The 57,671-nt window shown below is 41.1% G+C and carries 58 protein-coding genes (1 of these 58 running past the window's edge); 25 read left to right on the top strand and 33 right to left on the bottom strand.

From position 1 onward, the window contains the following. The 7 genes from VXS03_RS11255 to VXS03_RS11225 form a co-directional block, all read left to right on the top strand. On the top strand, positions 1-637 hold the 3' portion of the coding sequence (locus tag VXS03_RS11255) for a YicC/YloC family endoribonuclease (RefSeq protein ID WP_297480977.1). The gene continues 227 nt to the left of window position 1, outside the view; only the last 637 of its 864 coding nucleotides appear in the window; the start codon falls outside the window, past its left edge; it ends in the stop codon at positions 635-637. 211 nt (positions 638-848) lie between these two features. Next, positions 849-1,475, top strand: coding sequence for a guanylate kinase (gene gmk / locus VXS03_RS11250; RefSeq protein WP_036789325.1), 627 nt, complete (start codon positions 849-851; stop codon positions 1,473-1,475). Positions 1,476-1,526: 51 nt separating this feature from the next. Next, positions 1,527-1,805: a DNA-directed RNA polymerase subunit omega gene (gene rpoZ, locus VXS03_RS11245; protein ID WP_036789323.1), complete on the top strand. Its 279-nt coding sequence runs from the start codon at positions 1,527-1,529 to the stop codon at positions 1,803-1,805. A gap of 17 nt (positions 1,806-1,822) precedes the next feature. Next, positions 1,823-3,925, top strand: coding sequence for a bifunctional GTP diphosphokinase/guanosine-3',5'-bis pyrophosphate 3'-pyrophosphohydrolase (gene spoT / locus VXS03_RS11240; protein WP_327763811.1), 2,103 nt, complete (start codon positions 1,823-1,825; stop codon positions 3,923-3,925). A gap of 124 nt (positions 3,926-4,049) precedes the next feature. Beyond that, complete coding sequence (trmH, locus tag VXS03_RS11235) at positions 4,050-4,778, top strand: tRNA (guanosine(18)-2'-O)-methyltransferase TrmH (RefSeq protein WP_327763810.1); 729 nt, start codon at positions 4,050-4,052, stop codon at positions 4,776-4,778. A gap of 2 nt (positions 4,779-4,780) precedes the next feature. Further along, entirely contained in the window at positions 4,781-6,862 is a 2,082-nt protein-coding gene (gene recG / locus VXS03_RS11230) for an ATP-dependent DNA helicase RecG (RefSeq protein ID WP_327763808.1), read from the top strand. A 274-nt stretch (positions 6,863-7,136) separates the two neighbouring features. Further along, positions 7,137-8,546 (top strand): uracil-xanthine permease family protein, encoded by a 1,410-nt coding sequence (locus VXS03_RS11225; protein ID WP_327763807.1) that lies wholly within the window; start codon positions 7,137-7,139, stop codon positions 8,544-8,546. Positions 8,547-8,632: 86 nt separating this feature from the next. Here VXS03_RS11225 and envZ read toward each other — a convergent pair whose 3' ends face one another. Then, positions 8,633-9,964: a two-component system sensor histidine kinase EnvZ gene (gene envZ / locus VXS03_RS11220; protein WP_327763806.1), complete on the bottom strand. Its 1,332-nt coding sequence runs from the start codon at positions 9,962-9,964 to the stop codon at positions 8,633-8,635. A 3-nt stretch (positions 9,965-9,967) separates the two neighbouring features. Continuing rightward, a complete protein-coding gene (gene ompR, locus VXS03_RS11215; RefSeq protein WP_060997756.1) occupies positions 9,968-10,687 on the bottom strand; it encodes an osmolarity response regulator transcription factor OmpR in 720 nt (239 codons plus the stop codon). A 502-nt stretch (positions 10,688-11,189) separates the two neighbouring features. Here ompR and greB point away from each other — a divergent pair. Beyond that, a complete protein-coding gene (gene greB, locus VXS03_RS11210; RefSeq protein ID WP_327763913.1) occupies positions 11,190-11,663 on the top strand; it encodes a transcription elongation factor GreB in 474 nt (157 codons plus the stop codon). Between the two features lie 158 nt (positions 11,664-11,821). Beyond that, positions 11,822-14,143 carry a Tex family protein gene (locus VXS03_RS11205; protein WP_327763805.1) on the top strand — a complete coding sequence of 774 codons (2,322 nt, stop codon included), beginning with the start codon at positions 11,822-11,824 and terminating at the stop codon, positions 14,141-14,143. Positions 14,144-14,200: 57 nt separating this feature from the next. Here the strand turns inward: VXS03_RS11205 and VXS03_RS11200 are convergent, their stop codons facing one another. Further along, positions 14,201-14,659 carry an ATP-dependent Lon protease gene (locus VXS03_RS11200; RefSeq protein WP_327763803.1) on the bottom strand — a complete coding sequence of 153 codons (459 nt, stop codon included), beginning with the start codon at positions 14,657-14,659 and terminating at the stop codon, positions 14,201-14,203. A gap of 134 nt (positions 14,660-14,793) precedes the next feature. Continuing rightward, complete coding sequence (bioH, locus tag VXS03_RS11195; RefSeq protein ID WP_327763802.1) at positions 14,794-15,558, bottom strand: pimeloyl-ACP methyl ester esterase BioH; 765 nt, start codon at positions 15,556-15,558, stop codon at positions 14,794-14,796. 35 nt (positions 15,559-15,593) lie between these two features. Between bioH and VXS03_RS11190 the strand changes: the two genes are divergently transcribed. Beyond that, on the top strand, positions 15,594-16,304 hold the full coding sequence (locus VXS03_RS11190) for a ComF family protein (protein WP_327763801.1): 711 nt from the start codon (positions 15,594-15,596) through the stop codon (positions 16,302-16,304). 129 nt (positions 16,305-16,433) lie between these two features. Further along, positions 16,434-17,018, top strand: coding sequence for a Fe-S biogenesis protein NfuA (gene nfuA / locus VXS03_RS11185; RefSeq protein ID WP_199190754.1), 585 nt, complete (start codon positions 16,434-16,436; stop codon positions 17,016-17,018). A gap of 68 nt (positions 17,019-17,086) precedes the next feature. Here nfuA and VXS03_RS11180 read toward each other — a convergent pair whose 3' ends face one another. The 6 genes from VXS03_RS11180 to VXS03_RS11155 form a co-directional block, all read right to left on the bottom strand. Continuing rightward, positions 17,087-17,476: a 3D domain-containing protein gene (locus VXS03_RS11180; RefSeq protein WP_327763800.1), complete on the bottom strand. Its 390-nt coding sequence runs from the start codon at positions 17,474-17,476 to the stop codon at positions 17,087-17,089. Positions 17,477-17,591: 115 nt separating this feature from the next. After that, a complete protein-coding gene (gene dinF / locus VXS03_RS11175) occupies positions 17,592-18,929 on the bottom strand; it encodes an MATE family efflux transporter DinF (RefSeq protein ID WP_327763799.1) in 1,338 nt (445 codons plus the stop codon). A gap of 97 nt (positions 18,930-19,026) precedes the next feature. Then, positions 19,027-19,953, bottom strand: a complete 927-nt coding sequence (gene cyoE, locus VXS03_RS11170; protein ID WP_327763798.1) for a heme o synthase — start codon at positions 19,951-19,953, stop codon at positions 19,027-19,029. Further along, positions 19,946-21,001: a COX15/CtaA family protein gene (locus VXS03_RS11165; RefSeq protein ID WP_327763797.1), complete on the bottom strand. Its 1,056-nt coding sequence runs from the start codon at positions 20,999-21,001 to the stop codon at positions 19,946-19,948. Before VXS03_RS11165 ends, cyoE begins: the two co-directional genes overlap by 8 nt. A gap of 29 nt (positions 21,002-21,030) precedes the next feature. Further along, on the bottom strand, positions 21,031-21,564 hold the full coding sequence (locus tag VXS03_RS11160; RefSeq protein WP_327763796.1) for a cytochrome oxidase: 534 nt from the start codon (positions 21,562-21,564) through the stop codon (positions 21,031-21,033). Continuing rightward, the gene (locus tag VXS03_RS11155; protein WP_327763795.1) at positions 21,561-22,244 is read right to left on the bottom strand and encodes an SURF1 family protein; all 684 of its coding nucleotides are present in this window, start codon (positions 22,242-22,244) and stop codon (positions 21,561-21,563) included. Before VXS03_RS11155 ends, VXS03_RS11160 begins: the two co-directional genes overlap by 4 nt. 69 nt (positions 22,245-22,313) lie before the next feature. Here VXS03_RS11155 and VXS03_RS11150 point away from each other — a divergent pair, with 69 nt between their 5' ends. Further along, positions 22,314-22,526: a DUF2909 family protein gene (locus VXS03_RS11150; protein WP_327763794.1), complete on the top strand. Its 213-nt coding sequence runs from the start codon at positions 22,314-22,316 to the stop codon at positions 22,524-22,526. Positions 22,527-22,563: 37 nt separating this feature from the next. On the opposite strand, the gene VXS03_RS11145 is transcribed toward VXS03_RS11150, so the two are convergent. The 5 genes from VXS03_RS11145 to lexA all read right to left on the bottom strand — a co-directional run bounded on the left by VXS03_RS11145 (position 22,564) and on the right by lexA (position 27,685). Then, positions 22,564-23,466 (bottom strand): cytochrome c oxidase subunit 3, encoded by a 903-nt coding sequence (locus VXS03_RS11145; RefSeq protein ID WP_327763793.1) that lies wholly within the window; start codon positions 23,464-23,466, stop codon positions 22,564-22,566. Beyond that, positions 23,450-24,028 (bottom strand): cytochrome c oxidase assembly protein, encoded by a 579-nt coding sequence (locus VXS03_RS11140; protein WP_327763792.1) that lies wholly within the window; start codon positions 24,026-24,028, stop codon positions 23,450-23,452. Before VXS03_RS11140 ends, VXS03_RS11145 begins: the two co-directional genes overlap by 17 nt. 11 nt (positions 24,029-24,039) lie before the next feature. After that, positions 24,040-25,629: a cytochrome c oxidase subunit I gene (gene ctaD / locus VXS03_RS11135; RefSeq protein ID WP_327763791.1), complete on the bottom strand. Its 1,590-nt coding sequence runs from the start codon at positions 25,627-25,629 to the stop codon at positions 24,040-24,042. 18 nt (positions 25,630-25,647) lie between these two features. Further along, on the bottom strand, positions 25,648-26,784 hold the full coding sequence (gene coxB, locus VXS03_RS11130) for a cytochrome c oxidase subunit II (protein ID WP_442957445.1): 1,137 nt from the start codon (positions 26,782-26,784) through the stop codon (positions 25,648-25,650). A gap of 280 nt (positions 26,785-27,064) precedes the next feature. Continuing rightward, positions 27,065-27,685, bottom strand: a complete 621-nt coding sequence (gene lexA, locus VXS03_RS11125; protein ID WP_080159228.1) for a transcriptional repressor LexA — start codon at positions 27,683-27,685, stop codon at positions 27,065-27,067. 350 nt (positions 27,686-28,035) lie between these two features. Between lexA and plsB the strand changes: the two genes are divergently transcribed. Beyond that, positions 28,036-30,474, top strand: coding sequence for a glycerol-3-phosphate 1-O-acyltransferase PlsB (plsB, locus tag VXS03_RS11120; RefSeq protein WP_327763790.1), 2,439 nt, complete (start codon positions 28,036-28,038; stop codon positions 30,472-30,474). A 67-nt stretch (positions 30,475-30,541) separates the two neighbouring features. Here plsB and ubiA read toward each other — a convergent pair whose 3' ends face one another. Both ubiA and VXS03_RS11110 read right to left on the bottom strand, forming a co-directional pair. Beyond that, complete coding sequence (gene ubiA, locus VXS03_RS11115; protein WP_327763789.1) at positions 30,542-31,405, bottom strand: 4-hydroxybenzoate octaprenyltransferase; 864 nt, start codon at positions 31,403-31,405, stop codon at positions 30,542-30,544. Next, the gene (locus tag VXS03_RS11110; protein ID WP_327763788.1) at positions 31,399-31,941 is read right to left on the bottom strand and encodes a chorismate--pyruvate lyase family protein; all 543 of its coding nucleotides are present in this window, start codon (positions 31,939-31,941) and stop codon (positions 31,399-31,401) included. The genes ubiA and VXS03_RS11110 overlap by 7 nt, the downstream gene beginning before the upstream one ends. Before the next feature lie 169 nt (positions 31,942-32,110). On the opposite strand from VXS03_RS11110, the gene VXS03_RS11105 reads away from it, so the two are divergent. Next, complete coding sequence (locus tag VXS03_RS11105; protein ID WP_327763787.1) at positions 32,111-32,533, top strand: flagellar basal body-associated FliL family protein; 423 nt, start codon at positions 32,111-32,113, stop codon at positions 32,531-32,533. Positions 32,534-32,593: 60 nt separating this feature from the next. Here VXS03_RS11105 and glpD read toward each other — a convergent pair whose 3' ends face one another. The 9 genes from glpD to ftsY all read right to left on the bottom strand — a co-directional run bounded on the left by glpD (position 32,594) and on the right by ftsY (position 42,835). After that, a complete protein-coding gene (glpD, locus tag VXS03_RS11100) occupies positions 32,594-34,129 on the bottom strand; it encodes a glycerol-3-phosphate dehydrogenase (RefSeq protein WP_327763786.1) in 1,536 nt (511 codons plus the stop codon). 231 nt (positions 34,130-34,360) lie between these two features. Next, the gene (locus VXS03_RS11095) at positions 34,361-35,122 is read right to left on the bottom strand and encodes a DeoR/GlpR family transcriptional regulator (protein WP_080159234.1); all 762 of its coding nucleotides are present in this window, start codon (positions 35,120-35,122) and stop codon (positions 34,361-34,363) included. 120 nt (positions 35,123-35,242) lie between these two features. Next, the gene (glpT, locus tag VXS03_RS11090) at positions 35,243-36,613 is read right to left on the bottom strand and encodes a glycerol-3-phosphate transporter (RefSeq protein ID WP_327763785.1); all 1,371 of its coding nucleotides are present in this window, start codon (positions 36,611-36,613) and stop codon (positions 35,243-35,245) included. Between the two features lie 362 nt (positions 36,614-36,975). Continuing rightward, a complete protein-coding gene (glpG, locus tag VXS03_RS11085) occupies positions 36,976-37,815 on the bottom strand; it encodes a rhomboid family intramembrane serine protease GlpG (RefSeq protein WP_327763784.1) in 840 nt (279 codons plus the stop codon). Between the two features lie 110 nt (positions 37,816-37,925). Continuing rightward, positions 37,926-38,246: a thiosulfate sulfurtransferase GlpE gene (glpE, locus tag VXS03_RS11080; RefSeq protein ID WP_327763783.1), complete on the bottom strand. Its 321-nt coding sequence runs from the start codon at positions 38,244-38,246 to the stop codon at positions 37,926-37,928. A 548-nt stretch (positions 38,247-38,794) separates the two neighbouring features. Further along, the gene (gene rpoH / locus VXS03_RS11075) at positions 38,795-39,655 is read right to left on the bottom strand and encodes an RNA polymerase sigma factor RpoH (protein WP_080159238.1); all 861 of its coding nucleotides are present in this window, start codon (positions 39,653-39,655) and stop codon (positions 38,795-38,797) included. Positions 39,656-39,833: 178 nt separating this feature from the next. Next, a complete protein-coding gene (gene ftsX / locus VXS03_RS11070) occupies positions 39,834-40,766 on the bottom strand; it encodes a permease-like cell division protein FtsX (RefSeq protein WP_327763782.1) in 933 nt (310 codons plus the stop codon). Next, on the bottom strand, positions 40,756-41,424 hold the full coding sequence (gene ftsE / locus VXS03_RS11065) for a cell division ATP-binding protein FtsE (protein WP_080159240.1): 669 nt from the start codon (positions 41,422-41,424) through the stop codon (positions 40,756-40,758). Before ftsE ends, ftsX begins: the two co-directional genes overlap by 11 nt. Before the next feature lie 4 nt (positions 41,425-41,428). Next, positions 41,429-42,835, bottom strand: coding sequence for a signal recognition particle-docking protein FtsY (gene ftsY, locus VXS03_RS11060; protein ID WP_327763780.1), 1,407 nt, complete (start codon positions 42,833-42,835; stop codon positions 41,429-41,431). An 84-nt stretch (positions 42,836-42,919) separates the two neighbouring features. On the opposite strand from ftsY, the gene rsmD reads away from it, so the two are divergent. Beyond that, positions 42,920-43,525 (top strand): 16S rRNA (guanine(966)-N(2))-methyltransferase RsmD, encoded by a 606-nt coding sequence (gene rsmD / locus VXS03_RS11055; RefSeq protein WP_327763778.1) that lies wholly within the window; start codon positions 42,920-42,922, stop codon positions 43,523-43,525. Then, positions 43,522-43,788 (top strand): DUF1145 domain-containing protein, encoded by a 267-nt coding sequence (locus VXS03_RS11050; RefSeq protein ID WP_327763777.1) that lies wholly within the window; start codon positions 43,522-43,524, stop codon positions 43,786-43,788. Before rsmD ends, VXS03_RS11050 begins: the two co-directional genes overlap by 4 nt. 65 nt (positions 43,789-43,853) lie before the next feature. On the opposite strand, the gene VXS03_RS11045 is transcribed toward VXS03_RS11050, so the two are convergent. Both VXS03_RS11045 and VXS03_RS11040 read right to left on the bottom strand, forming a co-directional pair. Next, complete coding sequence (locus tag VXS03_RS11045) at positions 43,854-44,171, bottom strand: putative signal transducing protein (protein ID WP_327763776.1); 318 nt, start codon at positions 44,169-44,171, stop codon at positions 43,854-43,856. An 857-nt stretch (positions 44,172-45,028) separates the two neighbouring features. Beyond that, complete coding sequence (locus tag VXS03_RS11040; protein ID WP_327763775.1) at positions 45,029-45,388, bottom strand: DUF4145 domain-containing protein; 360 nt, start codon at positions 45,386-45,388, stop codon at positions 45,029-45,031. Positions 45,389-45,571: 183 nt separating this feature from the next. Between VXS03_RS11040 and VXS03_RS11035 the strand changes: the two genes are divergently transcribed. Then, positions 45,572-45,904 carry a DUF2500 domain-containing protein gene (locus VXS03_RS11035; RefSeq protein ID WP_327763774.1) on the top strand — a complete coding sequence of 111 codons (333 nt, stop codon included), beginning with the start codon at positions 45,572-45,574 and terminating at the stop codon, positions 45,902-45,904. Positions 45,905-45,957: 53 nt separating this feature from the next. Here the strand turns inward: VXS03_RS11035 and VXS03_RS11030 are convergent, their stop codons facing one another. Together VXS03_RS11030 and VXS03_RS11025 are read right to left on the bottom strand one after the other, a co-directional pair. After that, positions 45,958-46,962, bottom strand: coding sequence for an acyltransferase (locus VXS03_RS11030; RefSeq protein WP_327763773.1), 1,005 nt, complete (start codon positions 46,960-46,962; stop codon positions 45,958-45,960). Between the two features lie 156 nt (positions 46,963-47,118). Continuing rightward, positions 47,119-47,841, bottom strand: a complete 723-nt coding sequence (locus tag VXS03_RS11025; RefSeq protein ID WP_327763771.1) for an SDR family oxidoreductase — start codon at positions 47,839-47,841, stop codon at positions 47,119-47,121. 205 nt (positions 47,842-48,046) lie between these two features. On the opposite strand from VXS03_RS11025, the gene VXS03_RS11020 reads away from it, so the two are divergent. The 3 genes from VXS03_RS11020 to VXS03_RS11010 all read left to right on the top strand — a co-directional run bounded on the left by VXS03_RS11020 (position 48,047) and on the right by VXS03_RS11010 (position 50,519). Further along, on the top strand, positions 48,047-48,904 hold the full coding sequence (locus tag VXS03_RS11020) for a LysR family transcriptional regulator (protein ID WP_327763770.1): 858 nt from the start codon (positions 48,047-48,049) through the stop codon (positions 48,902-48,904). Between the two features lie 111 nt (positions 48,905-49,015). Beyond that, positions 49,016-49,903: a patatin-like phospholipase family protein gene (locus VXS03_RS11015; RefSeq protein WP_327763769.1), complete on the top strand. Its 888-nt coding sequence runs from the start codon at positions 49,016-49,018 to the stop codon at positions 49,901-49,903. Between the two features lie 139 nt (positions 49,904-50,042). Next, on the top strand, positions 50,043-50,519 hold the full coding sequence (locus VXS03_RS11010) for a Dps family protein (RefSeq protein WP_327763768.1): 477 nt from the start codon (positions 50,043-50,045) through the stop codon (positions 50,517-50,519). Positions 50,520-50,674: 155 nt separating this feature from the next. On the opposite strand, the gene VXS03_RS11005 is transcribed toward VXS03_RS11010, so the two are convergent. Continuing rightward, positions 50,675-51,898, bottom strand: coding sequence for an EAL and HDOD domain-containing protein (locus VXS03_RS11005; protein ID WP_327763766.1), 1,224 nt, complete (start codon positions 51,896-51,898; stop codon positions 50,675-50,677). A gap of 64 nt (positions 51,899-51,962) precedes the next feature. After that, a complete protein-coding gene (gene rhtB, locus VXS03_RS11000) occupies positions 51,963-52,580 on the bottom strand; it encodes a homoserine/homoserine lactone efflux protein (RefSeq protein WP_327763765.1) in 618 nt (205 codons plus the stop codon). Positions 52,581-52,781: 201 nt separating this feature from the next. Here rhtB and VXS03_RS10995 point away from each other — a divergent pair, with 201 nt between their 5' ends. Together VXS03_RS10995 and VXS03_RS10990 are read left to right on the top strand one after the other, a co-directional pair. Further along, entirely contained in the window at positions 52,782-53,756 is a 975-nt protein-coding gene (locus VXS03_RS10995; RefSeq protein ID WP_327763764.1) for an alpha/beta fold hydrolase, read from the top strand. Between the two features lie 158 nt (positions 53,757-53,914). Next, on the top strand, positions 53,915-54,718 hold the full coding sequence (locus VXS03_RS10990) for a Cof-type HAD-IIB family hydrolase (protein WP_327763763.1): 804 nt from the start codon (positions 53,915-53,917) through the stop codon (positions 54,716-54,718). 71 nt (positions 54,719-54,789) lie between these two features. On the opposite strand, the gene VXS03_RS10985 is transcribed toward VXS03_RS10990, so the two are convergent. Further along, a complete protein-coding gene (locus VXS03_RS10985) occupies positions 54,790-55,248 on the bottom strand; it encodes an EVE domain-containing protein (protein ID WP_327763762.1) in 459 nt (152 codons plus the stop codon). A 61-nt stretch (positions 55,249-55,309) separates the two neighbouring features. On the opposite strand from VXS03_RS10985, the gene VXS03_RS10980 reads away from it, so the two are divergent. The 3 genes from VXS03_RS10980 (at position 55,310) to VXS03_RS10970 (ending at position 56,991) form a co-directional block, all read left to right on the top strand. Beyond that, entirely contained in the window at positions 55,310-55,729 is a 420-nt protein-coding gene (locus VXS03_RS10980; RefSeq protein ID WP_327763760.1) for a hypothetical protein, read from the top strand. A gap of 84 nt (positions 55,730-55,813) precedes the next feature. Next, positions 55,814-56,395, top strand: a complete 582-nt coding sequence (locus VXS03_RS10975) for a tRNA-uridine aminocarboxypropyltransferase (protein WP_327763759.1) — start codon at positions 55,814-55,816, stop codon at positions 56,393-56,395. A gap of 128 nt (positions 56,396-56,523) precedes the next feature. Continuing rightward, on the top strand, positions 56,524-56,991 hold the full coding sequence (locus tag VXS03_RS10970; RefSeq protein ID WP_327763757.1) for a glycine zipper 2TM domain-containing protein: 468 nt from the start codon (positions 56,524-56,526) through the stop codon (positions 56,989-56,991). Positions 56,992-57,671: the final 680 nt, after the last annotated feature.

Here is a 57,671-nt window from a genome sequence, read left to right as displayed (position 1 = left end):
TGAATTAACAATCAATGAAGCATTAGCAAAACAAGTCATTAATGCGGCTCGTTGGGTAACAGAAACTGCGGGTGAAGGTAATATTGGTCCATTCCAAGTGCTTAACTGGCCGGGAGTGATGGAAGCACCAGAACAAGATTTAGATATGATTAATAAAGATCTATTAACTGGCTTTGAGCTAGCAATGGATGATTTTATTGCCGCACGTGCAAGCGAAGGCGATAACATGAAACAATTAATCGACCATCGTTTAGCCGCTATTTCAACAGAAGCCATTAAAGTTCGTACGTTAATGCCACAAATAATGGTATGGCAACGCGAGCGTATTATGTCGCGTCTTGATGAAGCAAAAGTTGATCTTGATAGTAACCGTATTGAACAAGAACTGATCATGCTGGCACAGAAAAGTGATGTCGCCGAAGAGCTTGATCGCCTTGACTCTCACGTAAAAGAAACCCAAAAAATTCTTGCTAAAGGTGGCGCATGTGGCCGTCGTCTTGATTTTATGATGCAAGAATTTAACCGTGAATCAAACACATTGGCATCAAAATCAATTAATACTGACGTCACAGCATCTGCCGTTGAACTAAAAGTATTAATCGAGCAAATGCGTGAACAGATTCAAAACATTGAGTAAGTAACCCTTACCCAAACTTTCCAAGTTGATAGTATTTAGCTTGGAAAGTTGTTTGAAAATATCATCTGATTATGAAATATCATTAAAGCCAGCTAGGCTTAAGTTGTATTGACTCAATAAAAAAGATGAATTTTCAAGCAATCAGCTAATTTCAATTATGCGCAGATCGTGATAATCTTCGCGCCCTTCTATCACTGAGTGAAAATAGGCAATGAGCAAAGGTACTCTATACATCGTGTCGGCCCCAAGTGGTGCTGGTAAATCAAGTTTGATTAATGCCCTTCTTGAAACTAACCCGACCTATGACATGAAAGTATCCGTGTCCCATACGACTCGTGGCATGCGCCCGGGCGAGGAAAACGGCGTTCATTACAATTTCGTTAGCGTAGAAGAATTTACCGACTTGGTAGAACAAGGTGCATTCCTTGAGCATGCCGAAGTGTTTAGCAATTACTATGGTACTTCTCGTCCATGGATTGAACAGCAATTGAATAAAGGCATTGATGTCTTTTTAGATATCGATTGGCAAGGTGCGCGTCAAATCCGTAAACTAATGCCAGCCGCCAAAAGCTTATTTATCCTACCTCCGTCAAAAGAGGAATTGGAGCGTCGACTTAATACCCGTGGTCAAGACAGCGAAGCCGTTATTGCCCGTCGTATGGAAGAAGCTCGTTCAGAAATTTCACACTATAACGAATACGATTATGTGATCGTTAATGATGATTTCGATGTTGCGTTAATTGACTTTAAAGCAATTATTCGTGCAGAACGATTGAAGCAAGACAAGCAAACTGCTAAATATAGAAGCATGTTGACTGCGCTACTAGCAGATCAGTAAGTTATTTTGTACAATTTTCTATTCCTAATTTAATAACCACTGGAGTCCTCCATGGCACGCGTAACCGTTCAAGACGCTGTTGATAAAATTGGCAACCGTTTCGATCTGATCCAAATTGCTGCTCGCCGCGCACGTCAAATGCAAACCGGCGGTAAGGATCCATTGGTTCCTGAAGAAAACGACAAATACACAGTAATTGCACTTCGTGAAATCGAAGAAGGCCTAATTACTAAAGATATCCTTGATGCTCGCGAGCGTCAGGAACTGCAAGAGCAAGAAGCAGCTGAATTAGCAGCTGTTAGTGCTATTGCTGGCGACCATCACCGTTAATCAGGGAACCAGGCGAATTGTATCTTTTTGATAGCCTGAAAGAAGTCGCAACCAAGTACCTGTCGAAGCCTCAAATTGAGGTGCTTCGACAGGCTTATCTTGTTGCTCGCGACGCCCATGAAGGCCAAACTCGTTCAACCGGCGAGCCTTATATTATCCATCCAGTTGCGGTCGCCCGTATTCTGGCGGAAATGCGTCTCGATATTGAAGCATTGATGGCAGCATTGCTGCACGACGTGATTGAAGATACCGAGGTCACTAAAGAGGATCTAGCCTGCCGCTTTGGCGATACTGTTGCCGAATTGGTTGATGGCGTCTCTAAACTCGATAAGCTCAAATTTCGCGATCGTAAAGAAGCGCAAGCTGAAAACTTCCGCAAAATGATCATGGCAATGGCGCATGATATTCGCGTTATTCTAATCAAACTTGCCGATCGTACTCACAACATGCGCACGTTAGGTGCTTTACGCCCTGATAAACGACGTCGTATTGCTCGTGAAACCCTTGAAATCTTCTCTCCGCTTGCCCACCGCCTTGGTATCCATAACATCAAATCTGAACTTGAAGAGCTTGGCTTTGAAGCGTTATATCCCAACCGCTACCGCGTCCTAAAACAAGTCGTCGCAGCAGCCCGTGGCAATCGCAAAGAAATCATTACTAAAATTCACGCTGAAATTGAGGGTCGCCTCAGTGATGCGGGAATAACCGCGATCGTTTCTGGTCGTGAAAAGAATTTATACTCCATCTACAACAAGATGAAGAATAAAGAACAACGCTTCCATTCGATCATGGATATCTACGCCTTCCGCGTTTTAGTCGATGATCTTGATACTTGCTACCGAGTATTAGGTCAGGTACATAATCTGTACAAGCCACGCCCAAGTCGAATGAAAGATTATATCGCCATTCCAAAAGCCAATGGCTATCAGTCGCTGCATACCTCACTGGTTGGCCCGCATGGGGTACCGGTTGAAGTTCAGATTCGTACTGAAGACATGGATCAAATGGCGGATAAAGGGGTTGCAGCCCATTGGACATATAAAGACGGTGAAGCCCCAGGCACTACTGCTCAAATTAAAGCCCAACGTTGGATGCAAAGCCTGCTTGAATTACAGCAAAGCGCCGGTAGCTCATTTGAGTTTATCGAAAACGTCAAATCTGATCTTTTCCCAGATGAAATTTACGTTTTCACCCCCAAAGGCCGCATTGTTGAATTGCCAGTTGGTGCCACGGCGGTTGATTTTGCTTACGCCGTGCATACTGACATTGGTAATACCTGCGTTGGATCTCGCGTCGATCGCCAACCTTATCCATTAAGTAAGCCGCTGAAAAATGGTCAAACCATCGACATTATCAGCGCCCCTGGTGCTCGACCTAATGCTGCATGGCTTAACTATGTAGTGACATCACGTGCGCGCACTAAAATTCGTCAAATTTTAAAAACCATGCGTCGTGATGAGTCAATAACCCTCGGTCGTCGTCTACTGAATCATGCCTTAGGTGGTGTGAACATGCAGACAATTGCGGAAGAGAATATCGCCAAAGTATTAAGCGATCTTAAACTAGAAACTGTTGATGATTTACTGACAGAAATTGGCTTAGGTGAACTGATGAGTGTGGTTATTGCGCGCCGATTATTGGGTAATGCCGACGAATTGACAGCGAAAAATAACGATCGTCGTTTACCGATTCAAGGTGCCGATGGTATTTTGCTAACCTTTGCTAACTGTTGCCATCCGATTCATGGTGATCCTATTGTGGCGCATGTCAGCCCAGGCAAAGGCCTCGTTATTCACCGTGAAGAATGTGCCAATATTCGGGGTTATCGTAAAGAACCCGATAAGTACATGGCGGTTGAATGGAGTGAAGATTTTGAGCAAGAGTTTGTTACTAACCTCAAAGTAGACATGCAAAACCACCAAGGCGCATTGGCTGACTTAACCAATACTATCGCTGCAACTGGCTCTAATATTCAAGGTTTATCGACCGAAGAAAAAGATGGCCGTTTATATACGATTACTGTTCGCCTGACGACTAAGAGCCGTGTGCACTTAGCTAATATCATGCGTCGTATTCGTATTATGCCCGACGTCGTTCGTGTTGCTCGCCAAAAGAATTAACACTATCAGCGTGATAGCTTGTTAATGATATGAATAAAGCGCCCACTTGTGGGCGTTTTGTGTATTTGGATTCCGATCCATATTATTATAACGTCATCCTTATTCTCATAAATAGTATAACCAGATGACGCCAGATCGCTTTCAACGAATTCATCAAGTCTTAGCCACTCGCCAACCTGATCTCACCGTGTGTATGGAAGAAGTCCATAAACCCAACAATGTCTCTGCCATTATTCGTACCGCCGATGCAGTTGGGGTTCATAAAGTGCATGCCGTATGGCCCAAAGAAGCGATGAAAGTATTGAGTCATACCTCAGCGGGAGCTCGTAATTGGGTTGAACTTGAAACTCACACAACAATGGTCAATGCCATTAGCGCCTTAAAAGCTCAGGGAATGCAGGTGCTTGCTACCAATTTATCGACCACTGCCGTCGATTTTCGTGAGATTGATTACACAAAACCGACCGCGATTATTCTCGGCGGCGAAAAAAATGGCATCACCGCTGAAGCATTAGCACTGGCAGACCAAGACATCATTATTCCAATGGTAGGCATGGTACAGTCACTCAATGTTTCCGTTGCAAGTGCATTAATTTTGTATGAAGCACAACGCCAACGTCAAAATGCGGGTATGTATGATCGCACCACCACCTTACTTGATGACAATGTAGTCAATCGCATTTTATTTGAGCGTGGCCACCCTGTATTAGCCAATGTTGCTAAACAGAAAAATTTACCGTACCCGCAATTAGATAATCAAGGCCAAATTGTTGCCGACGAACAATGGTGGGCTGCAATGCAAGCTAAAAAAATCAAACACCCCGTCACAGCTAGCGTAATTAAAAAGGACTAACCATGAGCGGACAACTCCTCAATACTGTCGCCCTCACCGAACTGTCTGGTGTCGGCGCAAAAATGGCAGAAAAACTCCATAAAATTGGACTCAATAATGTTCAAGATGTGCTGTTTCATTTGCCGCTTCGTTATGAGGATCGCACCCGCATTTGGCCGATTAATCGCGTCTCTCCCGGCCAATTTTTAACGGTTCAAGGCGAAGTTAGCCATTGTAGTATTCAATTTGGCAAACGTAAGATGCTGACGGTAAAAATTGGCGATACTACAGGCTCGGTGACGTTAAAGTTTTTTAATTTTAATGCTGCGATGAAAAATAGCTTTAGCCAAGGCAAGCAAGTTAAAGCCTATGGTGAAATCAAAGGCAGCCAGTTTGGACTAGAAATCATTCATCCTGATTACCGCCTTTTTTCAGAGCCGACCGAATTAAGTGTCGAAGAAACCCTCACTCCAGTATACCCAACCACTGATGGTTTACGCCAAACAACATTACGTAATTTAACCGATCAAGCCTTAGCTCTACTTGAAAAATCAGCCGTAACAGAATTACTTCCAACCGGGTTATACGATCAACAAATGACCCTTGCTCAAGCATTACAATTGATGCATCGTCCTACAGCTGATATCTCATTAGAACAACTTGATGCAGGAAAGCATCCTGCTCAAAAACGACTGATTTTAGAAGAATTATTGGCCCAGAATTTATCGATGCTGGCGCTACGTAGTAAAAGTCAGCAACATCAAAGTTGGTCATTAACACCGCAAGATAGCCTTAAACAGCAATTGCTAGCCAGCTTACCGTTTACGCCCACTGGCGCTCAACAACGAGTGGTAGCAGATATTGAGGCTGATCTAAACCAATCACAGCCAATGATGCGCTTAGTGCAAGGGGATGTAGGCTCAGGTAAAACCTTGGTTGCAGCCCTTGCCGCTTTACGCGCCATTGAACATGGCTATCAAGTTGCATTAATGGCGCCAACAGAATTATTAGCAGAACAGCATGCACTTAACTTTGCCCAGTGGCTTAACCCGATGGGGGTTAAAGTTGGCTGGATGGCAGGTAAGCTCAAAGGCAAAGCCCGTGAAAAAGAGCTGCTGCAAATTGCCAGTGGTGAGGCCAAAATGGTGGTTGGCACCCATGCCTTATTTCAAGACCAAGTAGTATTTAATAACCTCGCGCTAATTATTATTGATGAACAACACCGCTTTGGTGTCCATCAACGACTTGACCTTCGAGAAAAAGGCGCAACAAATGGACGTTACCCGCATCAATTAGTCATGACTGCAACCCCGATCCCGCGCACTCTTGCCATGACGGCTTATGCAGATATGGATACTTCAGTAATTGATGAGTTACCACCAGGACGAACGCCAATTCAAACAGTAGCGTTGCCTGACAATCGTCGCCCGCAAATTATTGAACGTATTCGCGCTGCATGCCAACAAGAAGGTCGACAGACTTATTGGGTCTGTACTTTAATCGACGAGTCGGAAGTATTAGAGGCGCAGGCAGCTTCTGATACTGCCGATGAATTAACTCGGCTACTGCCAGAGCTCAAGGTAGGCTTAGTTCATGGTCGAATGAAACCCAAAGAGAAACAAGCCATTATGGCAAGTTTTAAAGCTGGTGATATTGATTTGCTGGTTGCCACCACGGTTATCGAAGTTGGGGTTGATGTACCCAATGCCAGTTTAATGGTGATTGAAAATCCAGAGCGACTTGGACTCGCTCAGTTACACCAGCTTCGAGGTCGCGTTGGTCGAGGTCAAATCGCTAGCCACTGTGTGTTGCTTTATCATGCACCGCTAACTAAAACAGCTCAAAAACGATTAGCGGTGTTACGTGAAAGCAGTGATGGCTTTGTCATAGCGCAGCGCGATCTTGAAATTCGTGGTCCTGGTGAATTGCTGGGTACTAAACAAACCGGCATTGCTGATTTTAAAGTGGCTGATTTAATTCGCGACCAATATTTGATTCCTCAAGTCCAAAAATTAGCCCGCTATATTCATGACCAATATCCTGATAACGCCAGCGCCATTATCGATCGTTGGATAGGTCAACGCGAAAATTATTCTAACGCTTAACTCTTCTTTTATCACGGTTATAACAGCCAAAAGTAATTAACCGTGATTCATTTCCTCTTACAGATTTAGACCTAGCAGCCTCCATTATTAAAAATAAAGCAAACGATTGCTATTTTTCAAAAGATCACTACAATAGCGACAAAATTTTGCCACTTTACGCTCTGCCAGTGTTGATTTGGTTCTGAGTAACAGCAATCACAGATCACCGCCAACAACACAATAATCGCCCATTCAGCGCGAATAATGGATTTCAGAGTGCCAGTTAGGATCACGTATGACTCAGCATCACACTAGCGCAACGCCAAAAAATTCTGACCTTATTTACCGCTTAGATGATAGGCCACCATTGCCACAAACGCTCTTTGCTGCCACACAACATTTACTGGCAATGTTTGTCGCGGTTATTACGCCATCACTGATCATTTGCCAATCACTGGGCTTACCAACAAGTGACACCAATACTATTGTGAGTATGTCATTATTGGCATCAGGTATTGCATCTTTCATCCAAATTAAAACCTTTGGCCCAATTGGCTCTGGTTTATTATCAATTCAAGGCACCAGCTTTAATTTCTTGGGGCCGATTATTGGTGCAGGCCTAGCCCTTAAAGCTGGCGGCGCTGATATTCAAACCATGATGGCAGCTATTTTTGGCACCATTATTTTTGCCGCTTTTACTGAAGTATTCATTTCTCGCATTTTACAACATGCCCAACGTATCATTACTCCACTGGTCTCAGGGATTGTAGTGACATTAATTGGCTTAACCTTAATTCAAATTGGCCTAACTTCCATCGGTGGCGGCTATAGTGCCATTGCTGACGGCAGTTTTGGTAGCCTTGATAATTTAATGCTATCAGGCACAGTATTAGGTTTTATTGTATTGCTAAACCGCGTTAAAAACCCTTATTTACGGGTGTCTTCTATTGTGATCTCAATGGCCGCAGGCACGCTATTAGCGTGGTTTTTAGGCATGATAAATACCAATATCACCACATCAAATACCTTGATCGCCATTCCAATGCCAATGCAATACGGACTCAGTTTTGATTGGGGATTATTAATTCCACTAATGATAGTGTTTGCGGTTACATCACTAGAAGCCATAGGTGATATTACAGCAACCTCAGAAACATCAGAACAACCGGTAAAAGGGCCGTTGTACTTAAAACGTATTAAAGGCGGTGTTCTTGCTGATGGCCTTAACTCAGCCATGGCCGCTGTGTTTAATAGTTTTCCTAATTCAACCTTTAGCCAAAACAATGGCATTATTCAATTAACAGGCGTGGCAAGCCGTTATATCGGCTACTTTGTGGCAGGAATGTTGGTTCTACTAGGGCTATTTCCTGATGTAGCAAGCTTGGTTCAATTGATTCCAGAGCCAGTATTGGGCGGCGCAACCATTGTCATGTTTGGCACTATTGCGGCATCAGGGATTCGTATAATTTCACGCTGTCACCTTGATCGCCGCGCGATTTTAATCATGGCATTATCTTTTTCAATGGGACTTGGCATCGCCCAAAAACCTGAAATACTGCAATTCTTACCAGAGATTGTAAAAAGTATTCTTTCTTCAGGTATGGCTGCTGGCGGCATTACCGCAATTCTATTAAATATTATTTTACCAAACGAAAATGCTGAATCGGTTGAACTGATTGATGAAGCAACCGCAACTGAACACTAATTATTACCCCATTAAAAAAGCCCGCTTTCATTACTGAAAGCGGGCTTTTATTTTACTAATAACCACGTTAGCTAGGTTACAGAAAATTACTTCAATTTATGTAACGGTAAACTGATCTCAACTCTTAAGCCACCATCGCTGCGATTACGCACCGAAATTGAACCTTCATTTTGATCAATAATTCGCTTCACAATCGCCAGCCCTAAACCCGTACCTTCAGTTTCGCTGCCACGAGCTGAATCACCTCGAGTTAATGGTTGAAACATCTTAGTGACTTGATCTGGGGCAATACCAGGGCCATTGTCCTCAACACAAAACCATGCCGATTTACGATCAGCAGAGGCTCCACTGGAGAGTTTTACCCAACCATTACCGTAACGTTGAGCATTTATCACCAAGTTTGCAACTGCACGTTTAAGGGCAACAGCATTGACCGAAACAGTACCGGGGATAAGCGTTAATTTCTGCTCGATAACATTGCCATAACTGCCTTCAGTATGAGCAACATCTTCTAACAACAAATTAAGATCAACATCTTCTTCTGCTTGTTTTTTAGTCGATTTAAGATAATCCATAAACTGACTAATAATTGCATTACACTCTTCAGTGTCAGTGATCATTGAATCCGCTAAATAACTATCTTCCGCTGACATCATCTCTGTCGCTAGCCGAATCCGTGTTAATGGTGTTCGTAAATCATGACTAACGCCAGCCATTAATAAAGCACGATCATCTTCAAGCTGTTTAATCCCTTGTGACATTTGATTAAAAGCTTTAGTGACTGAGCGAATTTCAGAGGCACCTTGTTCAGGTAATTGTGGTGGAGTTTCGCCCCGCCCAACCTGCAACGCAGCTTGTTCCAACTCAACTAAAGGCCGATTTTGAATCCGAATAAATAACCATCCGCCAGCTATCACTAAAAAAGCAATAATTAAACTGTAACGAAATAAGGGAGAAAAATCATCTTCTTGCAATTCAGACAATGGAATCCGCATTAAGAAGTTTGGCATCGCATCGGTTTTCATCCACAACACATAGCTATGGGCACCAAGCAATAACCGCACATCAGTCGGCGAATGTAATTCACGCGACATTTCCTCACTCAAATAAGTGATATGAGTGGCGTCATTAAATTCTGCAGCACTAGGAGAATTGGGCGCATGTAAAGTTACACCTAATTCTTCAAGTAACTCACGTCGAATAGGACGATCAAGATAGATAGTTTGGCCATTAGCCATCTTAATATTTTCTTTCAGCATCAATTTTACTTCGTACGCTAAAATACGATTAAACTGCTGAATACTAGGAAGTAGCGCGTAATTAACAATGGTCAGATATGAAAAAATCTGGCTTGCGATTAACAAGCCAGCTAATAATATCAGTGTTCGCGCAAAAGTACTTTTGGGCGATAACCGCATGGCTTACGCCTCACGACCATCAGGAACAAACACGTATCCTAAACCCCATACGGTTTGAATATAACGCGGACGACTAGGATCTTCTTCAACCATTCGACGTAGACGTGAAATCTGCACATCAATCGAACGTTCCATCGCTGAATATTCACGACCACGCGCCATGTTCATTAATTTATCACGTGACATTGGCTCACGCGCATTAGTTACAAGGGCTTTTAATACTGCAAATTCACCCGATGTCAGTGGCATAGGTGCATCGCCACGGAACATTTCACGGGTGCCAAGATTAAGACGGAATTCACCAAACTCAATCACTTTACTTGAAACACTTGGCGCGCCCGGTGCTTCAATAGTTTGACGACGTAACACGGCACGAATACGCGCCAATAATTCACGTGGATTAAACGGCTTTGGTAAATAATCATCAGCACCGACTTCAAGCCCGACAATACGATCAACTTCATCGCCTTTCGCCGTTAGCATTAGAATAGGTAGCATGTTGTTAGCATTACGTAAGCGACGACAAATAGATAAGCCATCTTCACCTGGTAACATTAAATCCAATACCATTAGGTGAAAAGTCTCACGTGCAAGTAAACGATCCATTTGTTCGCCATTAGCGACACTGCGTACTTGAAATCCTTGCTCAGAAAGATAACGTTCAAGTAACGCACGTAAACGCATGTCGTCATCGACCACTAAAATCTTATAATTTTCCTGCATTTTTCACCTTCATCGATCACGATAACGTATTGTTACTAAATGTACGCAGTCGTAATAACTAACGTTTAATTTGACGGTGAGTGTCTGTGCCTCAATAAAGGTTGTATCAATATATCCAACCAAATTTAATCGAGGTTAACAATATCACGGCCTATATTGATTATAGGGGGAGTAATTATCACCGACACACACCAATTACTGCATAACAACAATTATAACATGCTAATTATTATCATGATTGTGTTATTAGTATTGTCATCATATCTAATAACATCCCTTTTGATATGCCTTTATAGCATGGTGATTCAACTCTGAACACTACTTTACTTGAGAGATTAATTTACGACGCAAACAAGATCACATTTCACCAATTTCCCCCCATTAATAATTGATTCCTTCAGCGAATTAACCACTATTTAACGGCCCTATTTTATCGCGCTATTGCTTTCTATTTTACTCTAGCGATGATAGAACAATGCCAAACTACTGTTTGAGAATAATGATGAGAACCAATTTAATTACCCGAGAAGGGTTTGACAGATTAGAACAAGAATTGAATTATTTATGGCGTGAAGATCGCCCTGAAGTCACCAAAAAAGTGACTTGGGCGGCAAGTTTAGGTGATCGCAGCGAAAATGCAGATTATCAATATAATAAGAAACGATTACGTGAAATTGATCGTCGAGTACGCTTTTTACGAAAACGTTTAGAGGCGGTTAAAGTCATCGATTACTCCCCTCAACAAGACGGTAAAGTCTTCTTTGGTGCATGGGTTGAGATTGAGAATGAGGCGGGTGAACAAAAAACCTTTCGCATCGTGGGCCCAGATGAAATCTATGGCCGTAATGATTACATCTCGATCGACTCTCCGATGGCACGCGCTTTATTAAGTAAGCAGGTTGATGATGATGCGGTAGTACCAACCCCACTTGGAAAAAAAACATGGTTTATTAATCGTATTCGTTACCATGATTAAATAACAACAAAACCAACCGACAACTCACTATCACGAGTAACAGACAACAAAAATGACTCGCTTTATGCAGTCTGACACACTCTTCACCGCGGTTGACTTGCCAGATCAAGATTCAGCCGTAGAATGGAAGCTTAACGATCAACAAGAGAAATCAACGGATGAGCAACGCTATCAACCACCAGATCGCCACCGAACTGAATGTACGCACAGAACAAGTCAATGCGGCAGTCACCTTACTTGATGATGGTAATACAGTACCTTTTATTGCCCGTTACCGTAAAGAAGTCACTGGCGAATTGGATGACACTCAACTACGTAATTTAGAATCACGTTTAGGCTACTTACGTGAGCTCGATAGCCGTCGTCAAGTCATTCTAAAATCCATTACTGAGCAAGGTAAACTTACGCCAGCGCTGGCGGCTGAAATTAACAGTGCTGACAGTAAAACTCGTCTTGAAGATCTCTACCTGCCTTACAAACAAAAACGCCGCACCAAAGGTCAGATTGCGATTGAAGCAGGCATCGCTCCCCTTGCTGAACTGTTATGGAATCAACCTCAACATTCACCAGAAACAACAGCAGAACAATATTTAAATCCCGAACAAGGCTTTGCTGATAGTAAAGCGGTGCTAGATGGTGCACGTGCCATTTTGATGGAACAGTTTGCTGAAGATGCTGCATTACTTGAAAAAATTCGTCATCAATTAAATAGTCATGCAGAGCTCACCTCACGTATCGTCGAAGGTAAAGAGCATGATGGAGCTAAATTTAAAGATTACTTTGACTATAACGAGCTGATTAAAAACATTCCGTCCCACCGTGCGTTAGCACTATTCCGTGGCCGTAATGAAGGCTTTCTACAATTATCACTTAATGCTGATCCCAATAAAGACCAAGCCGTTCGTAGTTCATATTGTGAAATCATCATTGCGGAACATTATAACGTTACCCTTGGTACTCAAGCAGCAGATACGTGGCGCAAACAAGTGATCAGTTGGGCATGGCGCATTAAGATTTTAATGCACATGGAAACTGAGCTTATGAGCATTTTGCGTGAAAAAGCTGAAGATGGCGCAATCCAAGTTTTTGCTGATAACCTGCATGACTTATTAATGGCGGCACCTGCGGGTCCACGAGTCACACTAGCACTTGACCCTGGTTTACGAACAGGCAGTAAGATTGCCGTGGTTGATGAAACTGGTAAAGTTTTAGATACCGCCACCATCTACCCTCACCAACCACATAATAAAATTACTGAATCAACCAAAGTCGTTGTCGCGCTGATTAATAAGCATAACGTTAATTTAATTGCGATTGGTAATGGTACTGCTTCACGTGAAACAGATGCATTTGTGGCAAAGCTAATTAAAGATAATCAGCTTAAAGTACAAAGTGTAATGGTCAGTGAAGCCGGTGCATCAGTTTACTCAGCATCAGAATTAGCCGCCAAAGAATTTCCTAATATGGATGTGTCGATTCGTGGTGCGGTCTCCATTGGTCGTCGTCTACAAGACCCATTGGCAGAGCTAGTTAAAATCGATCCGAAATCCATCGGTGTTGGCCAATACCAGCATGATGTCAGCCAAAGCATGCTTGCTAAACGTTTGGATGTCGTGGTCGAAGACTGTGTAAACGCCGTTGGTGTTGATGTAAACACGGCCTCCGCAGCATTACTAACACGTGTAGCTGGTTTAAATGCCACTATTGCCCAGAACATTGTCAACTATCGAGATGAAAATGGCCGCTTTGATGCACGTACAGCCCTTAAAAAAGTCGCACGTTTAGGACCAAAGGCATTTGAACAATGTGCGGGTTTCTTACGGATCATGAACGGTAAAAACCCTCTTGATGGCTCTGCGGTTCACCCTGAGTCTTATGCGGTCGTTAAAGCAATATCAGCAGCCAATAATAAACCTGTTGACGCTATTATTGGTAATAGCGACTTTTTACGTAACCTTAATGCTATCGATTATACCGATACCAATTTCGGTTTGCCGACAGTAAATGACATTATTAGCGAGTTAGATAAACCTGGTCGCGATCCGCGTCCAGAGTTTAAAACGGCAACCTTTGCTGACGGTGTTAATGAAGTAAAAGATTTAATTCCAGGAATGGTATTAGAAGGCGTGATCACCAATGTAACTAACTTTGGTGCTTTCGTGGATGTTGGTGTGCATCAAGATGGTTTGATTCATATCTCAGCGCTATCTGATAAATTCATTTCAGATCCGCGAGAAGTCGTTAAGGCCGGTGATGTAGTCAAAGTCAAAGTGATGGAAGTTGATATTCAACGTAAACGTATCGCGATGAGTATGCGTTTAAATGATGAGCCTGGACAGGAGAAACCTACTCGTCAACCAGCCGCAGCAACGGCTTCCCGTCAGCAACCCCGTCAAAATAACGCACCTGCACCACAAAAGAACTCACCACCGATGGGCGGCGCTTTTGCTGCGGCATTTGCTAATGCCAAGAAAAAATAATTACCACTGATGTAATAACAACACTTCAACAGCCAGCCATTAGCGCTGGCTGTTGTTTTAGATAACACTAAGATATTGCGTGGGAGGGTTAGGCAATGTCGCTTGCGCGTAATGATGGCTCACAACACCTTTGGTGCGTTCACTGGCACTGATGAGCGCTAATTGTTGTAATAATTCTCGTGGAAGTTCAATGTGCATCGAATAACCTAATGGCAGATCTGGTGTCACATAATTTCCCAATGAAAGAACCTGTACCAGCTGTGCTAACTGCTGCTGATAACCTTTAAAAGTCGTCGCTTGTGATTGCGCATAATCAGGATGTTCACTCGGATCCCAACTCGGTTTACTACGTTGTTTCTCTTCAGCACTAAGAGCATTTTCAGACGCTGCCGCCCCACTTTCAACAATCGGCACAATCTTTTCACGCACACGGTTATCCCGCGCAACTTGATCCGTTAATGGATTAATAGTCGTCGCTAATACTGGTGTTATTGATTGTAACGGCGCAATCACCATAGTAGATAATCCATTGTTACTATGCCCAAAATACAGTTATATCATCTTAGTCATAATATCGACCGCTCACGTTAATTATTTACCTATACCTATCGTTATAAATTTCATTGTCTGACGCAAAGCACTAAAACCGATCAATCCATGAATGTCTTTATTACCGTAATAAATTCATTCAAATGAGAAATAAATGGTGCATGAGATGCGTCATTAAAAACATAACTTTGTGATTGAGGATATAACACACTTAATTGCGGTTCAGTTTTAATCGGCACAAGTGCATCTAATCGACCGTACACACGCAACCATGGTTGTGATAATGCCGTCAGTGATTGACGTAAATCAACCTTCTCTAATAATTCTAACCCTAGTGTTAAGGCTGCTAATTGCGGTTGCGGCCGAGATAACACTGCTGCTTTTAATTGGCGAATATCCTTTTTTGCTGTTTGACTACCTAAGGCTTGTAATACTAAAAAACGTTCAATAGTGAGCGCAAAATCAGTCGCTAACTGGGTTTGAAAGTTAGCTAGAACGCGAGGTTGAATACCCGTCCAATCCGTTCGAGACATAAAACATGGCGAGCTTGCAACGGTAATCAATTGTGTAACCCGTTGTGGTGCAGTCAAGGCTACTTGACTCGCAATAATGCCACCTAACGACCACCCTATCCAAACAGCTTGAGTCGGAGCTTGTGCCAATAACACATTCACGATATCAGTTAATGATGTCGCCACAATCGCAGCATTATCACCATAACCAGGAAGATCACACCAATGAACGCAATAGTGCTGACTTAGTTGCGAGATCACATCTTGCCATACACCCGTATTCATTCCCCATCCATGAATGAGAACCAGATCGGGTCCTTGGCCTTCACAGTGCCAGTTAAACGGTGATGTCATTTATATTTCCTTGCATCAATTGAGAATGAGTAATAATGATGCCAAACAGAGTGCCATCATGGCGAGATAATTTATATCACCATTTGTTATTTCGACACTGTGCTTTATGCCAACTCCCTTTAATCCAAACCGAACATTATTGGTGCCAGCATTGCATCTCCCATTTCCCATCCCCGCCCTATTGCCATCACTGTGGTTCAACAACCTTAACTGACGTCGCCCATTGTGGTCATTGCCTCACCCAACCGCCACATTGGCATCGTCTTTACCGCTTAGGTGAATATAAGCCACCACTGCAACAACTGGTGCATCAACTAAAATTTTGCGGAAAATTTTGGCTAGCGCGACCACTGGCACAACAATTAGCCAACCAAATTACTCAGCCTGCCCCGTTATTATTACCCGTACCCTTACATTGGCGACGTTACAGCCAGCGCGGTTTTAATCAGAGCCATCAACTGGCATTGGCCCTTGGCGCAATTTTAAATAGTCGCGTTAATCACCGTGTATTTCAGCGTTTACGACATACTCAACCGCAGCAACAACTGACACAAGCTCAACGGCGACATAACTTACACCATGCGTTTCAATTACGACCAATGACATTACCTGATCATGTCGCCATTGTTGATGATGTTGTCACCACAGGCGCAACAGTAGATCAGTTAACTCAGTTACTTATTCATCGCGGTGTCAAACAAATCGATATTTATACGTTATGCCACACTGAACAATCAGTTAATTAATATTGCGCAAAAAAGACGCGCATTAATTAATAAAACGTGGTCAAATAAAAAATGTCGCTTTAGAGATGCGACAATCACTCACAAAGAGTAGAATGAATAAAACTTACTAAATAAGTCAGGTATTACATCGTGTCCATGATCACTATTACTGAAAACGCTCAGCAGCACTTTAGCAAGCTTCTTGCTCAGCAGCCTGAGGGTACTAATATCCGTGTTTTTGTTGTAAACCCAGGCACTCAAAGTGCTGAATGTGGCGTATCCTACTGCCCACAAGATGCGGTTGAAGCAAGTGACACAGAAATGAAACTTGAGCTATTCTCTGCTTTTATTGATGAGTTAAGCCTTCCCTTCCTTGATGACGCTGAAATTGATTTTGTTACTGACAAAATGGGTTCACAGCTAACATTAAAAGCACCTAACGCAAAAGTGCGTAAAGTAGCTGATGATGCATCATTAATTGAACGTGTTGATTACGTATTACAAACGCAAATCAATCCTCAGCTTGCAGGCCATGGTGGTAATGTATCATTGTCTGAAATCACTGAAGATGGTGTTGCCATTTTACAATTTGGCGGCGGTTGTAATGGTTGTTCAATGGTAGATGTGACATTAAAAGAAGGCATCGAGAAAGAGTTATTAGCACAATTTGAAGGTGAGTTAACGGGGGCACGTGATATTACCGATCACGCTCGTGGCGATCATTCTTATTATTAATCGTTTTGAGCCACTCATTACAGATAGCAAAAAGCCGCATTTTGATGCGGCTTTTTTATTGGTATTTATTATGAGCGAAGGACAGTAATAGTTACTCGTCTTTTTCCCCAATTTTTAGCCGCTCTAACATCTTTACCCATATAGATATCTATCTTACGATTCCAACGATGATGCATTTTGTCTAGCACCACATACTCGCCGGGTAAACCTGAGATTTTAACTTTAGAACCACGCTTTAATCCCATTTTGAGTAAATCACGAGAAACAGCGATGGCTTTCATGCCTGGTTTTAAACGATCTCCCCAAGCGGCAATGCTTGGATTAGAATCCGTTTGTGCTCGTACTGAATTATATGCTGTTGCTGTAACATTTAATTTCTTGAAGCTACTGGCATAACTATGAACACTGAAGGTTAAACTCAGTACCAGTAAAAAATAACCTATAATCTTAGTTGTCATTCGCACCACCTGGATAAGAAGTGAACGCATTTAAACAAATCACAATCAGGATTGAAAGCCTTTTTTGTACAAAAAACCACCAGTGATATTATTTATAAAGATAACATCTTGTTTATTAAGTATTCGGTAAAAATATGTTTCTTTGCCATAAAGAGACAAATCTGACCGCTAATATTCCGCCCCGCAATGCCATAAAACCAATCATTGCAGCCCATAAGGCATGATTACCATAACTGCTCATTGCCCACCAAATAGCAAAAAAACCACACGTTGCTAAGAACATACTATTGCGCATATCTTTGCCTCGTGTCGCTCCAATAAAGATGCCATCTAATAAAAAACACCACATAGCGACTAAAGGTACTGCTGTGAGCCAAGGTAAATATTGATCAGCTTGTTGTTGTACGGCTGGAATATCAGAAATTACACCAATAATTTGGGTTCCAAAGAGTACAAAAATAGCGGTTAGCACTAATGAGATTAATAAACTCCAAAATGTGGTTCCCACCAAATAACGCTCTAGCTGACCTTTATTTCTAGCCCCTACTGCTTTCCCTACTAAAGCTTCCATCGCATAAGCAAAGCCATCCATTGCATAGGAAACTAACATTAGGAAACTCATTAATACAGCATTGGCAGCTACAACATTATCGCCTAGGTGTGCCCCTTGAAAAGTCATAAAAGTAAAAGTGGCTTGTAAACATAAACTACGTAAAAAGATGTCACGATTAAGTTTAAGTAATCGTCCCATACCATGGCGAACACTGGCTAACTTTTGTTTTAACGGGGGTAATCCTAACTGTAGCCATTGTTGAGCCACAAACCACAATCCCAATATCATGCCACTGTAATCGGCAATCACTGACGCAGCCGCGGCACCTTGTACTTTCCAACCAAAACCCAGTACAAACAGCAAATCTAGCGCTATATTGACAACGTTCGTTACAATTAATAGCCACATCGGTAATTTGGCATTTTGCATACCAAGCAACCAACCCATGATTACAAAGTTAGCGAGAGCAGCAGGCGCGCCCCAAATACGAATAGAGAAATATTGCGCGGCATACAGTTTGACTTCACTGCCAGCACTACTAAAGTGAAAAATAACTTGGCTTACTGGTTGGTGTAATACAACTAATGCGACACCAAATAGCCACGCCAACGCCATGCCTTGAACAAAAATTACGGCTTGTGCATCTTTATCTGCACTGCCTTGCGCTTGTGCAGTAATGCCTGTAGTGGCCATCCGTAAAAAGCCAAGCAGCCAAAAAGTGACATTAATCATGGTGCCGCCAACAGCCACACCACCTAAATACCACGCTTGATCAAGATGGCCGATCACCGCAGCATCGACTAATCCTAGTAAGGGGACGGTAATATTGGACAGTACCATTGGTAGTGCTAACGCAAAAACTTGGTAATGCAGTGATTTATCTTTTAATGCAGCTAGCACACTCGTCCCTTACTTGAGGTTAAATAAGAGCTTAGTGTACCTATTTGAAGACGGTGACAACAGTCTGATCCTAATAACAAAAGATCAAACGCTCACATTAATAGAATTCTATTTTCCAACTTAACCACCAATGATCGACCAATAGCACTACAAACAATGTTAATAAATGCCAGATTGAATACTTAAATGTCGCCCAAGCGTGACCAGTACTATCAAAGAATTTGAGTTTAATCGCATACCCAATAAAGCCAAGATTCAAGACACTACTACCAATAAGATAAACATAGCCACTCATGGCGGTTAACCACGGTAATAATCCAATGGCAAACAATAGCAAGGTATAAAACAACACCATCGTTTTTGTGTATGCAATGCCGTGGGTCACTGGCAACATTGGAATGCCTGCTTTAGCATAATCATCACGTCGATGGATCGCTAATGCCCAAAAATGGGGTGGCGTCCACGCAAACACTAACATCACTAATAACAACGCATGGGGATTCAAACTTCCCGTCACGGCAGTCCAACCAAGTAATGGTGGCGCTGCCCCAGCTAAACCACCGATCACAATGTTTTGCGGGGTTGCATGCTTTAACCACATGGTATAAATCACCGCATAACCAACTAAACTTGCCATTGTCAGCCATGCGGTTAGTGCATTAAGCTGCCACAATATAATAAATCCTGACACCATTAATACACATGCAAACAACACCGCTTTTGAGGTTGCTATGCGCCCTTTTGCTAATGGTCGATGATAAGTTCGTGCCATTTGAGCATCAAAGCGGCGATCTAGCACATGATTAAACACAGCAGCGGCGGCTGATTGCAAACCTATTCCGACTAACCCTAATATCACCACCTTAACCATTGGCACCGTGGGTACAGCTAGACACATACCGACCAGCGCGGTTAACAATAACATTGCCACAACTTTGGGTTTAGTCATGGTGAGATAATCTTGCCCAACAGCCACTGCTGTCGAAAATGTATTACTACGCTCAAGCCATTGTAATTTATCCATGAGATTGTTCCTCCGTTAGCCGTTGCTCTACGCTAGGTAATGGTTGAAAACAACGTCTGACTCGATAACTAACAGTGACCATTGCCACCAATAACCCCAACCCAGTAATGTTATGCGCGACAGCAACTGCAACAGGTAAACTGGCAACGACATTGGTCACACCTAATGCAATTTGTAACGCCAGCAATAACACCAATACTCGACTATAGCGTCGTAATATAGGTTGCAACCAGCATAACCACGCCATAGCTAACACCACTACCGTCGTTACTATCGCACCAAGACGATGCACTACATGAATCGTGACTCGCTGTCCGTAATCAAGCACCCCATATTGATAACTATCATGCTGCGGCTGCACGAATAAAAAAGCTTTACTATCAAATAACTGTTGCCAATTAGCCTCACAGATAGGTAGTTGACTACACACTAAAGCAGCATAGTTCGCAGCAGTCCAGCCCCCTAGCGCTATCTGAATAACAACGGCAACAACACTGATCATTGCAGCTATTCGTAGCCAAGAGACAGTTTTTGATTCAATATGAACCATATTAACGAGAGATGAAGATAGCTGTAACCGTAATAACCACAGTAGGCAAACAATGGTAAAACCCCCTAATAAATGTGCCATTACCACCACAGGCATAAGCACTAAGGTCACAGTCCACATACCTAATACGGCTTGAAAGATAACCATCAATAACAACAACACAGGTAATAATTTAGGTCGAGATGATTGTCGCCACGCCATCAGATTGATAGCTAAAATAAACAGGCCTAAACTACCTGCTATATAGCGATGTAGCATTTCATTCCAAGCTTTTTGGGGTTCAAGTGGTGTTTGAGGAAAGAATTCAGCAGCAATTTGTTGTTCCGCTACGGTCTGAGGCACAGTTAAAAAACCGTAGCACCCTGGCCAATCAGGACAACCAAGCCCCGCTTCTGTTAAGCGAGTAAAAGCGCCTAATGCCACCACAGCTAGTGATAAAACAAAACTAAAACTGACGAGATAAAAAAAGTATCGATCATTATCGTTGGTGGTAATCATTTGTTATCCTCCATAATAACCGCAATGATTTAGCCAATTTTTGAAACTTTTAATAGCCTTTTCAAGTCACGTAGCACATCTTTACCCTGCTTTAAAATCGCTTCTTCACCAGTAACTAAAGGGTATGCCATCAACATATTACCGTGAGGATCGGCAATATAAATTGTGGCTAAGCCATATTCTAGTTGAGTAAATTGCTGATGTAATACCGTATCCACTGGGTACTGTTCTAACCCTTGTAATAATGCATTTAATGACGGTTGTTGGTCAGCAATAAGAACCACACTTTGTAGCCGACCATTATCAGCACCAGCAGCTTGTGGCACTTGACGTAAATTAAATAATGCACCTTGGCAACGTTCATCACAGGTAGATGGCAACCAATAAATCAACTGCCATGTTTGTGGTTTTGAAAATGCACTCACCGTCATTGTTGGGTGCAGAAGTTGGCCTCGATTAGTCACTCCACCTTGATACCATTGCTGCTGTAATATCACTTTTGCAATAATAATCGGTAATGCAAACACCAATGCGACCACCAATAATAATTGATATTTTTTCATTCTTCGCGCTCCCTGCGTAACCATAATAAAGAAATAACACCGACAGCAATCGCGAGTAGAAACCACTGTATCGCATAACCATAATGTTTCTTAGGCCCCATCACGACAGGTTGCCATGTTTGAATAAGAGCGGTTGGACTTGTGGCTGATATTTGAATAATCCATGGTAATAATGGTTGTTGCAACTGCTGAGAAAGCCATTCTAATTCAATATTTTGCACACGTAACGGCCATTGCTGCTGGGTAGCGTTAGGTTTAAATTGCAACAATTTCTGAGCCGGAGCAATCACGCCATGAAGCACAATCCGCCCATCAAATTGAGGTAATATCGGTAATATTTCACGGTATGGTGGTGCGGCAATCCAGCCAACATTAACGAGTATTCGCTGTTGCTGACTAATAAACGGTAAATAAAGGTGATACCCAGAGCGGCCTCGATAAAGTTGATTATCCAATAGAATAGGATGTTGATTATCAAATTCCCCTTCCAGCGTTACGCTATGCCATAACGGCTCAGCAGGTAACTGAACTAAATCGACAATCATGCTGTGTTGGCGATCTCGAATTTGTGATTGCAGCTGTTTTTTTTCATCGGCACGGCTTAGTTGCCACCAACTAAGTTTGAGTAACAAACTCACTACAGCAATAGAAAAAAGAATAAAAGCAACAGTGCGCAACATTACCTCTCCTTGTTATCGCTAACCGTTAAAACCCGCTATGCTTAAAACAACCACAAAGGAGCACATTAGATGCTAATTAAATTGTTATTTATCATATTATTACTATTGATGGTGATTCACTTATTTCGAGCGTTACCAGCTATCATTAAAGGTCAATCGCCACACCCGTTATCGTATTATCTTGGGCGTCGATTACTGATTGCGGTGATCCTATTTGGACTGGTAGTTATCGCCTTAATGACGGGTGTTATTCAACCCAACCCAAGCCCATACACGCTATAACTTATTATCCTGTAATCATTTATTTAATCAGTCGCGGTTATAAAATATAAACAAACACAAACAAGCATAACCACACCACATCAACAAAATGCCAATACCAAGCCCCAGCTTGAAAAGCGAAATGATGCTTAGGGGTAAAATGGCCTTTTAATACTCGACACCACACTATAAATAATAAGATCGCACCTAAAGTGACATGCACACCATGAAAACCTGTAAGCATAAAGAAAGTATTGCCGTAAACACCACTTTCTAAACGTAGATTTAACTCATGATAAGCATGGATATATTCCACCGCTTGTAGGTAAACAAACACGCCACCAAGTAATACTGTGACTAATAAAAACAGGCTTAACCGACGTCGTTGATTATTTTCTAACGCAAGATGAGCAATATGGAGGGTTATCGATGAGGTAAGCAGAATAATTGTATTATATAACGGCAATCCAATCGGCCCCATAGCTTGCGTTTCAGTGCCATCAGGCGTTAACACTAGCGGCCAATCGGCGACAAAATCAGGCCACAACACCATATTGGTCATTGCATTATTACTCGCACCACCAAGCCAAGGCACTGCAATCATTCGCAGATAAAATAGCGCCCCAAAGAACGCACCAAAAAACATCACTTCAGAAAAGATAAACCAGCTCATACCTTGTCGAAATGAGCGATCCATTTGAGTACTATATAAGCCCCCCATCGATTCCGTAATAACATCTCGAAACCAGCCAATCAACATCAGCAAAAGTAGTCCAATCCCAGTTAATAAAATCCATGGACCTTGTCCTGCTAATAAATCCCCCACAGTTACGCCTGCACCTAATGCAATTAAAAACAATGCGATAGCACCTAAAATAGGCCACCCACTCGCTTCAGGAACATAATATTCATCAGGATTTACTGCCGCTGGCTGCTCGGAGTCATTATAAGAATTCGACATTTTTCACCTCATTCTCTTGCTCAGTCAATTGAGGAAGGGGTTGCACGTCAGGGGTCACGTCATAAAGCGTATAGGCTAATGTCAGTACCTTAATATCGCGCGGTAAATCAGGATCGACATAAAACACCAACGGTAATTGCGCTTGTTCACCCGCAGCTAATGGTTGATGATTAAAACAAAAACATTCAATTTTATTAAAATATTGTGCAGCAATACCGGGAGTTACCGAGGGCACTGCTTGTCCAATTGACGGCTGTGAATTGAGATTTTTAGCATCATATTTAATAATTTTTGTCTCTCCTGGGTGAACATCAACTTGCGTCACCTGAGGCGTAAATTGCCATTTCACATTTGGATTAATATAAGCAACAAACTCAACCGTTACGGTTCGACTACGATCAACATTGTCGCTGGCCTTGGTTGGTGTGGTTGCTGTTTTGCCATTAATTCCAGTGATATCGCAAAAAACGTCATATAACGGCACTAACGCAAACGCAAATCCAAACATGGCTATTGCAGCAAACACCAATGCAATAACAGAGCGTTTCGATTGCGGTTCCATATCAGCCTCCGTTAATCAATTTTAGGTGGCGTTGAAAAGGTGTGATACGGCGCAGGAGAAGGTACAGTCCATTCCAACCCTTCAGCACCTTCCCATGGTTTTGATGCTGCTTTTTCTCCACCACGAATACACTTCACCACCACCGCAACAAATAATAACTGCGATAAACCAAATAAAAACCCACCAATACTGACCACGGCATTGATATCAGCGAACTGCAACGCATAGTCAGGAATTCGACGCGGCATTCCCGCAAGCCCCAGAAAATGCATTGGAAAAAACAAAATATTGACTGAAATTAACGAACACCAAAAATGCCAATGAGCTAAACGTTCATTAAACATATGTCCGGTCCATTTAGGGAGCCAGTAATAAGCTGCCGCCATAATGGAGAAAATAGCCCCAGACACCAACACATAATGAAAGTGAGCCACCACAAAATAGGTATCATGATATTGAAAATCTGCCGGCGTAATGGCTAACATCAATCCCGAAAAGCCACCGATGGTAAACAACACAATAAACGCAATCGCAAATAGCATCGGCACTTCAAAGGTCAATGAGCCACGCCACATAGTAGCTACCCAGTTAAACACTTTCACCCCAGTCGGCACTGAGATCAGCATGGTGCAATACATAAAAAACAGCTCAGCCGCAACAGGCATACCTGTGGTAAACATATGGTGCGCCCACACTAGAAAGCTCAATCCAGCAATCGAAGCGGTGGCATACACCATTGAGCTATAACCAAAAAGTTTTTTACGCGAAAATGCAGGGATAATTGCCGAAATAATACCGAAACTCGGTAAAATCATAATATAAACTTCAGGGTGACCAAAAAACCAAAAGATGTGTTGAAACATCACCGGATCCCCGCCACCTGCGGCATCAAAAAAACTGGTACCGAAATATTTATCGGTTAATACCATGGTTACCGCGCCCGCTAACACCGGCATTACCGCTATCAATAAAAAAGCAGTGATTAACCATGTCCACACAAACAACGGCATTTTCATGTAAGTCATGCCCGGAGCACGCATATTAATAATAGTGACGACTACATTAATCGCTCCCATGATCGAACTAATACCCATAATATGAATCGCAAACACAAACAATCCAGTGCTCGCAGGACTATAAGTGGTTGATAACGGCGCATAGAATGTCCAGCCAAAATTCGGCCCGCCACCTTCCATAAACAATGATGCCAACAACAAGCTAAAGGCAAACGGTAGAATCCAAAAACTCCAATTATTCATTCGTGGTAAAGCCATATCTGGCGCACCAATCATTAATGGAATCATCCAATTAGCTAAACCAGTAAACGCTGGCATTACCGCGCCAAAAACCATAATCAAACCATGGACAGTAGTCATTTGATTAAAAAAGTTAGGTTCAACTAATTGTAATCCAGGCTGAAATAATTCAGCACGAATCACCATTGCCATCGCACCGCCAATAAAAAACATCGATAAGCTAAAAAGCAAATACAACGAGCCAATATCTTTATGGTTAGTGGTGAATAACCACCGCTTGATCCCCTTTGGCGGATGATGTTCATGGTGATCAATGCTAGGTTGGTGAGGCGATATATCCGTCATGCTGGTCATTCCTTATCACTACTGTCCATTTTTAATCGCTTGAACATCGGCGGCTTGCACGGTTTCTTCGGTGTTATTTCCCCAAGCATTGCGCTCATAGGTAATCACAGCAGCTAATTCTTTAAGACTTAATTGCGGGCCAAAAGCTTGCATTGCCGTCCCCGTACTGCCATGCACCACAATTTTGATATGTTCAATACGCTGCTGCGGATCAATCGATACCCCTTGAGCGGCTAAGGCAGGAAAAGCCCCCGGAATCCCTTCACCATTGGCTTGATGACACATCGCACAACGGTTGTTATAGGTTTTTTCACCCAAAACCATTAACTCATCCATCGGCATGGTCATATCTAATAACTGCTGCTCTTGCTCGCGTGCTTGACGTTGATTAGCTTGAGTTTGTTGTAGCCATTGGTCGTATTCTGGTTGTGTTTTTGCAATCACCACTATTGGCATAAAGCCATGATCTTTACCGCACAACTCTGCGCACTGGCCTCGATAAATCCCCGGCTCATCAATGCGTGTCCATGCCTCATTAATAAATCCAGGATTAGCATCTTTTTTAACGGCAAACGCAGGTACCCACCAAGAATGAATAACATCTTGTGACGTCACTAAAAAACGGATTTTTTTATTAATAGGCACCACTAATGGGTAATCAACTTCTAACAGATAATTCGCCCGCTTTGGGCGTTGGTTATCAATTTGAGCAGCACTGGTCGCGAGGTGTGAATAAAATTCAACGTCTTGATCAAAATAGCGGTAATGCCATTTCCATTGCGAGCCAGTCACTTGAATCGTGAGATCTGATTTAGAGGGATCTTCCATTGCCAGTAAGGTTTTTGTGGCAGGAATAGCCATTGCAATTAAGATAATAAAAGGGATCAGCGTCCAAATAACTTCAACTTTAGTGCTTTCATGAAAAGAGGCCGCAACAGCACCTTTTGATTTTCGATGATGGAAAATAGACCAAAACATAGCCCCAAACACCACCACACCGATAGCAATACAGATATAAAGAATCGTCATATGCAAGCCAAATACATCTTGGCTTATCGCGGTAACCCCCCGCGTCATATTGAGTTGCATTGTTTCACCCATTAAAGGAGATGAAAATGCAATTAATCCACTACTACCGATCAGTTTACGCACCATCGTTCTGACCTCCTTTGTCGGCAACATTCCACCTTCCACAGCACTTGCAGCGACACTTTTATCTACTCGCAACAAAGCTAAAATAACATTCCTCTATGTTTAACTTAGGCACTAAATAGCAATAGCGCAAAAAAACGCCACAAATAATTAATAACAAACTAGTAGATAAGCTAATGATATTCTGAGAAAAATAATCTTAAATCATTTTACGAGGCAAAAAAAAAGCGCAGCTTATGCGCTACGCTATTTGGTGTTGACTCAATCTGTCGTTAGTGGATAGTTACATCCAATCAGCGTTACGGATCACGCCAACAGCAATACCTTCAATGGTTAAATTTTGATGCTCTAAATCAACCTTAATCGGCGAGAATTCTTCATTTTCAGCATGAAGTAATACTTTAGAGCCTTGCTTATCCAAGCGTTTAACCGTCACTTCATCATCCACACGAGCAACAACGACTTGACCATTATGTACATCTTGCGTTTTATGTACTGCCAGTAAATCGCCATCCATAATGCCGATATTCTTCATACTCATGCCATTCACACGTAATAAGAAATCAGCCCGTGGTTTAAACAAGCTTGGATCAACCTCATAATGCGCTTCTACATGCTCTTGCGCTAAAATTGGCTCACCTGCAGCAACGCGACCAATTAAAGGTAATCCTTTTTCATCGGCAACATCATCCGCAATTAATAAGCGGATTCCGCGTGATGCGCCTGGAATAATTTCCAATACACCTTTACGGGCTAAGGCTTTTAAATGTTCTTCTGCTGCATTAGCAGAACGGAAACCAAGTTCACGTGCAATTTCGGCACGTGTTGGTGGCATTCCACAGTCATCAATCTTTGCTTTGATTAAATCAAAGACTTGTTGTTGTCGCGGCGTTAACGGCTTCATGAGTCACCTGTCTTTTTATACAGTTGCTGTGAGTATATCCAGTGTTCAAAGACAATAAAAGCCAATTGTTTACGAAAACAGCAATTTGAGTAGGAATTCAAAGCCATTCAGTCACTTGGATTGAAAAAATATAATGCTATTATTTAAGGCAATAATTCTAACAGAATCAATCATCTTTACTTAACTGGTCATGCCAGATCGATTTTTAATCCAAAAGTTGTCATAAAAATAAACCATGACTTAGTTAAAAAAGTGGTATTTTAACGTTTATTTACCGCATATCTCCTGCATGAAAGCTGCATTTTTCTGCTATTGTGCGGCGCATTAAGATTCAGAGGCTAATTATATCTATGTCAAGCGGGCAGAAAATCTATCAACAATTATTAAAATTGCCACTTTCTTTGTTGGTAAAACCTCATTCGATTCCATCTGATCCAGTTGCTGACCTAGAACTCGATTTAGCACGCCCAATCGTCTATATATTGCCGTACCGTTCTAATACTGATCTATTAACTCTACGTAGCAGTGCACTCGCATCAGGCTTACCGGATCCATTGTCGCTATTAGACATTAATGGCCAATCATTTCCACGCTTTGTTTGTGTTGCTGAAAACCCAAGCGTATTTGGCAATAAAACCGGTTTACCACAAGATTCAATTACCCTTTTTAGTGAGCTATTAGAATTACATAAACAAGACAGTGAATTAAATATTCAATTAATTCCTGCGTCTATTTTATGGGGGCGAGCACCGGGTAAAGAATCAAAAAATAAACCTATTTTACGCCCACTCAATGGCCCCAAAAAAACCTGGGCAATTGTCGGTCATGGCCGTGACTGCTTAGTCCGTCTAAGTACTCCAGTGTCTCTTCGTTATATGGCGGATAACCATGGTACTGATGATGCTATTGCGCAAAAGTTAGCGCGCGTGGCAAAGATTCACTTTTCACGTCAATTATTGGCAACCTCAGGACCTCGCCTTCCCGATCGTAAACAACTTTTTAAACGTTTATTAGCATCAAAAGCGATTGATAAAGTAGTCCAAGAAGAAGCCATAAGCCGCCAAGTTCCCGTAGAAAAAGTGCGTCGTGAAGCAATTGCGATGATGGAAGAGATTGCCGCTGACTTTTCTTATCCATTAATTAAAAATGGTGAGCGTTTCTTAGGTTGGTTATGGAATAAGCTTTACCAAGGGCTAAACATCACCAATGCACAGCGCATTCGTCGGTTAGCACAAGATGGCCATGAAATCGTTTATGTTCCTTGCCATCGTAGCCATATGGATTACTTATTACTGTCTTATGTACTGTACCAAGAAGGCTTAGTGCCACCGCATATTGCTGCAGGTATAAACCTCAACTTCTTCCCCGCGGGCCCTATTTTCCGCCGCGGTGGTGCATTCTTTATTCGTCGCAGTTTTAAAGGTGATCGCCTCTATTCGACGGTTTTCCGTGAATATTTAGCCCAGTTATTTGCTAAAGGTTACTCGGTTGAATATTTTAGTGAAGGTGGTCGTTCTCGTACAGGGCGTTTACTTCCCGCTAAAACAGGCATGCTATCAATGACCATCCAAGCGATGTTACGCGGCTTAAATCGCCCTGTAACCTTGGTACCGGTTTACATTGGTTATGAGCACGTAATGGAAGTGGGTACGTATGCTAAAGAGCTACAAGGCAAACGCAAAGAAAAGGAAAATGTCGGCCAAGTACTGCGAACTCTACGTAAGCTACGTAATTTTGGTAAAGGCTACGTCAACTTTGGTGAGCCGTTATCACTAAATCAATATTTAAATGATAATGTGCCTGACTGGCACCAAGATATCAATCCAATAGAGCCACAGCGTCCTAACTGGCTATCACCGGTGGTGAATGATTTAGCGGTTAAGATGATGACCCATATTAATGATGCAGCCGCCACTAACGCCCTAACACTTTGTGCGCTGGCACTGTTGTCATCTCGCCAACGCGCATTAAGCCGTAGTTCATTAGAGCAGCAAATTGAATGTTATCTTGAACTGCTACGTAATGCACCGTACTCAAGTCATTGCACTACGCCAAAAGATAATGCCACCCAATTGGTTGATCATGCGATTACCATGGATAAATTCTTGGTTGAACGCGATGTATTAGGTGAAATTATCTCACTTGATCGTGAACAATCGATATTAATGACCTACTACCGCAATAACATTATTCACTTGTTTGCGTTACCGTCATTAATTGCCCATATTGTGGTGCAACAACAACGCTTAACCCGTGCTGAAATCCACCAGCAGGTTGGGTTATTGTATCCATTCCTAAAAGCTGAGTTGTTCTTACGTTTTGATACAGAGCAATTAACGCAGGAAATTGATCGTCTGATTACAGAGCTAGTGCGTCAGCGATTATTGCTACTTGATGGTGACACCATTGCCATTAATAATGCCCGTATAGGTCCATTACAACTGCTTGCACGCACGATTACTGAAACCTTACAACGTTACGCGATTGCACTGACGCTACTTAATGCAGAGCCTCAATTACCAAAAACCGATTTAGAGCAACAGAGCCAAGTACTTGCTCAACGTTTAAGTCGTTTACATGGTATTAATGCTCCCGAGTTTTTCGATAAAGGGGTATTTAGTACGTTAGTGAAAACGTTACGTAATGAAGGCTATCTTAATGATGAGTGTCATGCGGTGACACAACCAGTAGAGCAGCTTGCAGATTTATTAACGTCGTTAGTTTCACCTGAAGTGAAATTAACTATTCAAGCTGTCATGCAGCCAGATGAAGAACAAACCAACGACTAACTGTTCATCACAAAAAAAGCGCCGTTAGGCGCTTTTTTTATACTTTAAAATCAATACTATTGACCAGTTATTGCCATAATACACTCAGGCTAATACCGATAAATATCACCATTCCGACATAGTTATTATTTAAAAAGGCTTTAAAACATTGTTCTCGTTGGCGACCTTGAATCAGCATTTGTTGGTAAACAAACAAGGCTGCTGCTAATAATAATGCCCAATAATAGCCTTGATTTAATTGTAAAATACCACCGATAGCAATCAATAACATGAGCGTTGCTAACTGCAATATTCCAATAATTAACTTATCAAACCGGCCAAAAAGAATTGCAGTAGATTTTATTCCAACTTTAATATCGTCATCACGATCAACCATGGCATATAGGGTGTCGTAAGCAATGGTCCATAAAATATTGGCTGCAAATAATAACCATGCTACAACAGGTAACGCACCCGATTGAGCTGCGTATGCCATCGGAATTGACCACCCAAATGCTGCGCCCAACACCAATTGTGGTAAATGAGTATAACGCTTCATAAATGGATAAGCCGCTGCCAGTATTACGGCGACTACCGACAACATAATGGTGAGGCTATTCATAGTGAGCACTAATAAAAATGACACTAACACCAATAAAATAAATAGCCCTAACGCTTCACGTTCAGAGACCTTTCCTGATGGCATCGGTCGATGAGCGGTACGCTTTACATGACCATCAACATTGCGATCAGCAAAATCATTGATCACACAGCCTGCGGCGCGCATAAATACCACCCCCAGCACAAACACCACCAATACATCTAATTTAGGAAAACCATCCCCAGCTAAAAATAACGCCCACAAGGTTGGCCATAACAATAATAAACTGCCTATTGGGCGATCAAAACGGGCTAACTGCCAAAAAGCTCTGGCCTTGGTTATTTCTAACATCCTTTTTCCTTAGCATATACTGGCGATTGGGTTAAAAATAACTCCGCCACCAGTATTGGCTTTTCATTAATCCATAATCGCGAACGTCGTGCCCATTGAGGCTGCTGCTGAGTACCAAGATTAGCAACTTCCAAAGCATCACGACGTGAATTCTTATCATTAAAAACACGATAACCTAGCGGAATATTACCTAAATCGACAAGATCTTGTTCCTCACCACTTAACGTTGTCATTGGAATCAACGTTCGTGCAAATACCCATGGCTGTTGATCACCATAAAGCATTACTTCTCGTTCTAAACAATCACAGTCACCGACAAGTTGCCGTTCCATAATGGATAAATGACTATTGCTAATCATTGTCTGGGCTAACACTGTTACCGTAAAATGTTGGCAATATTGTGCCAATCGACGTGACAATGATGCTGACTCTAACAACCAGGCTCCATGTGATGTTTGTTCTAATGCCCATGATTGTACCGAGTACCATTTGGCACTCTGGATTAACGGGCTGTACAACTGCTTGAATTCCGACATTTTTTATACTACAAAATTAATAAACTCGTGATCAAAACACTTGGTAGAAAGCGGTTAATTTATTACCATATTGATCTGCTATTGTAGCAAGAGGTAACGACTTCGAATATCGTTAACGCTAGTAGATTACACCTTGTTACGTCTAAATGTCCCTAACTGCATGAGTATCATGATGAAAAAAACTGTTTTTGTAGTAAGTTTCTTGATGGCGATAACATTCCTTTCGCCAACCACTTATGCAAAACAGCCCACAACTGAGTCGACTCAGTCAGGTATTACTTATTACACCTTAACGCCTGATATCATAACTAATTATGTAATTAATGGTGCTCGTCTCGGGTATATTCGACTCCAAGTTGACTTAATGCTCTTTGACAATAATCAATTGGCTAACATTGAACACCATGCGCCACTGATTCGCGATAGCATTATCAGCATTATTAACCAGCAACCGGAACAACAAATAAAATCATTGGCTGGGCGTGAAAAAATTCGTCAGCTAAGCAAACAAAAAATTAACCAATTATTAGTTGCCGAAACTGGGGATGCTGCGATCAACGAATTGTTATTTACTAAATATTTATACCAATAATTCCCCATAAAAAAAGCGCCCAACGGCGCTTTTTTTATTTCTGCATTTTAATAATACTAGCTACGCGGCAGCAATCACCGCTTGAGCCTGATGCTCAGTAATATAATCACCAATTAATTGCTGCTGTGATGACGTTAAATACAGACCTAACTTACTTCGACGCCATAGCGCATCTGCCGCTGTTTGTACAAACTCATACGCTATTAAATAATCAAGCTCACACTGATAAACCCCTTCACCAAAATGTTGTCCCATTTCCGCTTCAGTGGTGATTCCAACAAATAACGTCTCAGCTCGAATACCATAATTATGTGCAATGCGCTGACAAGTAAACGTCGTTAACCATGGGTACTGTTGCTGCAACTGTGCCGCTAATTTATTACCATCAAAATCAGCACTGCCGCCGGGCAAATAACTGTCTTTGGTCCAAGAAGGGCCCATTTGAGAATAAAATGGCGCTAACTTAGCTAACGCTGATTCTGCCAATTTTCGATAAGTAGTGAGCTTACCACCAAAGACCGATAGTAAAGGCGCTTCATCTGCTTGCTGCTCTAACTCTAATGTATAATCACGTGTCACCGCTTGTGGGGAATCGGATTCATCATCGCACAATGGTCGAACGCCACTCCAACTCCATACCACATCTTCTCGCTGGCATTGGTGCACAAAATGGTTGTTATACACCTTCAGTAAATAATCAATTTCTTGATCATCAATAGCGACATCACGTGGATCACCATGGTATTCAACATCGGTGGTACCTATCACCGAGAAGCGATCCAAGTATGGAATCACAAACACAATCCGATTATCTTCATTTTGAAGAATATACGCTTGTGGTTGATCATGCACTCGTGGCACCACAATATGGGAGCCTTTAATTAACCGAATATTACGTGGCGAAATCAAATCAGTACTGTGATCATAAAACGATTTCACCCAAGGTCCGGTCGCATTCACCAACCCATGTGCATAACGTTGAAAAACCTCACCCGACACTTGATCTTTAATGGTGACACGCCACAAATCCCCTTCTCGAACGGCTTGTTCTACTCGACAGCGATTACGTACTTCAGCGCCTTTTTGGTCAGCTTCCATCGCATTTAAAATCACCAGTCGCGCATCATCAACCCAGCAATCAGAGTATTCAAAACCTTGTTTAATCGAGGGTACTAATACTGATTCAGCACCAAATGATAACCCTTTACTGGCAGGGAGAGTGGTGCGTTTACCCAAGTGATCATATAAGAATAATCCAGCACGAATCATCCATGCGGGACGTAAATGCGGTTGATGTGGCAGTCGAAAACGCATTGGTTTGGCAATATGAGGCGCTTTTTTAAGTAGCACTTCCCGCTCAGCTAAGGCTTCTGCTACTAATCGAAATTCATAATGCTCAAGGTAACGTAAGCCGCCATGAATTAACTTAGAACTTGCTGATGAGGTCGCAGAAGCAAAATCATCTGCTTCATAAAGACCGACACTCAACCCGCGACCTGCGGCATCAGCAGCAATGCCAGTACCATTAATACCGCCACCAATCACAATTAAATCTAACGTTTGACTATTTTCGAGGCCGCTTAATGCTACTGTCATAATATTCACACCTATTCAATCAAACATAACAAAACGAACTATAAATGTTCGTTCGAAAGTAATTAATTTGATAATAGCGTATATATTGATCTAATCCAGCCTTAGTTAATATTGTTGTGACATAAGTTTGATCATTAGCGCAAATTTGATGTTTATCGCTATTTAGGCAAAAAAAACGGGCTTCTTTAATAGAAGCCCGTTAGTGCAGTCTTTATTTATCGCGGTAAGCGTTTACACCACCACTTCAAAATGGATCTCATTTTCCTGCAACCGTTCAACAAGACTGACAGGAGGAAGTTGGTCAGTAAACAGCATATTAACTTGGCTAATATCGCCTAAATTCACCATCGCATTACGACCAAATTTAGTATGATCAACACCTAACATCACACAGCGACTATTTTCAATGATCGCTTGCTTAACGCGAACTTCATGGTAATCAAAATCTAATAATGAACCATCAAGATCAATACCACTGATACCTAGAATGCCAAAATCTAACCGAAATTGTGACACAAAATCGAGAGTTGCTTCACCGACAATACCGCCATCACGATTACGCACCTCACCGCCAGCTAAAATAACGCGAAAGTCTTCCTTCGCCATCAATAAACTGGCGACATTCAAGTTATTGGTGACAATCCGTAAATCCTTATGGTTCATTAACGCACGAGCCACTGCTTCTGGTGTAGTACCAATATCAATAAACAACGTTGCGCCATCGGGAATATGGCTTACCAATGCTTGAGCAATACGATCTTTTTGCTCTAACTGTAATACCTGACGGGTGGTATAAGCGGTATTCACCGAGCTAGAAGGAACCGTTGCGCCACCATGATGACGACGAATTTTATTTTCATCAGCCAATTCATTAAGATCACGACGAATAGTTTGTGGGCTTACATTAAAACGTGCCACAAGATCATCCGTACTGACGTATCCCTGACTCATAACTAAATCAATAATTTCTTGATGACGTTTACTTTGCTTCACGGCTGAGAAAGCTCCTATCTATACCTGCCATATTCAGCAATGAAAGGTAATAAAAACAAGGCTTCGCCAATGCGAAGCCTTTTCATATTACCTACAGCTCAACTAAGAAGCCAAATTTAATCATCCATTTTGCTGTTGTAACTCAAGTTGTTGCTGTTTATAGGCCTTCTTTTCACCAATCATGGTAATAATAAAGAAGAAAATAGCTAGTACACACGATCCCGTTAGAACAATAAAGCCACCGTCCCAACCAAAATGATCAACGGTATAACCAAGCAATGCGTTTGCAGCCACCGCACCCCCTAAATAACCAAATAGCCCGGTTAATCCAGCGGCGGTTCCTGCGGCCTTTTTAGGTGCAAGTTCTAACGCATACAATCCAATTAACATTACTGGGCCATAAATGAGGAAACCAATCGCAACCAATGCCATCATATCTATACTAGGATTACCTGGAGGGTTCAACCAGTAAACCAATACCGCAACAGTCACTAGGGCCATAAATAAAATTCCTGCAGGCGCACGGCGACCTTTAAACAGCTTATCGGATATCCAACCGCACAATAACGTCCCAGGAATACCTGCCCACTCATAAAGGAAATAGGCCCATGATGACTTATCCACGGTAAAGCCTTTTGCTTCGCCTAAATACACAGGAGCCCAATCTAAAACACCGTAGCGAATCAAATAAACAAACGCGTTCGCAATCGCAATAAACCACAGTAATTTATTATTAAAAATATATTTAAAGAAAATTTCTTTCGCCGTCATCTCTTTTTCAAACGACTTATCATAACTTTCAGGATAATCGTCTTTGTATTCTTCAATCGGTGGTAAGCCACAAGATTGCGGAGTATCGCGCATCACCAAAATGGTAAAACCCGCAACTAACAAGGCAAAGAAAGCCGGAACATAAAAAGCAGAACGCCAATCATCATTAAACGCCCATAAACCAAATATAAACAATGGACCAATTAAACCGCCACCAACGTTATGAGCTACATTCCAGACAGAGACCAATCCACCTCTTTCTTTATGTGACCACCAGTGAACCATGGTTCGCCCACAAGCGGGCCATCCCATCCCCTGAAACCAGCCATTTAAAAATAACAGCACAAACATCGCGGTAATACTGCCAGTAGCCCATGGCATAAAACCAAAACACAGCATCACTATCGATGACAATATCAATCCCGAGGCTAAAAAGAAGCGAGGATTAGATCGGTCAGAGACATTCCCCATTAAAAATTTAGATAAGCCATAAGCAATTGATACTGCAGCTAACGCAACCCCTAATTCACCGCGACTATAACCATATTCTTCAATCAAATACGGCATCGCTAGTGAGAAGTTTTTACGCACTAAATAGTAGCCGGCATAACCAAAAAAAATACCAACAAACAATTGCCACCGTAACCGCTTATACACCGGATCAATACTGCCATCAGGCAAGCGCTGTTTATGCGCAACGGGGGTAAATAAACCAAACATAGATGTTCCTTTCTGTTATCTCACTACTGTAGGGCAGCGTGTGCCATTATCGTATACCAATACGTTTCAGGCATCTTATGGAGATCGTTTTATTAGATAAACACTATAAACAATCGTTATATTTTCGATATCGATCAAAACAGCACGAATTATTGCGCGAATGGTTGATTAAAAATGTGAAAACAGTCAAAGACAGGCAGATAAATATGAATAGATATGAAAATAACGCAGGTTTATATCAACATTGGACTCGCTATCAAATAATCAACAGCTTTAGTTAATATCAATATAATAAGCACTTCCACGATGAGGTTAATAGGCTCAACATCACCGTGAAAGTCGCAGGAGAAATAAGCACAGAACTAGTGTTTGGAACGAAGTAATTTGGCATCCACGAAAGCAATCGCACAACCAGTTAATAATCCCATTAGATGAGCCATATTAGCAATTGCGATGCCCGCAGGCTCAGCAAAACCAATAACAAGCCACACCAACATAAACACCACGTAAGAGCGAGCAATCACTAACCCTCGCTGTGGTGCAAGCCAACCCATCCACCAGATATAACCTAATAAGGCATAAACGACCCCTGATAAACCACCGAAATTAGGTCCATCCAACCAGAATTGACCAAAACCTGAAATCAATGATGAGATCAAAAACAACTGGACGAGTTTTGTAGAACCAGCATGGCGTTCGATCTGTCCACCTAATAACCACCACCATAAACAGTTAAAAATCACATGCAATGCTGAGAAGTGGAGCAAAGCATGACTAAAATAACGCCACAACTGCCATTGATCGCCATTCATAAATGGGAAATGGAACCAATTAAATAACAGTGATTCAAATCCTAATAACCACAATCCGTAAATAACCAGTGATGCTACCATCACTAATAACGTAAATGGGCCTGCTTGCGCTTTGACCATCGACACTAAACTGGGGCTAGAATAGTCAAATTTCGCAGTTCGGCTTTCTGCTACTTGCCATGAAGCTTCCTGATATTTGCTGTCATTAGGATTTGCAATAAATGCATTTAATTCAGCTTCAGCTTCTATCAGATATTGGCTATCAGATAACCATAGCGCGAACTTCCCTTCCGGCTCTGGTGCTAAAGTCAGTTCAATACCTCGCGAAGCCATATAATCAATAAATGCTTGCGCATGGCGAGGGTTATAAAATTCAGCTAAGCGATGCATAGTTATCACTCTAATGGGTAGGACATAAATAAGTAGTAAAACGGCAAGGTGTAACTTAAATACACGTAATATCTGCCAATTTATTCTTATTTTATCAATGGCAAACTTAACTAAGCTTGTACCATAGGTAAGGCTTCACGACGCCAAGCTTCAAAACCACCATCAACGCTATACACCTGTTCATAGCCTTGATTTGCTAAATATTGCGCGGCACCTTGGCTGCTAACACCGTGATAACACATTACTAATAACGGCTGTTCAAAATCAACTTCATCCATCAATGTCACCATTGTATCGTTAGTTAGATGAAAAGCGGCTTGAGCATGCGCCAACGCGTAAGATTGAGGATCGCGAATATCAACCAATACAGCTTGTGGCTGCTGTAATAGTTGTAGGGCATCTTGTACTGAAATATGTTGAAACGGTTCCATGGGTTTTCCTCTTAAGAATGACAATAAAGCACATAGCATTGGCTGATAATGCTATTTATGATCACGATCGATGCTATCGAAATAAGATCGAAAACACACGATCCTGACAATAGATCTGCTCAAAACGGCAGTTAATGACTATTGTACCTCAGCTTAACCGCCGTATCTCCCACCAAAAAATGAGGCTTTATCCACATAACAACCTCGCGATATAACAATAACAGTTCAATACCAACAAGGGGTTATTGCTGATTATAATGACTAACCGTACGCAAAGTAACCGCCTGTGGAAAAATCTGTGGATTGCGTTGATAATGTGGTTTGCTAGAAAAAGATCCACTACATGTAGATCGGATCCTACTATAAGCTGTGGATAAGTTAGCTAAGCATACACACAACTATTCACAAATGTGATCTATAACACATAAAATCAGCAAGATAACCGCAGTAGATCAAACCCCGATTATCCACCGTCAATTGAGGTGATCAACAGCTACAAAAAAACCGACACTAGGGTCGGTTTTTATCGTAGCAATTGCTGACACACATCAGTAAAAATCACCAACAGCATCTTTGAGCTTTTTCATGGCATTTTTTTCTAGTTGGCGAATACGCTCAGCAGAAACGCCATAGCTATCAGCCAAATCTTGCAAGGTCGACTTTTGATCATCAAGCCAACGCGAACGAACGATGTGTTGACTGCGTTCATCCAGACTAGCTAATGCTTGTGATAAACGATTATTGGCATGATTTTCCCAATTACTTTCTTCATAACTCAAGGCTACATCAGAGCCTTTATCTTCAAGGAAATAAGCGGGGGCCATAGGAGTAGAATCGCGTTCATCATCATCGTTTTGCATTTCAAACGTAGGATCTTGTGCCGCTAAACGTGATTCCATCTCACGTACTTCAGCCGGCTCTACACCGAGCTGTTCAGCGACCATATTCACTTCGTCATTATTAAACCAACCTAAACGCTTCTTTGATTTACGTAAATTAAAAAATAATTTCCGTTGCGCTTTAGTGGTAGCAACTTTAACGATACGCCAATTACGTAGTACATATTCATGAATTTCAGCTTTGATCCAATGTACCGCAAACGACACTAATCGAACGCCGACTTCAGGATTAAAGCGTTTAACCGCCTTCATCAAGCCAATGTTGCCTTCTTGAATTAAATCAGCAATAGGTAAGCCATAGCCAGAATATCCACGCGCAATATGTACTACGAATCGTAAATGGGACATCACTAACGCTTTAGCAGCATTAATATCACCGTCATAGTGTAGAGCTTCAGCAAGCTCCTTCTCACGCTCAGGCGTTAGCATTGGATAACGGTTTACAGTCTGAATATAACTTTCAAGACTATCCGCCGAAACTAGAACTAATTTCGACATCTCATTTGACATTCGAAAACCTCGTGTAATTTTTGTGCAATCACAACGGTTATTGAGCATATGCTAACGTTGTGTGAACCGACAATGATGCCTGTAAACATAGTTAAAATGCAAGCCGTAGCGCAAATATATATGCTTATAGGCATCACTTTTTCTTATCGTGTTGTTTTAAAACTCTTAACAACAGCGCTTATACCGGGTTAATTTCGCGCAAATGGCGTCCTGCAGCTAAACGAGCAGCCATCAGGCCAAGGAAAGTCGCAACCATTATCATGATCAAGCTTTCATCCCAACTTAGCCCCAACATTCTAAAATTACTGCCATACAAGTTAGATAGCTGTGCAACCGCATCACCTAATAATAAAGTCACCCCTTGGGTTAACCCCCATGCAATTAATGCTGCAATTAAGCCATACCACACTCCAACATACAGGTAAGGACGTAAAATATAGCTATTGGTTGCACCCACCATTTTCATGACTTGGATTTCATCTTTATGACTAAGTACCTGTAAACGCAAAGTGTTACCAACAATTAAGAACACCGCAAATAACATTAAGCCTGACATTAATAACGCTAACGCAATCGCTAACTGCTGAATTGCAGCTAAACGCTGTAGCCAATCACGATCTAAACGGACTTCTGCTACATGATTTTCTTGACCCAATTTTGAGGCCAATTCATTAGCTTTAGCTGTTGTTTGCCAATCACTTTTCGGCTCAACAATCACTACCGCTGGTAAAGGATTATTTTGCTCATCAAACAAACTGAGGGCTTTATCAAAACCACCATTTTGACGAAATTGTTCTAACCCTTGATCGGCAGTAATATATTTAACGCTATTTACTTGTGACCAATTTTTAATTTTATCAGCCAGTGCCTGTCCATCGTCGTTAGTTGTATCATGCTGTAAATACAAGGTAATCTGACTTGGATTTTGCCACGCATCAGCTACTGCAGTGATATTTTTGGCCAACAAATAAAAAGTGCACGGCAAAGTTAGTGCAACAGCTAACACCGCAAGCGTTAAAAAATTGCCCAGTGGACGACGAAACATGTCTTTTAAGGCAGAACTTGCTTGTTGGCGATGAATTGCAAAAAAGCCAATAGATTTACGCGCCATGTGCAAGCTCCCTTAAATTACCTTTATGTAGATCTAAACGACGATAATCACGACTAGCAAGCAATGACGTATCATGAGTTGCCATTAATACAGTAACGCCAACTCGATTAAATTCTTCAAATAATCGCAACACTTGTTGTGATAATTCGGCATCCAAGTTACCCGTTGGTTCATCAGCCAACAGTAACATTGGTTTGTTAACAACAGCACGCGCTATACCCACGCGCTGTTGCTCACCACCAGATAATTGGATAGGTAAACATTTCGCCTTATCCAATAATCCAACTTTATCCAACGCTGCGCTCACACGACGTTTGATATCATGTTCATTCATTTGCTCAACCCGTAATGGCAACGCAATATTATCGAAAACACTGCGATCCATTAAAAGTTTATGATCTTGAAAAATAATACCAATATTGCGGCGCAAAAATGGGATTTGCTTATTTGGCAGACGAGTGATGTCGTGACCATTGAACCAAATTTTGCCGTCACTAGGACGCTCAAGGGCACAAATTAACTTCAGCAGGGTACTTTTACCGGCCCCAGAATGACCCGTTAGAAAAGCCATATCTGCTGGTTTAAGGTGAAAATCTACTTTTTGTAGGGCTTGCCTACCACCACGATAAGCTTTACTTACCTGCTGAAATCGAATCACTTTATTATTCCTCGTTGCTAAATAACGCTTCTATAAACTCATCGGCCGCAAACGGTCGTAAATCATCAATCCCTTCACCAATACCAATATAACGAATCGGAATATTAAATTGATCAGCAATTGCAAAAATAACACCACCTTTAGCAGTACCGTCTAATTTAGTGATAGTGATCCCCGATACTGGCGCCACTTCACTAAATAATTTTGCCTGACTAATGGCATTTTGACCTGTACCAGCATCTAATGTCAGCATAATTTCATGCGGTGCTTCGATATCAACCTTCTGCATTACTCGCACAATCTTACGCAACTCTTCCATCAAGTTGCCTTTGTTTTGCAAACGCCCTGCGGTATCAGCAATAACAACATCAATGTTTTTCGCTTTAGCGGACTCAATCGCATCAAAGATCACAGACGCACTATCGGCACCAGTATGTTGAGCGACGACGGGAACATGATTACGTTCACCCCATACTTGTAACTGCTCAACAGCTGCGGCACGGAAAGTATCACCTGCGGCTAACATTACCGATTTGCCTTCCGCTTGGAATTGCTTGGCTAATTTACCGATAGTGGTTGTTTTACCAACACCATTTACGCCAACCATTAAAATAACATAAGGCTTTTTAGTCATATCAACCACTAATGGTTGTTCAACTTTTGCCAACATCTCACCCAGCTCATCTTTTAATAAACCGTATAGTGCTTCACCATCATGTAATTCACTGCGAGACGCTTTGTCTGTCAGGTTATTAATGATTTTTAATGTGGTATCCATCCCCACATCAGCAATTAATAACTGCTCTTCTAAATCTTCAAATAACTCATCATCAATTTGTTTGCCGCGGAACAGACCAAAAAAACCAGCACCAAAGTTGGTTTTTGTGCGTTTTAAACCACGCATTAAACGGCTAAAAAAGCCTTCTGATTTTGGTTTTTCTTGTTCAACCGCAGTGATGATTACTGGAGTATCAGCATCATCATTCCCGGTAACGGTATCACGATCACTCACCTCTTCAGCGATATCCTCAACTGATGTTAGTAATAGCTCACTATCATCATTAGGCTTATCTGCTAAAGACTGCTGAGTGTTATCTATGGCTACATTTTCATCATCAATAACACTGTCTGTCACTAAGGTGTCTTTTTGATGATCATTTTCTTGCAACGTTGCAGCCAATTGGCGATCATTCGTTTCAGCGACTAATTCTGATTCGATGGGTGTTTCTAGCTCAAGTTCATGATTATGACTGGCTTTCAACGGCTCATCGTCAGAGGAATGTGTTGATTGTTGGCTATCAACCGAGCCATCAACTACTGATTGATCAGTAGCTTGTTCCTTTGGTGCGTCGTTATCTTCAGAGCTAAATCCTAGCCATGAAAATAATCCGCGTTTCTTTTTTTCTGCCATTGGCAAATCCTAGCGCTTGATTGGTACAATTTACGGCCTAAAAACAGGTGTATACTATCATTTTCTTAACGGTCAAAAAAATCTATGACGCAGCGAAGACAGCAAACAACTCGCAAAACACAAAATAATCGTCCTGGTGGGTTCGTTAGAATCATCAGCGGACAATGGCGCGGACGCAAATTACCCGTTCATGATGTCGAAGGACTCCGTCCAACCACTGACCGTGTCAAAGAAACACTTTTCAACTGGTTAGCGCAAGACATTTATCAATCTAAATGCCTTGACCTCTTTACTGGTAGTGGTGGTTTAAGTTTTGAAGCACTTTCTCGTGGTGCAGAAAGCGTTACGATGCTTGAGCTTGATAAAAAAGCCGCCGCACAACTTGAAATCAACCTCAACACAGTAAAAGCAACCAATGCCACCGTGATAAATGGCGACAGTTTACGCTTTTTGTCACAAACAGGTACGCCACACGATATTATTTTTATCGATCCACCATTTCGAAAAGATCTTATTCAGGATGTTATCACAGCGTTAGAAAATAATGGCTGGTTAACACCACATGCAATGATTTATATTGAAGCTGAAAAGGAATTAGGTCAGTTGGCTATCCCTAGTCACTGGCATTTATATCGCGAAAAAAGCGCTGGCCAAGTGTGCTACCGCTTATTTGCTAGAGAGGAACCATGAAAGCACTGATCATTACTGCCAAAATAGCGATAGCCTTAGTATGGCTGGTATTGTTTATTAACATCATTCACCCTTTCCCTGGGGTTTCTGCAATAGCACTTTATATCATGACCGCATTTTTGTTCATGATGCACGGTTTGCAAATGCTGATTTTTGTTGGGGCGTTTGGTGATAAAATCAATATGTCGCGTTGGGAGCATTGGTCAATTTTAATTTTTGGTATCTTCGCGTTGCTTGATATTCGTCGCAAGCACATGATGTAACACCTATTGAGCGGGCAACATCATTGATGCTCGCTTTTATTTCCTCTGTTTCAAATACCGACGTATTATTCGTCGCGATCATGCTGACAATGCCAGCATAATTCAAATTGACCCTGATTAACTTCACCACAATGACCACAATACCAGTCAAGATAATCGTTACGTAAATAATTTCCTATCACTACCAACGCTTGTTGCCATTGCGACCCGATCACCCATAACTGTACTTCAACCACACTCATCGGCAACTCTCCTGCCGCCGCAGCCAATGCTTCCCCAGTCAGTCGCACTGATATCCCTGTATTTTCTAACAAACCTTTTAAACTATATGCTTCTAAACTATTGCCGGCACTATATACACATTGCCATTGTTGATCCGTCATACTCCTTCTCCAATAAACAGGCTAATCGTCATTTAAAGATAGCAATAGATCTTCAAAACTCTGTCTCTAATATTAAACCCATCTTATGGTGTCACTTATACTCAGACCGCGCAAAACAAACAAAACCACCTTATCGAATCTTAAAAAAACGCCAAAATCACCATTATAAAAAAACAATAACCATAAAATAAAAACCAATAAATACAAAATCATAAGCCACAAAGCACAGATAAAAACGACAAAAACACAACCAATAACACCAACACTAAAAAATACAATAAAAACAACGTATTAAATATTTAAAAATAATGAAAAACCAACAACTTAACTGTTTTTTATACAAAACATATAACTTCCAAAAATGATACATTTAAAAAATAACACCAAAACAGAGTTACAGTTAGATATCATCATTTTTCAATCATTTATAACAAAAATCATTACAAACAACATTTAAAAAAAAAAATAAAAATAAAAAACACAACAAAAACAATAACTAAAAAACAACAAGAGAACAAACCCATGAAGTTAACATAAAAATAACAGCAAAGAAAACGTTGTTTTAATAGTGATAAAAGGCTTTTTTTGTCACTCTAAAATGTTTTTATCTAAGATAATCAACCTCAAACTTGTCAACATGGTTAAAAACATGTTATCTTTATTGTCAAGATAAAACACACATACAAGCAAGGATTGAAAAATATGCTAACACACTCACAAAAACAAGGTCTTGTAATGATTGCTGTTGTTGTTGGTCTAATGACACTACCGATTATTTACTAAGCTCCATTCAAGAAACAAAAAAATAGCGCCTAATGGCGCCATTTTTTTATCTATACTATGAACATTCAGCATTGCTATAGCGTAATATGCTGCCAATGATAAAAATAGAACCCTAACGCCGCTAACGTAATCCCACCCAAAAGCAAAACAGCAGCTCCCCACACTAAGCGACTACTGCGTGGCATTAATTCCATTTCACACTCAGCACATAAATCCATAAACAATTGATAATTAGCAATATCAAAGCCATCTTCCGTCATCAACTTCTGATGTATTACATTGATTTCATTTAATTTACTAGAGATTTCATCAGGAAAGCGATTATCACAACTCTCAACTAATTGAGTTAAGTCAGAGCCTTTCGCGTGATAATGTTGGCGTAATAAGTCTTCTAACCGACGTGATCTCTCAATGACTTGTTCAATATCCATCATCACCTCCCTAAATATTCAATTATGATTACCTTACCTAAGCTACCCATTCAACATAGTGTTTTAGTAAAATAATTGTATTCAGATCACGATTTTATTATCCATAGTTAGGTATGTATAAATTTGCTGTGAATAATATCGCTGTATTTATTTAATATAGCTTATTAACGACCAAGGAGCTTGGAGATGCCGACATGGATTATTGTCGTACTGTGCCTATTATTACTACTGGCATTAACCTATTTTATCTATAACTATCGTCGTCATATTTTAGGTATTGATGCGCCAGAAAAAAAAATTGAAGTGCAGATTTTAGATAAACAAAGTAACCGTATTATTGGCGCACAGCCAGGAGAAGAAGATGAAGAATATTGGTTTTATGTACAGCCATTAGCGGGTGGCCCTAAGCGCGAATTCATGATCGGAATTCATTATTACCATGCGCTTAATCCAGGTGATATTGGCACCATGACCTACCGTGGCCAACAATTTATTCATTTTGCATTACAACGCCAATAAATATCGCACTGTTTGCTCATTTCTAATGAGCAAACAGGTGATAACAAATACGGTTATGGCACCAACCACGCGGTATATCGATGACGACTCAATAACCAACTGGTCGCTAAGGCTAAACTCGCAGCAATCAATGTCCACACTGGAATTGCAATTAACGGATTAGCAAAATAGAGATCATATTGTCGTAATGGCCATAAAAAAATAGGATGGATCAAATAGACCCCAAGGCTATATTTACTTAACCAACTTAATTTACTTTGAGTGGGCGCACTTAACTTATCACTTACCGCTCGACAGAGTAAAAATACCGTTGCAGCTACCACGACAGTATTCAAGGTCTTGTATGACATCCAGCGAGCAACTTTATATTCATCAGCAGCAAAACTATGACTGATCACACTATAGTCAGTTGCGACAACCGCAATCAGTGCTAATGGCAATAACACCATTAAACTAGGCCAACGGTATTGATACAGGCAATAACCTAACAATAAATAACCGCTATAAAGTAAATAAGTTTCACTCCATAGGCCATCAATATAAAACAGATATAAACCAGTGATCACCAGCCATACCATAATGACCCCCTTCACTTGTCCCGGCTCGGCTTTTTGCACCCACCACTGAATAACCGGAATAACCAAATAAAGAGGAATAAAATAATAGAAGAAACCAAGGTGATAATACGTTTCATGACTCGGCAGTTTTTTCAAAACCGACCAACTCAATGCGCTGTCAAAACCATTCACAGTAAGGCCTGAGAAAAAAGCATAGAATACCGACCACACTAAAAAGGGAATCAACACTTTTCCAAATCGACGTTTAATATAATAAACAGGCTCAAAAGGTCGCTGATCACTGAGCATAAGAGCGCCAGTGATCATAATAAACACGGGTACAGCCCAACGGCTAAGGCTGTTGATTGTAATCGCACTCATCCACTGCCAATCGGGTATTTGACCAAGCTGATCTCGATAGGGGCCAAGGACATGGATCACGACAACCGCCAAAGCAGCAACCACTCGTAGTAAATCAAAAAATCCTATTTTTTCTCTCACCACTGACCCCTTATATAAACAGCAGATACAAAAAAGCAGAGCCATAATCATTTATGGCTCTGCTTTGAATATAGCAGTCACTTAGCAGCAAGTATCTATTACAATAATGAATTAACCGATAACTTACTCATTGTTGACAGCAATTTTACCTGATAATTAAGGCTGCTGACGTGTAGCTGCAAGTACAATTTCACGTACACATAAGTTTTGAGGCTGGTTATAAGCGTAGCTAATCGCATTAGCAATATCTTGTGGTGCAATCACACCACCCATGCCTTGCTTCCATTCTTGGTAGCCCGCTTTAATTGCATCACTGCTAGTATGGCTTAGTAACTCAGTTTCAACAGCACCAGGGGCAATAGTAATAAAGCGTACATTATCATCGGCAACTTCTTCACGAATATTTTCAGTGATAGCATGAACCGCAAATTTAGTGCCACAATAAGCGGCATGATTAGGAAATGTTTTACGACCCGCAATTGAGCTAACGTTAATAACAGTACCTGTTTTACGTGCTTTCATGCCCGCAAGAACCACATGGATACCGTTCAACATACCCATCACATTAACATTAAACATGGTTTGCCATTCAGCAGGATCCTGCTCATCAGCAAGACCAAGCAACATCATACCGGCATTATTAATGAGACAATCTACGGGACCAAATTTTTGCTCAGCTTCAGCAACGGCTGCAGCAATAGCTTTAACATCCGTTACATCTACTTTACGGCACAATGTATTAGGTAAGTTTAATGCTTCCATCGCTTCAATACGACGAGCTAAAAGCAGTAAAGGATACCCTTCTGCAGCCAATTTACGTGCTGTAGCTTCACCAATACCTGAACTTGCACCCGTGATCACAACTAAAGATTTCGACATGTTTTTTTCCTCTAGAATAAACCGCACTCTTAATGCAGCCAGCTAAGATGCTGTTGATGGCAATAACTATAGGACGAATTGTCACCGCTGAAAAATATCTATTTCCTTGGTTTATCATCAACAAAAACTATAGATAACAACAAACCGTCATAAGTTTCAATAATGTGATAGGCTAACAAGGTCTTTTTCAATCGAGTATTAACGGATGGATTTACGCTTATTACGGTTTTTTATTGCTGTTTATGAAGAGAAAAATATCACCTTAGCAGCAGAAAGATGTTGTGTATCTCAACCATCGATATCAAGTGGTATTAAGCAATTAGAGCAAGAGCTATCAACTCAGCTTTTTATTCGCCATAAAAAAGGAGTAAACCTTACCGACGAAGCGCACTACCTTTATCCATTAGCGATTCGATTATTAAATGACGTCAATACGCTACCGCAACTCTTTCAACAACGTACTGAACGTTTACCACTAACACTGGCTAATTTTGCCGATCTTAGTCAAAGTCAATTAGCGATTGTATTAGCACAATTGCACCAGCAAATTCCTAATCTTTTAATTGAATTGGTAGATCATGATAAGAAAGCAGATGCGCGATTAACACTCGATATGTTTAAAGCTGAAGATGAAATTTTTCTACCGTTATGGGATGAAGATTATGTACTGTGTATGTTGCCCAATCACCCACTCGCAAACCTAACAAGCGTATCGCCACAGCAATTACACCAACACGACTTTATTGAATGTCCACCGTGTGAAGCTCATCAACAAACCATTGGTTTACTAGCATGTGATGGTCTATCGGTTAATTTAGTGGCAAAAGCTGAACATAAAACCCAAGTAATGCATTTAGTGCAAGCTGGATTAGGGATCTCTTTTCTACCAACGGGTGTCCTAGAAAGTGCGACCCAATTGGTTACTGTTCCTCTAGAAGGTCCACGTATGTTCCGTCGCTTAGGGTTATGCTATCCCGCCACTAAAACGTTAAATCCAGCGTTAGCAGCCTGCATTAAAGTATTAAGCCAACAGGTTGCAATTGACCATCAATCCAACGATTAAGTTTTACCTATCACAGCAATAAGAAAAATCGAATTTTTTATTGCTGTAAATCTATTTATCCTGAAATTAGAGCAAAGTCAGCTAAATAGATTAAATCAGATAGGTTCCGCTATGAATACAGTCCAACCCACGTCTCATGCCTTGGTTGTCGAAGGTGGCGCAATGCGCGGCATTTTTGCCAGCGGTGTACTTGATGCATTCCTTGAAAATAACTATTTACCGTTTGATTTTGCTATTGGCGTATCAGCCGGTGCAACCAATTTAATTGGGTATTTAAGTGGTAATTATGGCCGCAGTCATAAAATTATCACTCAATTTTCTCGTGATCCCCAATTTATTAATTTTTCTCGTTTTACTCATGGTGGCCATTTAACCGATATTGATTGGCTATGGCGTACAACATCACGTTATTTACCCTTAAATTTACTCAAATATGAGCAGCGCCAAATACCACTTTATGCAACAACCACTAATCTAGAAACTGGCACTGCAGAATATATAAAGGTAACACGTCATAATATTACGCCACTAATGGAAGCAACCTGCGCGCTACCAGTTGCTTATCGTCATAATCCAACCATTGATGGCGTTGCAATGAGTGATGGCGGCATTGGCGATTCAATTCCAGTTATTGAAGCGTATCGTCGAGGAGCACGTAAGATCACGGTGATTTTATCTAAGCCACTAGGCTTTCATAAACACGACACCAAACTACCATGGTTAATCAGATCAATGTTTCATGATCACCCGGCCTTTGCTGAAGCCGTGATGACTCGCGCTCAACGTTATAATGCAGCCCTTGATTTTATCAATCATCCGCCAGCAGATTGCACCATTACCGTTATTGCTCCCAATCATGATTTTCATGTTGGTCGTTTAACGCGTAACCTCAATAAATTAGAACAAGGTTACTTACAAGGGAAGCAAGCGGGTCATCGTGTCTGTGGCATTATTCCTTGTGAAAGTGAGCATTGTGATCCTACGGCATTAGTTGCCTAAGTGTTAGCTCGCAGTTAATAGGTTACAACTATTATTACAATAGATAACAACAACTATAACTATCAATAGAGTTTACCTATACTCACCTTATCAAAACGAAACTTGCTTTTGTTTTCAACTATTTTACGAGGAATGTACCATGGCTCACCAAACCAATTTAATCGGTCTTGACAGTGATAAAGCCCAAGCGCTGGCTGCTGACCTCAATCTACTGCTTTCTAACTACCAAGTATTTTATATGAATACTCGTGGTTACCATTGGAATATCAAAGGCCAACAATTTTTCGAATTGCATTTGAAATTTGAAGAAATTTATACCGATTTGCAAATTAAAATCGATGAATTAGCTGAACGTATTTTAACCCTTGGCTACACGCCCGATCACAGCTTCAGTCGCTATTTAGCAGCGAGTGAAATCAAAGAGCATCAAAATATTAGTGATGGTCAACAAGGGGTACAAGGCTTAGTTCACGGGTTTAGTATTCTACTTGGTCAGCAACGTCGTATTCTTATGGCGGCAGGCGATGCAAGTGATGAAGGAACAGCAGCATTGATGGGCGATTATATTCGCGAACAAGAAAAATTATTGTGGATGCTTAACGCTTATCTGCAATAGCCGTAATAAAAACTACATAATGTTGGAAAATTAGTCACTTACTAACATTAAAAAAAATATACGCGTGTCATAACCGTATATTCTATCCAAGGCTACCCGCCTGACTAACGCAATACATTATATGGTTCTTTTGGGGTCTTTATGGCCCCCTTTTTTTATCTCGTATAATCTATTTGAGTACTTTCTTCAGCCCATGCTAAGGCTTGTAAGTAACTCTCTTGCACTTGCTGTTCTGATAATCCTAACTCGCCACAAGCTAGTGCCACTTGCTGCCAATTCGCTTTATCAAAAGCATCAACAATATTTAGCACCAAGCCTAAATCTCCTTGCCGATGTAATAATGCCATTTTAATATGTGGCTGAAGTTTTAATAACATTAATAATTCAGCTAATGAACTGTCTAATAGTGCATCTAATAATGAAAACATTCCCGCTAAAAAAGCCTGCTCTGGCGGTATAACTAACGAACTATAATGCACTAATTTTTCACACATTTTAGCGCGCTGCAATGACAGGAAATATAATGCTTTCGGTTTATCTAATGCAGCATGCGCTGTGGCTACAACGCCAACAAACATTCGCAACTTATCTTCGCCTAAATAGACTAATGCTTGATGAAAAGAGCTAATGGGTTCAACCAATCGGTGATTAGCATTATTTACATAACGCAACAGTAAATAAGACAATGACACATCGCTACTGATGATCATTTCGATATCATTAAAATTAACAGGCTCGGTACTAATAGCCTGTAATAGCCGAATAGTTGTGAGTTCAGAAGCTGCAACTTTACGCCGTTTCAGAAGTTCGGGGCGGCTAAAATAATAACCTTGAAAAAGATCAAATCCAGCAGCAAGAGCAACTTGAAAGTCATCATATGACTCTACTTTTTCCGCTAAAAACTTCACTTTCATGTGGCGATTATTACGTACAAAATCGCATGCTTTATCCAATCCAAGCATCAATAGATCAAGCTTAATAATATGTACATAACGAAAGAAACGTTGCCATCTCACATCGTATTCAAAATCATCCAGTGCAATAATATAACCTTTATGGTGAAGATGTTTGATAGCTGAGAATAACTCATCATCAGGAACGCAGGTTTCTAATATTTCAATAACGACTTTGCTCTTTGGTAACAGTAACGGCATTAAACTAACTAAACAACGCTGAGGGAAATTAATAAAATTTCGTTGGCCTTTAAACGTACGTTCATTACCAATTGCCATATAGTTTTCAAGTACAAGCCGACATGTTGCTTCATTAGCCTCTATCACAGGAAAAGCATTGCACTCTCCATTACGAAATAGCAGCTCATGACCGATCGTTTGTTGACGACGGTTAAAAATGGGCTGACGAGCAACATAAGAAAACATTGTAATAATACCTTTTAGACCACAGCGATTAATGACACATTATTTTAATACCAACCCCATTTTATTACGCTCGAGCCAAAGCAAGTAATGCACCACAGCCAATAAACATCGAACCAAAAATACGATTTAGGCGAGTCATGACCGTAGCTGAACGAATATAGTGGGTAAAACGTGATGCTAAGCAAACATAAAATAACATTACACAAGCATCAATAACCAATGTCGTTATGCCTAAAATTAATAGTTGAGGTAACTGCGGTTGCGCAGCGTTAATAAATTGCGGAAACAGTGCCACTAAAAATACGATTGTTTTAGGGTTAGTTAAATTCACTAATACCGCACGTCGAAATAGACACCCCGCAGTCACTGACTTATCAACATTCTCAAGTGATAGCGCATTATGTTCACGCCATTTTTGAATGCCTAACCAAACTAAATATGCCGCACCAATCCATTTTATCAACGAAAATGCCACAGCTGATTGCGCTACGAGTGCACCTAATCCAACCCCAACCAGCACAATATGAACCGCCATTCCCAGTTGTAATCCAACAATAGATGCTAATGATTTACGCCAGCCATATACCATACCATTACTGATAGAATTGACCGTTCCAGAGCCAGGGGCAAAGCTAAATACGATGGCTGCAACAACATAAGCTAGCCAAATCTCCACACTCATTGATATTCCTTTGTTATTGTATCAAGCTATAAAAAGCTGTGTTATACCTCGACATTAGATAAACAAGCAACTTATTGCTTTATTACGCGGCGGGCAATAAATAAGGTATACTGGCAAAGATGATAATAAGCAACGAGATAGCTTGTTCGCGAAACGATCATTCAATTCTTTGCCTCGTAGTTCACAACTTTCGGAAACGTTATGACCCAGTCCGCCTTGCATTTTTCACAAGAAGCTAGCTTCAGTAATATGATGACAGGCCCAATCGCAGCGCTATGGCAACAACGACATGAAGGCACATTGCAAGGTGTCAATCAGTGCCAACTGAGCTGGGTAAGTTTAACGCCAGGCACCAGTGATAAAGTGATTGTGGTTGTAAATGGTCGTATTGAAAGTTACTACAAATACCAAGAGCTATTTTTTGATTTAATCAACCAAGGTTATCACATTTACTCTCTTGATCACCGAGGTCAAGGGATGTCACAACGATTAACCACAGATCCCGAAATGGGTTTTGTTGAACAATTTGATGATTATGTCACTGACCTTCATACTTTTATAACTGATATTGTCAAACCTCAAGGTTATCAACACCACTTTCTATTGGGTCATTCGATGGGGGGAGCAATTAGTAGCCTTCTACTTGCTCGCTATCCTAAACTGATTGATCGTGCGGTATTAAGTGCACCAATGCATGGCATTTATCTGAAACCTAGCTTACGCTTTTTGGCTGAACCACTCGCGCGTATTAATGATTATATTCATCGCCAACCCACCTATGCACCAGGGCAACGCACTTATTACCCAAAACCATTTGCAAATAATCCACTGACACAGAGCGAAACCCGCTTTCAATGGAGCAAAACATTGTATCAACAACAGCCACAATTACGTTTAGGGGGCGCAAGTAATCGTTGGGTATGGCAAAGTATGGCAGCCACCCGCCACTGTCTTACTGAGGCTGAAAACATCATCACCCCAACCTTAATATTACAAGGTAGTGCCGATCATATTGTTGATAATCAAGCCCATCATCATTTCTGCCAGCGGACACCCAATTGTAGCCAATTAGTTACGATAGCTGATGCTCGCCACGAATTATTATTTGAAAAAGACCAATATCGTAATATTGCTTTAACGGAAATTTGCAACCATTTTGCGATATCAAAGCCGTAAATAGGTTCAAAAAGGCTACGCCATCACAAAAATAAAAGCGGAAATATTTATTACTAACATCAACCCCTTTTTATCTCTCATAGTAGTTTAAGATTAACGACTCACATTCGATCTCGTTATCTTTATTTTCGCTACATTTCTATTTATTGAGAGCTTTCATGTATCAAATCGTTGCTTCAGATTTAGATGGCACCTTACTAAATCCTGACCATAAAATTGCGCCATTTACTCGTGATGTATTACAGCGTCTTGACCAACAAAACATAAATTTCGTCTTCGCAACTGGTCGTCATCATATTGATGTCGAAGAAATACGTGAAAAATTAGCAATTCCAGCTTATATGATCACCTCAAATGGTGCTCGCGTACATAACAGTCAAGGCGAATTGGTATTTCAACAAGATCTTAGCGCTGAAGTTATTCGAGGCATCATTGGACTCGCAAAAGATGATCCAGCACTGCATATTCATATGTATTGTGGTGATAACTGGCTGCTAAATCATGACAATGAGCAGTTAAAAGAATTCCACGACAGCTTTAGTTATCATTTATATGATGCCAATAATCCCCCAGTAGAAAACGTTGCTAAGGTCTTCTTTACTCGAGATGACGAAGATCATGAAGCGTTAGTGAAATGGGAACAGTGTTTCAATGCCCATTTTGGTGATAAAGCAAATATTGCCTTTTCGACGCCATGGTGTCTTGAGGTGATGGATGCGGGTGTATCAAAAGGTCACGCACTTCAAGCGGTAGCAGAGGCTCTAGGTTATCAACTGGCTGACTGTATTGCATTTGGTGATGGTATGAATGATGCTGAAATGCTAGCAATGGCAGGCAAAGGTCTGGTAATGGGAACTTCACACGAAAAAGTGAAGCTGGCTTTACCAAATAATGAAGTGATCGGCTCTAACGCTGATGAAGCCGTTGCTCATTATTTAGAACAGCACCTATTAACGCGCTAATTTTGCCGTCTGATACTTGTGAAAATTAACAACAGTGACAGCCATAGCCCACTATGTTGTCACTGTTTTATTTAGAACTGTCCCGTCATGACTAATATTTGTTGCCACTGCGCAGATGTCACGGGCATCACGCTAAGTCGATTGCCTCTTTTCACTAATGGCATTTCAGCCAACTCAGGCGCCTTTTTCATTCGCGCTAAGCTCACCAATCGCAAATGTTGTTGGTATTCAATATCAACCATTACCCACGGTGGTTTTTCACAGGTTGCCTTGGAGTCAAAATACGCACTTGTTGATTCAAATTGAAAATGATCAACATAAGCTTCTTTCACCACTTTCGCGATACCGACCACTCCGATATCTTTGCAAGAAGAATGATAAATCAGCACTAGATCACCGCATTTAATCTCATCGCGTAGCATATTTCTGGCTTGGTAATTACGAACCCCTTCCCATGGTGAAACTTTTTGTTGTTTTAAAGTGTCTATTGAAAAGGTATCTGGTTCAGTTTTAAATAACCAATACGCCATAAATTTTCCCTCATTGCGCTAATTTCAATGTTGAAATTGAGCCTACCATAGAGACTATATAATGATATACCCTCGTTTATCACTGGCATTATTGCTCGCTGCAACCACCTTGTCAGGCTGTGCTAGCTGGATACCGACAGTTTTTAAAAGCGATTCGGCCGAATCACAATGGGTGGGTAATTACAAAAGTGATACCGAAATGGGCTTAACAACGCATCTTCACTTAGCACAAGATCATGCGGCAACAACGACATATAGCTACACTAATGGTGATCCTGATTTATTAGAAACAGGCCATTGGCAAGCGATGACCCCTACCAGTGTTAAAGTCACTATGACTACTCATCAAGGACGCCCACTTAATAGCGAACGTATTTATAGCTATGATCCTCATAGTGAACAATTAAGTGCTAAGCAAGAAACCGTTGATGGCCAAACCTATGAACTCGGTGTCGAAGGGTTAATTCTACAACGTCAATAAACCCCTCTCTAATTATTCTCTATCGTGACTCAAAGGTGGCGTTATGCCACACTGCCACCTTTATTGTTCACTACGAGAAAAATCATGGTTTGTCAGCGTTGCGGTTTTCAATTTAATTGTATTTGTAACACCGAACCACAATTACAATCAGCAGCCGATTTTGTTCTGCTCACTCATCCACGTGAATGCAACAAAGATACCAATACTGGCGTATTAATGACTCGTGCACTACCTAGCTGTCGCGTCGAAATGTGGCACCGTACTCAGCCACCACAAGCATTGCTAGACCAACTTCAGAATCCTTATTATCAAGCTTGGTTAGTCTTTCCAAGTGATGAGCAACATTTGGCGTTATCTTTACCATCACCAAGTCAGAAGCAACCCAAAATACTCTTTATTATTCTTGATGCTACTTGGCAAGAAGCACGCAAAATGGTCCGTAAAAGCCCATGGCTGAACCAATTACCTCGCATTGCGATCACACCTCAACAAACATCCAACTATGCTTTGCGTCGTAATCAACAACCGGGTCATCTATGTACATGTGAAGTTGGCATTGAATTATTAAATTTGTTGCAACAGCCTCTGGCAGCGCAACAGCTTCAAACCTATTTTAATCACTTTATTGAAACCTATCACGCCGATAAAAGTGGCCATGCTAAATAATCAAGATATCTTTAAATAGACCAACCGTTGTTTTTGTAATATCAGATTTACGGCTTTATTTTCTAAATAAAAAGGCTCAGATTAGAAAGAACCATTTTATACACCGTATTTTTAGTGAAGCAAATACCATGAAAACCAAAATTCTTGCTGTTGTGATAATAGCCTCGACTCTAGGTCTTGCAGGCTGTGCGGCTAACCCTTATGGCGATGCCTACAATGTAAACGATGCTCGCCAAATGCAGCAAGTTTACTATGGTACTGTGGTACGTACCCAAGCAGTAACATTGAACGGTAATGGTAATGGCATCGGCACCTTAGCTGGCGGTGCAATTGGTGGCATTCTTGGTTCTGGCGTTGGTGGCGGTAAAGGTGCTGAAATAGCGTCTATCGGCGGCGCATTATTAGGTGGTTTCTTAGGTAATGAGGCCGGCAACCAAGTCACCAAACGTAATGGGGTTAACTTAACCATTAAAATGGATAGTGGTCGCACGGTATCCATTGTGCAACAAGTCAATCCTCAAGTTATGTTCCACGCAGGAGAGCGAGTACAAGTTAACCTTAGTGATGACGGGACTTCACGAGTAACACCTGCATAAATACAATGCCATTATTTCAAAAAAAGGAGCAGCAGCTCCTTTTTTATTATTCAAGACATGCCCTATTTGAATACCATCATTCATCATTAGCATTCTCAATTCCTCAATTCAATCATTCTCACCCATACATTATTAGCGCTTCATCCCCTCAAAAATGGGATTCTACAATTATTAAGCATCAGCATAAGTAAAAAAATTGCCCATATAATAAGGCATGTAACGTCATTATTAATGCATAACTATTTTATGCTCACAGTTGCAATTGTAGGGTTTATAGTATCGTAGCTATCTAATTATTAGTTCAAGCCACTGTTATTAATGATTTTTAATTATTAATCTTTATCACTTCATAATGGAATGTTAATTTTCACGAAATTAAGCAATCGAATAACGATACTCTTTATTAATTTACTCTCTAAATATGCAACGTTTCTTTGCGCTTTTACGGTTTTTTTTTTATCAAAATAGCAGCATCATAGCACTCGTTAAATAAGTAAACGGTGATGTGATTAAGTAATTTCGGCAAAAATAAAATATATTTAATTTATTTTTTTGGTTAGGTAAGACAATCAAAAAAATAATTTAATCATTTATCGATGTTGAATTTTTTAATTAGCATGACTTTATTTTCATTATGATAAATAAACTATTTTTATAGCGTTTATATCCCCCTCAATGAT

It is taken from the genome of Photobacterium sp. S4TG1 (assembly GCF_036040035.1).
In the GTDB taxonomy this organism is placed as follows: Bacteria; Pseudomonadota; Gammaproteobacteria; order Enterobacterales; family Vibrionaceae; genus Photobacterium.
The sequence above is the reverse complement of the archived record's forward strand: the minus strand, read 5'-3'. Positions and strand labels throughout refer to the sequence as shown.

Bases quoted from the DNA above. Each gene is read 5' to 3' on its own strand.
- cyoE (WP_327763798.1), bottom strand. From the start codon at position 19,953: ATGGATAAATTACAATGGCTTGAGCGTAGTAATACATTTTCGACAGCA.
- VXS03_RS11165 (WP_327763797.1), bottom strand. From the start codon at position 21,001: ATGATTACCACCAACGATAATGATCGATACTTTTTTTATCTCGTCAGT.
- VXS03_RS11025 (WP_327763771.1), bottom strand. From the start codon at position 47,841: ATGTCGAAATCTTTAGTTGTGATCACGGGTGCAAGTTCAGGTATTGGT.
- VXS03_RS11050 (WP_327763777.1), top strand. From the start codon at position 43,522: ATGAAAGCACTGATCATTACTGCCAAAATAGCGATAGCCTTAGTATGG.
- VXS03_RS11005 (WP_327763766.1), bottom strand. From the start codon at position 51,898: ATGTTTTCTTATGTTGCTCGTCAGCCCATTTTTAACCGTCGTCAACAA.
- VXS03_RS11010 (WP_327763768.1), top strand. From the start codon at position 50,043: ATGGCTCACCAAACCAATTTAATCGGTCTTGACAGTGATAAAGCCCAA.
- VXS03_RS11140 (WP_327763792.1), bottom strand. From the start codon at position 24,028: ATGGAACCGCAATCGAAACGCTCTGTTATTGCATTGGTGTTTGCTGCA.
- VXS03_RS11150 (WP_327763794.1), top strand. From the start codon at position 22,314: ATGCTAATTAAATTGTTATTTATCATATTATTACTATTGATGGTGATT.
- trmH (WP_327763810.1), top strand. From the start codon at position 4,050: ATGACGCCAGATCGCTTTCAACGAATTCATCAAGTCTTAGCCACTCGC.
- VXS03_RS10970 (WP_327763757.1), top strand. From the start codon at position 56,524: ATGAAAACCAAAATTCTTGCTGTTGTGATAATAGCCTCGACTCTAGGT.
- lexA (WP_080159228.1), bottom strand. From the start codon at position 27,685: ATGAAGCCGTTAACGCCGCGACAACAACAAGTCTTTGATTTAATCAAA.
- VXS03_RS10990 (WP_327763763.1), top strand. From the start codon at position 53,915: ATGTATCAAATCGTTGCTTCAGATTTAGATGGCACCTTACTAAATCCT.
- ompR (WP_060997756.1), bottom strand. From the start codon at position 10,687: ATGCAGGAAAATTATAAGATTTTAGTGGTCGATGACGACATGCGTTTA.
- VXS03_RS11110 (WP_327763788.1), bottom strand. From the start codon at position 31,941: ATGTCGGAATTCAAGCAGTTGTACAGCCCGTTAATCCAGAGTGCCAAA.
- ubiA (WP_327763789.1), bottom strand. From the start codon at position 31,405: ATGTTAGAAATAACCAAGGCCAGAGCTTTTTGGCAGTTAGCCCGTTTT.
- VXS03_RS11180 (WP_327763800.1), bottom strand. From the start codon at position 17,476: ATGACAACTAAGATTATAGGTTATTTTTTACTGGTACTGAGTTTAACC.
- glpG (WP_327763784.1), bottom strand. From the start codon at position 37,815: ATGCATCGCTTAGCTGAATTTTATAACCCTCGCCATGCGCAAGCATTT.
- rsmD (WP_327763778.1), top strand. From the start codon at position 42,920: ATGACGCAGCGAAGACAGCAAACAACTCGCAAAACACAAAATAATCGT.
- glpT (WP_327763785.1), bottom strand. From the start codon at position 36,613: ATGTTTGGTTTATTTACCCCCGTTGCGCATAAACAGCGCTTGCCTGAT.
- rpoZ (WP_036789323.1), top strand. From the start codon at position 1,527: ATGGCACGCGTAACCGTTCAAGACGCTGTTGATAAAATTGGCAACCGT.
- VXS03_RS11145 (WP_327763793.1), bottom strand. From the start codon at position 23,466: ATGTCGAATTCTTATAATGACTCCGAGCAGCCAGCGGCAGTAAATCCT.
- coxB (WP_442957445.1), bottom strand. From the start codon at position 26,784: ATGGTGCGTAAACTGATCGGTAGTAGTGGATTAATTGCATTTTCATCT.
- VXS03_RS11190 (WP_327763801.1), top strand. From the start codon at position 15,594: ATGATGCCAAACAGAGTGCCATCATGGCGAGATAATTTATATCACCAT.
- ctaD (WP_327763791.1), bottom strand. From the start codon at position 25,629: ATGACGGATATATCGCCTCACCAACCTAGCATTGATCACCATGAACAT.
- VXS03_RS11015 (WP_327763769.1), top strand. From the start codon at position 49,016: ATGAATACAGTCCAACCCACGTCTCATGCCTTGGTTGTCGAAGGTGGC.
- recG (WP_327763808.1), top strand. From the start codon at position 4,781: ATGAGCGGACAACTCCTCAATACTGTCGCCCTCACCGAACTGTCTGGT.
- glpE (WP_327763783.1), bottom strand. From the start codon at position 38,246: ATGGAACCGTTTCAACATATTTCAGTACAAGATGCCCTACAACTATTA.
- plsB (WP_327763790.1), top strand. From the start codon at position 28,036: ATGTCAAGCGGGCAGAAAATCTATCAACAATTATTAAAATTGCCACTT.
- VXS03_RS11105 (WP_327763787.1), top strand. From the start codon at position 32,111: ATGATGAAAAAAACTGTTTTTGTAGTAAGTTTCTTGATGGCGATAACA.
- VXS03_RS11035 (WP_327763774.1), top strand. From the start codon at position 45,572: ATGCCGACATGGATTATTGTCGTACTGTGCCTATTATTACTACTGGCA.
- gmk (WP_036789325.1), top strand. From the start codon at position 849: ATGAGCAAAGGTACTCTATACATCGTGTCGGCCCCAAGTGGTGCTGGT.
- VXS03_RS10980 (WP_327763760.1), top strand. From the start codon at position 55,310: ATGATATACCCTCGTTTATCACTGGCATTATTGCTCGCTGCAACCACC.
- ftsY (WP_327763780.1), bottom strand. From the start codon at position 42,835: ATGGCAGAAAAAAAGAAACGCGGATTATTTTCATGGCTAGGATTTAGC.
- bioH (WP_327763802.1), bottom strand. From the start codon at position 15,558: ATGACATCACCGTTTAACTGGCACTGTGAAGGCCAAGGACCCGATCTG.
- ftsX (WP_327763782.1), bottom strand. From the start codon at position 40,766: ATGGCGCGTAAATCTATTGGCTTTTTTGCAATTCATCGCCAACAAGCA.
- VXS03_RS11045 (WP_327763776.1), bottom strand. From the start codon at position 44,171: ATGACGGATCAACAATGGCAATGTGTATATAGTGCCGGCAATAGTTTA.
- VXS03_RS11155 (WP_327763795.1), bottom strand. From the start codon at position 22,244: ATGTTGCGCACTGTTGCTTTTATTCTTTTTTCTATTGCTGTAGTGAGT.
- greB (WP_327763913.1), top strand. From the start codon at position 11,190: ATGAGAACCAATTTAATTACCCGAGAAGGGTTTGACAGATTAGAACAA.
- VXS03_RS10975 (WP_327763759.1), top strand. From the start codon at position 55,814: ATGGTTTGTCAGCGTTGCGGTTTTCAATTTAATTGTATTTGTAACACC.
- VXS03_RS11020 (WP_327763770.1), top strand. From the start codon at position 48,047: ATGGATTTACGCTTATTACGGTTTTTTATTGCTGTTTATGAAGAGAAA.
- VXS03_RS11225 (WP_327763807.1), top strand. From the start codon at position 7,137: ATGACTCAGCATCACACTAGCGCAACGCCAAAAAATTCTGACCTTATT.
- VXS03_RS11205 (WP_327763805.1), top strand. From the start codon at position 11,822: ATGAGCAACGCTATCAACCACCAGATCGCCACCGAACTGAATGTACGC.
- rpoH (WP_080159238.1), bottom strand. From the start codon at position 39,655: ATGTCAAATGAGATGTCGAAATTAGTTCTAGTTTCGGCGGATAGTCTT.
- rhtB (WP_327763765.1), bottom strand. From the start codon at position 52,580: ATGAGTGTGGAGATTTGGCTAGCTTATGTTGTTGCAGCCATCGTATTT.
- VXS03_RS10995 (WP_327763764.1), top strand. From the start codon at position 52,782: ATGACCCAGTCCGCCTTGCATTTTTCACAAGAAGCTAGCTTCAGTAAT.
- VXS03_RS10985 (WP_327763762.1), bottom strand. From the start codon at position 55,248: ATGGCGTATTGGTTATTTAAAACTGAACCAGATACCTTTTCAATAGAC.
- VXS03_RS11160 (WP_327763796.1), bottom strand. From the start codon at position 21,564: ATGAAAAAATATCAATTATTATTGGTGGTCGCATTGGTGTTTGCATTA.
- glpD (WP_327763786.1), bottom strand. From the start codon at position 34,129: ATGACAGTAGCATTAAGCGGCCTCGAAAATAGTCAAACGTTAGATTTA.
- envZ (WP_327763806.1), bottom strand. From the start codon at position 9,964: ATGCGGTTATCGCCCAAAAGTACTTTTGCGCGAACACTGATATTATTA.
- VXS03_RS11200 (WP_327763803.1), bottom strand. From the start codon at position 14,659: ATGGTGATTGCGCCGTTACAATCAATAACACCAGTATTAGCGACGACT.
- VXS03_RS11040 (WP_327763775.1), bottom strand. From the start codon at position 45,388: ATGATGGATATTGAACAAGTCATTGAGAGATCACGTCGGTTAGAAGAC.